Origin of the sequence: Devosia sp. Leaf64, assembly GCF_001421945.1 — a bacterium.
Lineage (GTDB): Bacteria > Pseudomonadota > Alphaproteobacteria > Rhizobiales > Devosiaceae > Devosia.
Genome location: NZ_LMLO01000002.1, coordinates 279,941 through 337,611, shown reverse-complemented (window position 1 = coordinate 337,611; position 57,671 = coordinate 279,941). Strand labels below are relative to the sequence as shown.

Annotated in this window: 54 protein-coding genes (1 of these 54 cut by a window edge); 17 read left to right on the top strand and 37 right to left on the bottom strand. The window is 61.5% G+C overall.

The genetic code is table 11. From position 1 onward, the window contains the following. Positions 1-257: the 3' end of a hypothetical protein gene (locus ASE94_RS01655; protein WP_062628925.1), read on the top strand. 301 nt of this gene lie to the left of the window's left edge; the window shows 257 of its 558 coding nt (coding positions 302-558); the start codon falls outside the window, past its left edge; the stop codon is at positions 255-257. Positions 258-295: 38 nt separating this feature from the next. On the opposite strand, the gene ASE94_RS01650 is transcribed toward ASE94_RS01655, so the two are convergent. After that, positions 296-2,092 carry an ABC transporter ATP-binding protein gene (locus ASE94_RS01650; protein ID WP_062628924.1) on the bottom strand — a complete coding sequence of 599 codons (1,797 nt, stop codon included), beginning with the start codon at positions 2,090-2,092 and terminating at the stop codon, positions 296-298. Between the two features lie 47 nt (positions 2,093-2,139). Here ASE94_RS01650 and ASE94_RS21100 point away from each other — a divergent pair, with 47 nt between their 5' ends. Next, the gene (locus tag ASE94_RS21100; RefSeq protein ID WP_062628923.1) at positions 2,140-2,370 is read left to right on the top strand and encodes a hypothetical protein; all 231 of its coding nucleotides are present in this window, start codon (positions 2,140-2,142) and stop codon (positions 2,368-2,370) included. 470 nt (positions 2,371-2,840) lie between these two features. Continuing rightward, positions 2,841-4,082, top strand: coding sequence for an aminopeptidase (locus ASE94_RS01640; RefSeq protein WP_062628977.1), 1,242 nt, complete (start codon positions 2,841-2,843; stop codon positions 4,080-4,082). A gap of 148 nt (positions 4,083-4,230) precedes the next feature. Here ASE94_RS01640 and ASE94_RS01635 read toward each other — a convergent pair whose 3' ends face one another. The 7 genes from ASE94_RS01635 to ASE94_RS01605 all read right to left on the bottom strand — a co-directional run bounded on the left by ASE94_RS01635 (position 4,231) and on the right by ASE94_RS01605 (position 9,873). Next, positions 4,231-4,776, bottom strand: coding sequence for a DUF924 family protein (locus ASE94_RS01635; protein WP_062628922.1), 546 nt, complete (start codon positions 4,774-4,776; stop codon positions 4,231-4,233). Positions 4,777-4,824: 48 nt separating this feature from the next. After that, positions 4,825-5,748: a VOC family protein gene (locus ASE94_RS01630; protein ID WP_062628921.1), complete on the bottom strand. Its 924-nt coding sequence runs from the start codon at positions 5,746-5,748 to the stop codon at positions 4,825-4,827. 107 nt (positions 5,749-5,855) lie between these two features. Beyond that, on the bottom strand, positions 5,856-6,149 hold the full coding sequence (locus ASE94_RS01625) for an HPr family phosphocarrier protein (protein ID WP_061911737.1): 294 nt from the start codon (positions 6,147-6,149) through the stop codon (positions 5,856-5,858). 4 nt (positions 6,150-6,153) lie between these two features. Further along, a complete protein-coding gene (locus ASE94_RS01620; protein ID WP_061911736.1) occupies positions 6,154-6,555 on the bottom strand; it encodes a PTS sugar transporter subunit IIA in 402 nt (133 codons plus the stop codon). A gap of 139 nt (positions 6,556-6,694) precedes the next feature. Beyond that, positions 6,695-7,162, bottom strand: coding sequence for a hypothetical protein (locus ASE94_RS01615; RefSeq protein ID WP_062628920.1), 468 nt, complete (start codon positions 7,160-7,162; stop codon positions 6,695-6,697). A 201-nt stretch (positions 7,163-7,363) separates the two neighbouring features. Next, a complete protein-coding gene (locus ASE94_RS01610; RefSeq protein WP_244483885.1) occupies positions 7,364-9,148 on the bottom strand; it encodes a stimulus-sensing domain-containing protein in 1,785 nt (594 codons plus the stop codon). A gap of 8 nt (positions 9,149-9,156) precedes the next feature. Continuing rightward, entirely contained in the window at positions 9,157-9,873 is a 717-nt protein-coding gene (locus ASE94_RS01605; protein WP_061911734.1) for a response regulator transcription factor, read from the bottom strand. Between the two features lie 237 nt (positions 9,874-10,110). On the opposite strand from ASE94_RS01605, the gene pckA reads away from it, so the two are divergent. Next, positions 10,111-11,703 carry a phosphoenolpyruvate carboxykinase (ATP) gene (gene pckA / locus ASE94_RS01600; protein WP_082460740.1) on the top strand — a complete coding sequence of 531 codons (1,593 nt, stop codon included), beginning with the start codon at positions 10,111-10,113 and terminating at the stop codon, positions 11,701-11,703. A 294-nt stretch (positions 11,704-11,997) separates the two neighbouring features. On the opposite strand, the gene ASE94_RS01595 is transcribed toward pckA, so the two are convergent. Both ASE94_RS01595 and ASE94_RS01590 read right to left on the bottom strand, forming a co-directional pair. Continuing rightward, positions 11,998-12,840: a cell wall hydrolase gene (locus tag ASE94_RS01595; protein WP_062628919.1), complete on the bottom strand. Its 843-nt coding sequence runs from the start codon at positions 12,838-12,840 to the stop codon at positions 11,998-12,000. Between the two features lie 426 nt (positions 12,841-13,266). Next, the gene (locus ASE94_RS01590; protein WP_061911732.1) at positions 13,267-13,935 is read right to left on the bottom strand and encodes an HAD family phosphatase; all 669 of its coding nucleotides are present in this window, start codon (positions 13,933-13,935) and stop codon (positions 13,267-13,269) included. An 88-nt stretch (positions 13,936-14,023) separates the two neighbouring features. On the opposite strand from ASE94_RS01590, the gene ASE94_RS01585 reads away from it, so the two are divergent. Both ASE94_RS01585 and ASE94_RS01580 read left to right on the top strand, forming a co-directional pair. Continuing rightward, positions 14,024-15,433: a protein adenylyltransferase SelO gene (locus ASE94_RS01585; RefSeq protein WP_062628918.1), complete on the top strand. Its 1,410-nt coding sequence runs from the start codon at positions 14,024-14,026 to the stop codon at positions 15,431-15,433. 44 nt (positions 15,434-15,477) lie between these two features. Continuing rightward, positions 15,478-16,029, top strand: a complete 552-nt coding sequence (locus tag ASE94_RS01580; protein ID WP_062628917.1) for a gamma carbonic anhydrase family protein — start codon at positions 15,478-15,480, stop codon at positions 16,027-16,029. A 15-nt stretch (positions 16,030-16,044) separates the two neighbouring features. On the opposite strand, the gene ASE94_RS01575 is transcribed toward ASE94_RS01580, so the two are convergent. Continuing rightward, positions 16,045-17,337: an ATP-binding protein gene (locus tag ASE94_RS01575; RefSeq protein WP_062628916.1), complete on the bottom strand. Its 1,293-nt coding sequence runs from the start codon at positions 17,335-17,337 to the stop codon at positions 16,045-16,047. An 87-nt stretch (positions 17,338-17,424) separates the two neighbouring features. Here ASE94_RS01575 and ppk2 point away from each other — a divergent pair, with 87 nt between their 5' ends. Then, a complete protein-coding gene (ppk2, locus tag ASE94_RS01570; protein ID WP_062628915.1) occupies positions 17,425-18,279 on the top strand; it encodes a polyphosphate kinase 2 in 855 nt (284 codons plus the stop codon). A gap of 136 nt (positions 18,280-18,415) precedes the next feature. On the opposite strand, the gene ASE94_RS01565 is transcribed toward ppk2, so the two are convergent. Next, positions 18,416-19,327 (bottom strand): sugar kinase, encoded by a 912-nt coding sequence (locus ASE94_RS01565; RefSeq protein WP_062628914.1) that lies wholly within the window; start codon positions 19,325-19,327, stop codon positions 18,416-18,418. 139 nt (positions 19,328-19,466) lie between these two features. Between ASE94_RS01565 and ASE94_RS01560 the strand changes: the two genes are divergently transcribed. Continuing rightward, positions 19,467-20,939: a mannitol dehydrogenase family protein gene (locus ASE94_RS01560; protein WP_062628913.1), complete on the top strand. Its 1,473-nt coding sequence runs from the start codon at positions 19,467-19,469 to the stop codon at positions 20,937-20,939. Positions 20,940-20,946: 7 nt separating this feature from the next. Here ASE94_RS01560 and ASE94_RS01555 read toward each other — a convergent pair whose 3' ends face one another. Further along, entirely contained in the window at positions 20,947-21,708 is a 762-nt protein-coding gene (locus ASE94_RS01555; RefSeq protein WP_062628912.1) for an N-formylglutamate amidohydrolase, read from the bottom strand. 130 nt (positions 21,709-21,838) lie between these two features. Between ASE94_RS01555 and ASE94_RS01550 the strand changes: the two genes are divergently transcribed. The 3 genes from ASE94_RS01550 to ASE94_RS21560 all read left to right on the top strand — a co-directional run bounded on the left by ASE94_RS01550 (position 21,839) and on the right by ASE94_RS21560 (position 25,372). Then, the gene (locus ASE94_RS01550; RefSeq protein ID WP_062628911.1) at positions 21,839-22,669 is read left to right on the top strand and encodes an amidohydrolase; all 831 of its coding nucleotides are present in this window, start codon (positions 21,839-21,841) and stop codon (positions 22,667-22,669) included. 122 nt (positions 22,670-22,791) lie between these two features. After that, entirely contained in the window at positions 22,792-23,628 is an 837-nt protein-coding gene (locus ASE94_RS01545; RefSeq protein ID WP_062628910.1) for a sugar phosphate isomerase/epimerase, read from the top strand. 10 nt (positions 23,629-23,638) lie between these two features. Next, positions 23,639-25,372, top strand: a complete 1,734-nt coding sequence (locus ASE94_RS21560; protein ID WP_162236022.1) for a PAS domain S-box protein — start codon at positions 23,639-23,641, stop codon at positions 25,370-25,372. 19 nt (positions 25,373-25,391) lie between these two features. Here the strand turns inward: ASE94_RS21560 and ASE94_RS01535 are convergent, their stop codons facing one another. From ASE94_RS01535 to ASE94_RS01480, 12 genes are all read right to left on the bottom strand, one after another. Then, positions 25,392-26,303, bottom strand: coding sequence for a LysR family transcriptional regulator (locus ASE94_RS01535; RefSeq protein ID WP_061911721.1), 912 nt, complete (start codon positions 26,301-26,303; stop codon positions 25,392-25,394). Between the two features lie 84 nt (positions 26,304-26,387). After that, positions 26,388-27,128, bottom strand: a complete 741-nt coding sequence (locus ASE94_RS01530; RefSeq protein WP_062628908.1) for a sulfite exporter TauE/SafE family protein — start codon at positions 27,126-27,128, stop codon at positions 26,388-26,390. 188 nt (positions 27,129-27,316) lie between these two features. Then, complete coding sequence (locus tag ASE94_RS01525; protein ID WP_062628907.1) at positions 27,317-28,294, bottom strand: heparan-alpha-glucosaminide N-acetyltransferase; 978 nt, start codon at positions 28,292-28,294, stop codon at positions 27,317-27,319. Between the two features lie 144 nt (positions 28,295-28,438). Further along, positions 28,439-30,289: a DNA helicase RecQ gene (recQ, locus tag ASE94_RS01520; RefSeq protein WP_062628906.1), complete on the bottom strand. Its 1,851-nt coding sequence runs from the start codon at positions 30,287-30,289 to the stop codon at positions 28,439-28,441. Between the two features lie 58 nt (positions 30,290-30,347). Further along, positions 30,348-30,677 carry a hypothetical protein gene (locus ASE94_RS01515; RefSeq protein WP_062628905.1) on the bottom strand — a complete coding sequence of 110 codons (330 nt, stop codon included), beginning with the start codon at positions 30,675-30,677 and terminating at the stop codon, positions 30,348-30,350. Positions 30,678-30,735: 58 nt separating this feature from the next. After that, positions 30,736-31,587: an SDR family oxidoreductase gene (locus ASE94_RS01510; protein ID WP_062628904.1), complete on the bottom strand. Its 852-nt coding sequence runs from the start codon at positions 31,585-31,587 to the stop codon at positions 30,736-30,738. Between the two features lie 43 nt (positions 31,588-31,630). Next, positions 31,631-31,945, bottom strand: a complete 315-nt coding sequence (locus ASE94_RS01505) for a hypothetical protein (RefSeq protein WP_062628903.1) — start codon at positions 31,943-31,945, stop codon at positions 31,631-31,633. A gap of 229 nt (positions 31,946-32,174) precedes the next feature. Beyond that, on the bottom strand, positions 32,175-32,729 hold the full coding sequence (locus ASE94_RS01500) for a DNA-3-methyladenine glycosylase (RefSeq protein ID WP_062628902.1): 555 nt from the start codon (positions 32,727-32,729) through the stop codon (positions 32,175-32,177). Between the two features lie 120 nt (positions 32,730-32,849). After that, positions 32,850-33,056, bottom strand: a complete 207-nt coding sequence (locus tag ASE94_RS01495) for a hypothetical protein (protein WP_156351743.1) — start codon at positions 33,054-33,056, stop codon at positions 32,850-32,852. A gap of 117 nt (positions 33,057-33,173) precedes the next feature. After that, positions 33,174-34,235, bottom strand: coding sequence for a D-TA family PLP-dependent enzyme (locus ASE94_RS01490; protein WP_062628900.1), 1,062 nt, complete (start codon positions 34,233-34,235; stop codon positions 33,174-33,176). Continuing rightward, positions 34,232-35,008, bottom strand: a complete 777-nt coding sequence (locus ASE94_RS01485; protein WP_062628899.1) for an SDR family oxidoreductase — start codon at positions 35,006-35,008, stop codon at positions 34,232-34,234. The genes ASE94_RS01490 and ASE94_RS01485 overlap by 4 nt, the downstream gene beginning before the upstream one ends. A gap of 186 nt (positions 35,009-35,194) precedes the next feature. Beyond that, positions 35,195-35,578 (bottom strand): RidA family protein, encoded by a 384-nt coding sequence (locus tag ASE94_RS01480; RefSeq protein ID WP_062628898.1) that lies wholly within the window; start codon positions 35,576-35,578, stop codon positions 35,195-35,197. Between the two features lie 190 nt (positions 35,579-35,768). Between ASE94_RS01480 and ASE94_RS01475 the strand changes: the two genes are divergently transcribed. Continuing rightward, positions 35,769-37,226 carry a M81 family metallopeptidase gene (locus ASE94_RS01475; protein WP_062628897.1) on the top strand — a complete coding sequence of 486 codons (1,458 nt, stop codon included), beginning with the start codon at positions 35,769-35,771 and terminating at the stop codon, positions 37,224-37,226. A gap of 203 nt (positions 37,227-37,429) precedes the next feature. On the opposite strand, the gene ASE94_RS01470 is transcribed toward ASE94_RS01475, so the two are convergent. From ASE94_RS01470 to ASE94_RS01440, 7 genes are all read right to left on the bottom strand, one after another. Beyond that, positions 37,430-39,442: a beta-N-acetylhexosaminidase gene (locus ASE94_RS01470; RefSeq protein WP_062628896.1), complete on the bottom strand. Its 2,013-nt coding sequence runs from the start codon at positions 39,440-39,442 to the stop codon at positions 37,430-37,432. A gap of 140 nt (positions 39,443-39,582) precedes the next feature. Further along, entirely contained in the window at positions 39,583-40,449 is an 867-nt protein-coding gene (locus ASE94_RS01465) for a MurR/RpiR family transcriptional regulator (protein WP_061911707.1), read from the bottom strand. A 28-nt stretch (positions 40,450-40,477) separates the two neighbouring features. Then, positions 40,478-41,554, bottom strand: a complete 1,077-nt coding sequence (gene ugpC, locus ASE94_RS01460) for a sn-glycerol-3-phosphate ABC transporter ATP-binding protein UgpC (RefSeq protein WP_062628975.1) — start codon at positions 41,552-41,554, stop codon at positions 40,478-40,480. Between the two features lie 75 nt (positions 41,555-41,629). Beyond that, positions 41,630-42,853, bottom strand: a complete 1,224-nt coding sequence (locus tag ASE94_RS01455; RefSeq protein ID WP_061911705.1) for an ABC transporter substrate-binding protein — start codon at positions 42,851-42,853, stop codon at positions 41,630-41,632. 71 nt (positions 42,854-42,924) lie between these two features. Beyond that, positions 42,925-43,767, bottom strand: a complete 843-nt coding sequence (locus ASE94_RS01450) for a carbohydrate ABC transporter permease (protein WP_061911791.1) — start codon at positions 43,765-43,767, stop codon at positions 42,925-42,927. 86 nt (positions 43,768-43,853) lie between these two features. Then, positions 43,854-44,741 carry a sugar ABC transporter permease gene (locus ASE94_RS01445; RefSeq protein WP_061911704.1) on the bottom strand — a complete coding sequence of 296 codons (888 nt, stop codon included), beginning with the start codon at positions 44,739-44,741 and terminating at the stop codon, positions 43,854-43,856. A 13-nt stretch (positions 44,742-44,754) separates the two neighbouring features. After that, positions 44,755-45,909: a Gfo/Idh/MocA family oxidoreductase gene (locus ASE94_RS01440; RefSeq protein ID WP_062628895.1), complete on the bottom strand. Its 1,155-nt coding sequence runs from the start codon at positions 45,907-45,909 to the stop codon at positions 44,755-44,757. A gap of 370 nt (positions 45,910-46,279) precedes the next feature. On the opposite strand from ASE94_RS01440, the gene ASE94_RS01435 reads away from it, so the two are divergent. The 5 genes from ASE94_RS01435 to ASE94_RS01415 all read left to right on the top strand — a co-directional run bounded on the left by ASE94_RS01435 (position 46,280) and on the right by ASE94_RS01415 (position 51,102). After that, entirely contained in the window at positions 46,280-46,768 is a 489-nt protein-coding gene (locus ASE94_RS01435; RefSeq protein WP_062628894.1) for a hypothetical protein, read from the top strand. A gap of 132 nt (positions 46,769-46,900) precedes the next feature. Then, positions 46,901-48,085, top strand: coding sequence for an MFS transporter (locus tag ASE94_RS01430; protein WP_062628893.1), 1,185 nt, complete (start codon positions 46,901-46,903; stop codon positions 48,083-48,085). Further along, the gene (locus ASE94_RS01425) at positions 48,085-49,518 is read left to right on the top strand and encodes a M81 family metallopeptidase (protein WP_062628892.1); all 1,434 of its coding nucleotides are present in this window, start codon (positions 48,085-48,087) and stop codon (positions 49,516-49,518) included. Before ASE94_RS01430 ends, ASE94_RS01425 begins: the two co-directional genes overlap by 1 nt. A gap of 64 nt (positions 49,519-49,582) precedes the next feature. Then, complete coding sequence (locus tag ASE94_RS01420; RefSeq protein WP_062628891.1) at positions 49,583-50,362, top strand: DeoR/GlpR family DNA-binding transcription regulator; 780 nt, start codon at positions 49,583-49,585, stop codon at positions 50,360-50,362. Continuing rightward, positions 50,359-51,102, top strand: coding sequence for a fumarylacetoacetate hydrolase family protein (locus ASE94_RS01415; RefSeq protein ID WP_062628890.1), 744 nt, complete (start codon positions 50,359-50,361; stop codon positions 51,100-51,102). Before ASE94_RS01420 ends, ASE94_RS01415 begins: the two co-directional genes overlap by 4 nt. A 31-nt stretch (positions 51,103-51,133) precedes the next feature. Here the strand turns inward: ASE94_RS01415 and ASE94_RS01410 are convergent, their stop codons facing one another. The 5 genes from ASE94_RS01410 to ASE94_RS01390 all read right to left on the bottom strand — a co-directional run. Further along, positions 51,134-52,870, bottom strand: a complete 1,737-nt coding sequence (locus ASE94_RS01410; protein ID WP_062628889.1) for a hypothetical protein — start codon at positions 52,868-52,870, stop codon at positions 51,134-51,136. Further along, a complete protein-coding gene (locus ASE94_RS01405; protein ID WP_061911696.1) occupies positions 52,867-53,985 on the bottom strand; it encodes a chemotaxis response regulator protein-glutamate methylesterase in 1,119 nt (372 codons plus the stop codon). The genes ASE94_RS01410 and ASE94_RS01405 overlap by 4 nt, the downstream gene beginning before the upstream one ends. A gap of 10 nt (positions 53,986-53,995) precedes the next feature. Beyond that, the gene (locus ASE94_RS01400; protein ID WP_061911695.1) at positions 53,996-54,874 is read right to left on the bottom strand and encodes a CheR family methyltransferase; all 879 of its coding nucleotides are present in this window, start codon (positions 54,872-54,874) and stop codon (positions 53,996-53,998) included. Positions 54,875-55,013: 139 nt separating this feature from the next. Then, positions 55,014-55,475 carry a chemotaxis protein CheW gene (locus ASE94_RS01395; RefSeq protein ID WP_062628888.1) on the bottom strand — a complete coding sequence of 154 codons (462 nt, stop codon included), beginning with the start codon at positions 55,473-55,475 and terminating at the stop codon, positions 55,014-55,016. A 237-nt stretch (positions 55,476-55,712) separates the two neighbouring features. Next, on the bottom strand, positions 55,713-57,278 hold a 1,566-nt coding region (locus tag ASE94_RS01390; protein ID WP_244483881.1), incomplete at its 3' end, for a methyl-accepting chemotaxis protein. Between the last annotated feature and the right edge of the window lie 393 nt (positions 57,279-57,671).

Below are 57,671 nucleotides of genomic sequence, written 5' to 3'. Positions count from 1 at the left end.
TGCCGCTCGTGCAGATGGGGTTCGACGAAGTGCTGTTCCTCGGCGATCAACTTCCCGATCTGCGGCGCAGACTGACCGAACAGCTTTGCCAGGATATCCTCTATGTCCGGAGCGAGCGCTATTTCGGCCCCGATCGCCGCCGCATCGAACTGATCGATCCGCAGGATCCGCGCCGCAAGCCCGGTGGCGCTTTCTACAAGCGCATGAACGTTCACCGCGATCCGCTCACCGGCATTTCCGTCAGCGAGCTCGCCTAGAGAAAAACCCGCGGATCGCTCCGCGGGTTTTTTGGTCACTAGGCGACAAGGCCCTTGGTCAACTCCAGCGCCTGCCGCTCGAAGAGCCGGCGATAGATCCCGCCCTGGAGCCGGATCAGCGCCTCGTGATTGCCCTCCTCGACAATTTTGCCCTTGTCGAAAACCAGCAACCGATCGAGCGCCCGGACCGTCGAGAGACGATGCGCGATCACCAGCGTCGTCCGGCCTTCCATCAGCCGCTCCATCGCCTCCTGGATCATCACTTCGCTCTCGCTATCCAAGCTCGAAGTTGCTTCATCCAGGATCAGCACGGGTGCATCGGCAAGAAACGCCCGGGCAATGGCAACGCGCTGACGTTCACCGCCCGAAAGTTTGACGCCGCGCTCACCCACCAGCGTTTCATACTGCTTGGGCAGGCTCATGATGAAATCATGCGCATTGGCCTGAGTGGCCGCCTCGATGATTTCAGCCCGGCTCGCCTCCGGCCGACCATAGGCGATGTTTTCGGCCAACGTCCGGTGGAACAGGATCGGCTCCTGCTGCACGATGGCGATCTGGTTGCGCAGGCTCGCCTGTTGGTGCTCAGCGATGTTCTGCCCATCAATGGTGATCGCACCCTCGTTGATGTCATAGAGCCGCTGGATCAGCTTGACGAACGTCGTCTTGCCCGAGCCAGAATGCCCCACGAGACCCACCCGCTCGCCCGGCTTTATGGCGACGGAGAAGTCGCGATAAAGCGGGGTTGCGTGGCTGCCGTAGCGGAAGGTGACGTGATCGAACCTGATCGCGCCGTCCTTGATCGCAATAGGCTTGGCCCCGGCCTTGTCCTCGACACCGAGCCGCATGCCGTTGAGCGCCACCAGCTCCTCCATGTCGTTGATCGAGCGCTGGAGGTTGCGGATGTGCATGCCGACATCGCGCAGATACCCCTGCAGCACGAAGAACATGGCGAGGACGAAGGTGATATCGCCGGCCGAAGCCAGCCCCTGCGTCCACATGTAAAGGCCCGTGCCCAAAATACCGGCCTGCATCAGGGTCATCAGAAAACCCTGGATGGTGCCGTTAAGAGTGCCGCGCTTCCATGTCCGCCGCGTGCGCGTGTCCCACTTGGAGAGTACGTGCTTGAGCCGCTCCTCCTCGCGATGCTCCGCGCCAAAGGCTTTTACGACCGAGTTGCAGCTCACAGCATCCGCGAGGGAACCGCCTAGGCGCGTGTCCCAGGCATTAGCAAGGCTGGCGGCCGGCGCGACATAACCCACCGACATCAGGACGGTGAAGGTAATGTAGATCACCGAACCCAAAGCCACGACGAGTCCCATCACCGGCCAATAGGAGCCGAGCAGCACCGACGCACCGACCAACATGACGATGCTGGGCAGCAGCGCGATGAGAAGGATGTCGTTGAGCGAATCCAGCGCCCACATACCGCGCGTTACCTTGCGGACCGTCGAGCCGGCAAAGCTATTGGCATGCCAATCGGTCGAAAACCGCTGCACCTTGTAGAAGCCGTCATTGACCACATCGGCCATCATTTTCAGCGTCAGCTTGATGATGCCGTTGAAGACGAAATAGCGCAGCACGACGCTCGTCAGGCCAAGCGCCGCAACCGTAGCGAATGCCGACAAGGCGCCGCTCAGCGCGTTTTCGCCGCCGCCGGAAATGGCGTCGACGATGCGGCCCGAAAACATCGGAACCAGCACCTCGGCGAGCGTCGAGATCATCACGAGCCCGGCGATCAGCGCGATGCGCTTGGGCTGATGGGCCCAGTGGCGGAAGGTAAATCCGAGCACCTGTCTGAAGGCGTCGGCACGAAAATCGAGTTTCTTGCGACTCATTCTGGCAGTCCGGTCCCGTTCTCCGGCAACCGGCTCCTCAAAAGGATATGAAAAAGGCGCAGAACGGACTTTTAGAGACAATGATCCCGTTGGGATCAGTCAGCTCTGCAAAAGCGAAGGAAAGAGAAAACCGCGGGCGGCTTGTCCTCAGGTCAGTGCCCGAGGCGGGCCGCGAATGGGATCAGCCTAAGGTCGGCGGCTGGCCCACGGGGAAGCGAATGAAAATGCTGGCATGCATCGCCTCCCTGTTGCTGAAAAATGAAGCGGCGAACGGTTGATACCCAAACCGTCCGCCTTTGCCAATAGGTTAATACAAGTGAACGTGAGAGGTGGTGCCAAAGGGACACAGTGGGCGATTGCAGCACCCCCACCTAACCTCCCCCTGGCAGGGGGAGGGATCTATCGGTGGCTCTCCGGCCCCGAACTTCACTCGATGCATTCCTCCCCCCCCTACCAGGGGGAGGTTAGGTGGGGGTTCACTCCGGCCGCCGTGCCCCCGGCGCAACAATCCCGTGCGCCTGGATTTGCGCATAGGCCATCCCCACAGCAAAAGCGCCGAAAATACCAAAGACTGCAGTGAGAAGAATGATCATAAGAGCCTCCTGATGTGCTGGCTCTTTCCTGCGCTTCGCCGCCGCGCAAAACCTTGATCCAGGTCAAGCGAATTTCCGATTTCGCCGGGTGGCGTCGCCACAATTGGCCGGATAGGCTCGCGCCAACGATTCAACAAAAACAGGGCCATGCCAGAATGAGCACTTCTGCAATCGATCCGACGAAACTCGACAAGCTCGGCGAAGTGGCGATCAAGGTCGGCCTGCAATTGGCCGAGGGGCAGGATCTCATCATCACCGCGCCGATGGTGTCTACCCCGCTCGTTCGCCGCATCACCGAACACGCCTATAAGGCCGGCGCCGGGCTCGTCACCACCATCTATTCGGACGAGGAAGCAACGCTCGCGCGCTACAAATATGCCAATGACAAGAGTTTCGATCGCGCCGCCGGCTGGCTCTATTCCGGCATGGCCGAGGCCTACAAGAACAATGCCGCGCGCCTCGCCATTTCCGGCGACAATCCGATGATGCTCGCCGGCCAAGACCCAGAAAAAGTCTCCCGCGCCAATCGCGCCAATTCGGCCGCCTATCGGCCGGCGCTCGAGCTGATCACCGGCTTCGACATCAACTGGAATATCGTTTCGTACCCAACTCCAGCTTGGGCCAAGCTCGTTTTCCCGAACGATGCCGAAGAGATCGCGGTCGCCAAGCTCGCAGACGCTATCTTCAAAGCCAGCCGCGTCGATCAAGCCGATCCGATTGCAGCCTGGAAAGAGCACAATGCCAATCTCAAGGCGCGCTGGACCTGGCTCAACGGCAAGAGATTCTCGTCCCTCAAATATACCGGCCCCGGCACCGATCTCACCATCGGCTTGGCCGATGGTCACCGCTGGAAGGGCGGCGCGTCTGAAGCCAAGAATGGGGTCACCTGCAACCCCAACATCCCGACCGAGGAAGTGTTCACGACCCCGCATCGCCTCCGCGTCGAAGGTACCGTTGCCGCCACCAAGCCGCTCTCGCACAATGGCACGCTGATCGAAAACATCCAGGCGCGCTTCGAAGGCGGCGTCTTGGTCGAACTGAAAGCCACCAAAGGCCAGGATGTCTTCAACAAGGTGCTCGATACCGACGAAGGCGCACGGCGTTTGGGCGAAGTGGCCCTCGTGCCCCATTCCTCGCCGATCTCGGCCTCTGGCATTCTCTTTTACAACACGCTCTACGACGAAAACGCCTCGTGCCACATCGCCATGGGCCAGTGCTATGCCGATTGTTTCGAGGGCGGCAAGGAGCTTTCGCCCGACCAGATCTTTGCCCAGGGTGGCAACAAGAGCCTGATCCACATCGACTGGATGATCGGCTCGGACAAGATCGACATCGACGGCGTCCATGCCGATGGCACCAGCGAGCCCGTCATGCGCAAGGGTGAATGGGCGTTTTAGTCCCGCGCGCCCAAGTCTCGTGCCATAGCCCGAAACACCCACCGGCTGTTACCCCGGGCTCGACCCGGGGCCCATCCTGAGATCTCGAGATGGGCCCCGGCCTACGCCGGGGTGACAGCCGGTGGTGATGGTTGAAGAACGGGGAGTTTCAAAACTTCCGCTCGCCCTGCTCAGCCATATAGTCGCGCTCCTCCGAGGTACTCACCCTGCCAAGCGCGACATTGCGGAATGGAAACCGCCCGAAGCGCTCGATAACCTTTCGGTGCTCTAGCGCAAAATTGAGCTGATCTTCATCTCCCAGCGCCTCATAGAGCCGCACCGAAGCTGATTGGATCGCCGCCGATTCTGCATGCATGAACGGCAGATAGATAAACCCGCGCTGCGGCTGCTCGAATTGCATATCGAGCCCTTGCCCCACCATTTCCTGGGCCAGCACCAGCGCCATCTTGTCCTGCGCAAAGGCTTCTGGCCGGTTGCGGAACAATTGACGTGAAAACTGATCGAGGACGATGATTTCGGCGAGCCGTCCGCGTGCCCCCGCGCGCCACTCCCAGGCCTCGCCTTTGGCGACATGCGCGTGCGTAGTGCTGAACCGCTCGGCGATTTCTACGTCGAATTCCGGCTTGCCCGCAAACCAATCCTCTGGTCCGTGTGCCACGAACCAGAAGGTCAGAACATCGTGTGAACTGCGCATTCCTGCCCCCAATGAAAACCCTCGGGGCAGAAACGCGCCAGTTGCGGTTTAGTTTGCGAGCGTCAAGCGGAGCCGATTACCGAACGGATCTTGCGTCTCCATACTCCCATCGAGCTCCTCGATCGGCGCGCCCGCCTTTGCGAGCCGCTCAAGCAAATCGTCTCGTGTCGCCTCATCGGGCAAGGAGAGCGTAAACCACCGGAGGCCCGCCGATCCGGCCGACGGCAGTGCGGCGTTGGGTCCAGACCAGATGTTGAACGCCACAGTATGGGGCATGTAGTCGAGCCCGACATCGCCCATTCCGAAGGAGTTGATCAAGAGGAAGCCGGCAAAGCCGATGACATCGCGATAGAACGTCATGGCGATATCGAGATCGTTGACGTGCAGATGGATATGGCCGATGCGCGTGCCAGCCGGCATCCGTGCAGCAAGGACCGGGCTTGGCCCCAGCTCACCCAGCAAGTCGTCGAGATCGATCGCCTCGCGGCCCGAATGCGGCTTGCCATCGGCCGCGATAGCATAGGTCTCGCCCTTTTCCGGATCGCCCAGCGTCCCGCGCCATGGCGTCTCGAAGGTGATCTCGATGCCATTGCCATCAAAGTCCCAGAGATAGATGGCTTCGCTGACAAGGTGGTCGGTGGGCGAAATGCGGACATTGCGCTGCAGCGCGCGAACGGCCATCTGCGCAAGATCGACGCGCTTCGGCACATGAATGGCGACGTGATAAAGCCCGATGCTGCGCGGCACGACCGGGCGGATGGCGCCGGTTTCGAGCACGATGAGCACGGTGCCGCCGGCGCCGAGGAACAGCGCATTGCCGCGCTCGGCAATAAGGTCGAGCCCGACGACGTCTTGCCAGATGGCGAGCGCCTTGGTGCGGTCGGTTACGGCGAGATGCACAGGCCCCAACGTGGTGCTGAGCGGCAGGATGGGTTTGGATTTGACGACGGTCTGAACGGATGTGTCGATCATGATCGACCTCCCTGAAGCAATTTCGGTGTTGCCCATAATCTAGGCCTCACGCGGCTGCGCTTCTATAAGACCGAAGGCGAAGGCTTCGTTCGCAGAACTCTAGCTAATCAGATGCCTTCATTGTCTTCGTCAAAGCCATTATTGACCAGCTCGACGATGGCTTCGAGAGCTTCGCGCGCCTGCTTGCCTGTCGCTTGCACCAGAATGGTCGAGCCGGGCCCAGCCCCCAGCATCATCAGGCCCATGATGGAATTGCCGTTGACCGATTGCCCATCCTTGATGACCTGCAGATTGGCATCGAAACACTCGGCGGTGCGGACGAAGCGTGCCGACGCGCGGGCGTGAAGACCCTTGCGATTGACGATGGTCAGTTGCTGGGCAACGGCGCGATCACCGTCCATTTTCTCAGGCTCCGCCGAGGATCGAATTGGCGACGGTGATATATTTGCGGCCCGCTTCCTGCGCCAGTGCTACGGCTTCGGGCAGCGCCATATCGCCCCGCACGCGGCCGAGTTTCACCAGCATCGGCAGATTGACGCCGGCAATCACTTCCACATGCCGGTTCTGCATCACCGAAATGGCAAGGTTGGAGGGCGTGCCACCGAACATATCGGTCAGGATGATGACGCCGTCGCCACTATCGGCGCGATCGATGGCGGCAAGGATATCCTCGCGCCGTGTCTCGGCATTGTCCTCGGGACCAATAGCGATGGTCTCGCACTGCTCTTGGGGGCCCACCACATGCTCGAACGCCAGCTTGAATTCGTCCGCCAGCGCGCCATGCGTCACCAGAACCAACCCGATCATGCAATCTCCCCAGACGATGGCTGCGCCTTCTGGCGCTCGGTGCCATCCCAGTCCATTAGCCCCCGCTCCCCGCACCGGGCGCGTTCGGGAGCGGGCGCCAGTCTTGCCCCCGAAGCCTTGGAAGGCAAGCGATAAATTGTCACGCTCCCGAGCCCAAAGAGATTGCGTCGAGCGCCGCTTCGATCAAGAGGCGCTGGTGCTCCAGCGCAATGATTCCCGCCTGAGGCACGGGGCAACGTGGCACTGGAATGCCGAAAATGCTGGTCGAAAACGCCGTATCGTCGGGCATGCGGATCAATTCGGGGACGAGATCAACAACCAGCGCCAGATGCACGGCCTCCACAGAGGGCCGCCTAATAATGCCGCGGCCGCGCAGTTCAATCAGCCCGGCAATGGTTTTGGGCGGGGACAGGATGACGTGATCGTCATGGTGCTCGAGATCGACCCGATCATCGGCAACGAGGGCGACCTCGCGCCCTCGGGCGCCATAAAGATCGAGCAGATAAAGCGCGAGCAGCGACTTGCCTGAGCCCGAGACGCCTCGGATGAGAATGCCGTGGCTATCGATGGTAATGGCAGTGGCGTGAATGTTTTCTCGCTGATTCATGGAGAGATCACCCCCTCCCAACCTCCCCCATCAAGGGGGAGGTGCCGCATCGAGTGCGTGGCACGATCCCACCTGAAACACAGTCCCTTCACCTCCCCCTTGATGGGCTCCGAGCCGTACCGAAGGGCAAATCGCTCCAGTGGAGCGATTTGAGGAGAGGAGGATGGGAGGGGGTGTCGAGAGCCACAGACCACGAGAGAATTACCGCCGCGCCTTCGGCAACGACACCGTAAACACCGCGCCCGACCGATCCGTCCGGTTATGCGCCCTGATCGTCCCCTTATGCGCATCGACGATCTGTTTGGAAATCGACAGTCCCAATCCAGAGTGATTGCCAAACCCATCACCTTCCGGCCGGTCGGTATAAAACCGCTGGAAGATGCGGCCAACATCGCCGGTGATCCCAGGCCCCTCGTCCGTCACCGTCGCAACGATCATGTCCGTCTCGGTCGAAACCGCAACCGTCACCGTCCCATCGGGCGGCGAGAAGGACACCGCATTGTCGATCAGATTGGCGAGCACCTGCGCCAGACGGCTTTCGTGCCCGCTGATCACGGTCGAGCCACGGCCAAGCCGCTTGCCCATGACCACATTGACCCCGCGGCCCGCCGCCACGTCCTTCTGGATACCCACCATGGCTTCGGTGAGCTTTTCGATATCGACCTGCTCGGCGCTTTCGCGCGCCAGTTCCGCATCGAGCCGGCTTGCACTCGAAATGTCGGTAATCAGCCGGTCGAGGCGTTTGACGTCATGCTGGATGATTTCGTTGAGCCGCGCGCGATCTTCCGGCTTTTTCGCTAGCGGCAGCGTTTCGACCGCCGAACGCAACGAAGTCAGCGGGTTCTTGAGCTCATGCGCCACGTCCGCCGCAAAGCGTTCGATGGCCTCGATGCGATTGTAAAGCGCATCCGTCATACGCCGCAGCGCGCCGGATAGGTGCCCGATTTCATCCGGCCGATCGGTCAGGTCGGGAATTTCCGCGCGCGCATTGCCGGCAGTCTGCACCCGCTCAGCTGCAGCTGAAAGCCGTCGCATAGGACCCGCGATAGTGCCTGCCAAAAGAAGAGAAAGTGCGATCTGCACCGCCGCCGCAATCAGCGCGATGCGCAAAATGCTCCAGCGCTCCTGCGCCACGACGGAGTCGATATCGCCCGGCGCGGTCGAGAGGAGGATTGCCCCGACCACCGCGCGCATGCGCTGCACCGGCACGGCGACGGAAACCACGAGCTGGTTTTGTCCATCGACACGCACGAAATCGGCCGGAGCCCCCTGCAGCGCCGAAGCCACTTCGGGATAGCGCGTGCCCTCGTCGGCCCCATATTCCTGGTACTTTGAGAACGTATCGCCCGGCGCCCAGGAAATGATGGCGTTCCACCAATCTGCGAGGAAGAAATCCTGCGTGCGCGACGTATCGATCTGCTGCCGGATCACCTCGCCGCGCGCATAGATATTATCGCTATCAAGGATCAGCAGGCCCTGCTGGTCATAAATGCGCGCCCGTGTCCGCGTCGGGGTGATGAGGTTCCGCAGCAGCGGTGCCACCCGTTCAGGGCTGATCGGGAATTCCAGCGTCGGGTCGAAATAGGAGAGCGGGGAGACATTGCCCTGCTGCAGTTCGACCAGACGATCCGGATTGACCGAAATCACATCGCTATCGACCGTCGCCGAGGCGGCGATGGCGGCCGCGATGATTTCGCCCTGCACGCGGAGAGATTGCACGCGAGCGTCGATCAGGCCCGCGCGCCATTGGTTGAGATAGAGAATGCCGACGACGAGGACCAAAAGGCCGGCCAGATTCAGGACGATGATCCGGCGCGTCAGGCTCGAAAAGATCGTGAAATCGATGAAGCGCCGGAAGCCGACGATCAGTTTGCCGAGCGGCATCAGCGCCAGGCGCAGCGCCCGCCGCGAATGCTTGTCGGCAGGCGCGTCTTTCCCCTCGGCCTTGCCGAGCGGCTCATCGAGTTCAGGATCGATCGTGGCCACGTCGGGTCTTATTGCTCCTTGAAGCGATAGCCGACGCCATAGAGCGTCTCGATCATTTCAAAATCGTCGTCGGTCGCCTTGAACTTCTTGCGCAACCGCTTGATGTGGCTGTCGATGGTGCGGTCATCGACATAGACCTGATCGTCATAAGCCGCATCCATCAGCGCGTTTCGCGATTTGACGACGCCAGGCCGCAGCGCAAGCGCCTGGAGAATGAGAAACTCGGTGACGGTCAGCGTCACGCGCTGGCCCTTCCAGGTGCAGGTGTGGCGCTCTTCGTCCATTACCAGCGAACCGCGCTCGATCAGCGCCTTGCTTGGCACTGGTTCACCCACCGTGCCCGGTGCGGCCGACGGATCGCGGGGCGCGGAGCGGCGGAGGATCGCCTTGACGCGTTCGACGAGGAGACGCTGGCTGAACGGCTTGGTGATGAAATCATCCGCGCCCATCTTGAGCCCAAAGAGCTCGTCGATCTCTTCATCCTTGGAAGTAAGGAAGATTACCGGCACATCGGACTTCTGACGGAGGCGCCGCAGCAGTTCCATGCCATCCATGCGCGGCATCTTGATATCGAGAATGGCGAGATCGGGCCGATCGCTGGTCAAGCCTTCCAGGCCAGAGGCACCGTCGGTATAGGTTGCCACCTGATAGCCTTCGGCTTCAAGGGTGAGGGAGACGGAGGTGAGAATGTTCCGATCGTCGTCCACCAGGGCGATTTTGGGCATATTCTGCCTTTCTTTTAGCGACGCTTATATTCTTTTGGCGAGTTAAGCCGAGCGCGACGTTGCAGGCGACAATTACGTGTTAAATAAGGCGCGGCCAAGTCTAACGCCAGATGACCCATCTCGAAAAGCCTCGGTTCGACTTCCGTCTTACGACCGATTTCCAGATAGTCCGCTAGGGATAGCGCGGCCTATTTTGTCTTCAACGGCGCCGTATCCGGCCCCTGATGGAGACAGAATATGCGCGTCGAGGACCATGCCAGCCTGCGTCGGGATATCGCCGAAGCGGCCCTTTCGCTGAGCGAAAACGCCATCGCGCCCGCTCTGGTTGCTGCGGCGCTTGCCGGAAACGGCGCCAAACTCACCGCCCATGGCGCAGTCTCGGTCGAAACCGGCGCCTTTACCGGCCGCTCGCCCAAGGACAAGTTCATCGTCCGCGATGCCGCAACTGAAAACACCGTCTGGTGGGACAATGCCGGTGCGTTGACCCCGGCTCAGTTCGATCTGCTGCTCGCTGACATCAAGGCCCACCTTGCCGGCCAAGACCTCCACCGCCAGGACCTGATCGCAGGCGCCGATCCGCGCCACCAATATGGCGTTACCGTCCTTACCCCCAGCGCCTGGCATGCGCTGTTCATCCGCAATCTCCTTATCCGCCCCGGCGAAGGGATCGACGCGGCGCCAGACGCCATGCCCGTGACCATCATCCACGCTCCGCTTTTCACGGCCGACCCGGCCCGCCACGGCACGCGCACCGAAACCGTCATTGCCCTCGACATGGCGCGCAACATCGTGCTCGTCGCCGGTACGCTCTATGCCGGCGAAATCAAGAAGAGCGTCTTCTCGCTGTTCAATTTCCACGCCCCGGCCAATGACGTACTGCCTATGCACTGCTCGGCTAATCTCGGCCCCGATGGCGAAGCTGCGCTCTTCTTCGGCCTTTCGGGCACTGGCAAGACGACCCTTTCCAACGACCCGAACCGTCCGCTGATCGGCGACGACGAACACGGCTGGAGCGCTGATGGAGTCTTCAACCTTGAAGGCGGGTGCTATGCGAAAACCGTCAAACTCAGCGCCGAAGCAGAGCCCGAAATCTTTGCCGCCACCCGCAGCTTCGGCACAGTCCTCGAAAACGTCATTCTCGACGACGCGCACGTTCCTGAATTCGACGACGTATCGCTGACCGAAAACACCCGCGCCGCCTATCCGCTCCATGTTCTCCCGTCCATTGCCAAGGGCAGCGTTGGCGGCACGCCAAAGACCGTCGTCTTCCTCACGGCCGACGCCTTTGGCGTTCTGCCCCCGCTTGCCAAGCTGACGCAGGACCAGGCCGTCTACCACTTCCTGTCGGGTTATACAGCCAAGGTTGCCGGCACCGAGCGCGGCGTCACCGAGCCGCAAGCCACTTTCTCGGCCTGTTTCGGCGCGCCCTTCATGCCCCTCCACCCCACAGTCTATGGCAAGATGCTCGCCGAGCGCCTCGAACAGAGCGGCGCGCAGGTCTGGCTCCTCAATACCGGCTGGACCGGCGGCGCCTATGGCACCGGCAAGCGGATCGACATCGCCTCGACCCGGCGCCTCCTCACTGCAGCGCTCGACGGCACGCTCGACAACGCCCCGACCCGCACCGATCCGCTCTTCGGCTTCGACGTCCCGCTCTCGGTCGAAGGCGTCGCCCCCCGCCTCCTCGATCCGCGTCAATGCTGGGCCGATACCGACGCCTATGACCTCCAGGCCACCAAACTCGTCGACCTCTTCCGCAAGAATTTCGCCAAATTCGGCCCCACCGCCGACGCCGATGCCGGCCCGCAACTGGCGCAAGCAGCGGAGTGAGCGGTTTCATAACCGAACGACAAGGGGCGCTCCGGCGCCCCTTTTTGTGTGTCTAAACTTTCGCAGTGAGATGCAATCGGGGCGCCCGCCCCCCTCGCCAACCCTCCCCGCCAGGGGGAGGGTGAAGGACCGCGATCTTGAATAGACCCCACCCACACTGGATACGGCACCTCCCCCTTGACGGGGGAGGTTAGGAGGGGGTGATGGCAGTCTCGGTGCCGACGCTAGACGCCCCTAAAAACAAAAATCCCCGCTCACGCGGGGATCCAACAACTCACTCTCAACAACCGTCAATCAGTTCGGCGCGTAAAAGATATGCGCCCCGACCTCAGCCACGCGGCTATAGGTATACGACCACGACGGACGCACATTGGTCGTGTGATAAAATAGCGCCGAATCCGGCACGGCGCCGATTTCGTCGCCCATCGCATATTCTGCGTAAACATCCTTGGCGAGCGCGGTCGAGCGGGCCCAGGCCTGGCGCTCGCTCGGCGCGTCATTGTTGCCGTCGCAGGCAAAGGTGAACTGGCAGCGATAGCGGCCGTTCTTGGCGCCCTGATAGATCACGCCACAGAGCGAGGACGGGTACTTGTCCGAGCGCGCGCGGTTGACGATGACATTGGCTACGGCCAATTGGCCGGCTTGGCTCTCGCCGCGGGCTTCGTGATAGATCGCCTGCGCGAGGCAATCGCGCTCGGCATTCGCCACCTCGACGCGCTTGGCCATCGGCTCGTAGCCCGAGGCGATATAGGCATCGAGCAGTTCCGGGGTCACGGTCGGCTTGTGCTCGGAAACCGGCTTCATGAAACTGTCGATGGCGGAAAGCGCGGTATTGCCGCCGGCAAGCGAACCGCGAGCGATATAGCCCATCAGCATTTCATTGGAGAGTGGCAACTGAATGCCCGCTTCGGTCACGTCGACGGCGCGCAGCTGCTGCTGGCGGGCAACGTAATTGGTGAGAAGTGCGGCAGTGAGTTTCTGCTGGCCCGGTGCCAGTGGCAGATCGGTCGCACCAGGCGCGGGCTGCAAGCGCAATTGAGCGATCGGCGCGGGAATGGCGAGAGGGAGAACGAAATCGGCTTTTTCGTTGGCACGAACCACAAGCGGAGAAGCGATGAGCCCTGCGACGAGTGCCATCGCACCCACCACCGCCGCCTTGGAAGCGGCACGCACAAACCTAGCCCGCCAAGATGCAGTCAATGCCCCGTCCTTGCCCCTGAGCTCAGCCGGTACCTCCGGTGAGCCTTCTGGTGGAGTCTTGAGACCCCTTCATTGTGGGCTGCACACTAGCCAAGCCCGCAGTGAGATGGAAGCCGAAATTTACGCTGGGTTAACCATACGCCTTAGCTTCTTAAGGTAGGGTTAATGGGCAAAGCCGCGAAAGAAAACCCATGAAATTCATGGGCTTGCCGCATGCTCAGCAAAGACTTTCGGGTTTTGTTAGAATTTTATGCGCTTTTGGGCGCGATCAAATCTTAATGTGGACCCGAGGGCTCCTGCGGATGAGCAAAAACCAACGCCCGCTTTCGCGGGCGCTTCAAGGAGACAAAAAGACAAGAAGACCTAACGGCGAACCGGGAAGGCGGCCGCATGAACATGGGTCAGGCTTTCCATCACGGCGATCCCCAAAGCGAGGATTTCTTCGCTTGGATGGACGAGGTCGGGGACCATGATGGTCTGCATCCCGGCCGCATGCGCCGCGTGCACCCCGGCATAGCTGTCTTCGAGCGCGAGGCAATCCTTGGGTGCCACATCGAGCCGCCGCGCCGCCGTCAGGTATGGCTCGGGATGCGGCTTGGGGTGAGTCACATCATCCCGCGTCACGATCGTTTCGAAGAGATCGAGCAACCCGGCCGCTGAAAGGTGATGCTGGGCATGGGGATTGCGCGACGAGGTCGCTACCGCCGTGCGGATATTGTTGGCATGGAGCGCCGCGATAAAGTCGCGCACACCGGCCTTGACCGGCACGCCGCCATGCGAGCGCTCGCGCATGCTGACGCGGCATTTTTCGTCGAACAGCGCATAGGGGAAGCTCACGCCATAGGCTTCGAGCAGCAATTGATTGGTGCGCTCATGGCTGCCACCGACCATGGAACGATGCACATCGTCGGTCATTTCAAAACCGAGATCGGCGCAGACTTCGAAGACGATGGTCTTGAACACCGCTTCGGTGTCGAGCAAGGTGCCGTCCATATCGAAGATGGCGGCTTGAAAAGGAGCAAGCTGTATCATCCCGCATGATATAGGCCGATTTGATTGACCGCGCCATAGAGGCGCCTGCATCGGAGCCTTGCATGCCGGATGCGATACGGAGAGCGCCATGACCACTTTCATCCCTGCGCGCCGCCACGCCGAACTCGGCCCCGATTTCTTCGATCCCGTCCGCCCCGCAGATTTCCCGCAGACTGTTTTGCGCCATCGCGATCAGCGCTGGGCCGAGCGCATCGGGCTTGGCGAGCTCAGCGAGGCCGAATGGCTCAATCATTTCGGCCGTTTCGCGCCGCTGCCCGGTTCGCTCCCTCAGCCCCTGGCGCTCCGCTATCACGGCCACCAGTTTCGCAGCTACAATTCCGATCTCGGCGATGGCCGCGGATTTTTGTTTGCCCAATGCGTCGACCCAATTGACGGCCGCCTGCTCGATTTCGGCACCAAGGGCACAGGCAAAACCCCGTGGTCGCGCGGGGGCGACGGACGACTGACGCTCAAGGGCGGCGTACGCGAAGTGCTCGCCACCGAAATGCTCGAAGCCTTGGGCGTCTACACATCTAAGAGCTTCTCGCTCGTTGAAACCGGCGAAGCGCTTTATCGTGGCGACGAACCCTCGCCCACCCGCTCCGCCGTCCTGACCCGGCTCAGCCATAGTCACATCCGCATCGGCACCTTCCAGCGCCTGGCCTATCTCGAGGACACCGAAAACCTCCGCCGCCTCGTCGATTATTCCATCGCCAACTATTATCCGCATCTCGCCGGCGCATCCGATCCCGCCGCAGCCCTCCTCGAAGCCGTGGTCCAAAAAGTCGCAAACCTTGGCGCACAATGGATCGCCGCCGGTTTCGTCCATGGCGTCCTCAACACCGACAATATCAACATTACCGGCGAGAGTTTCGATTACGGCCCCTGGCGGTTCCTGCCAGCATATGACCCCGATTTCACCGCCGCCTATTTCGATGAAACGGGCCTTTACAGCTTCGGCCGCCAGCTCGACACCCTGGCCTGGAACCTGACGCGCCTCGCCGAATGCCTGGTACCGCTCTCGAGCATCGACACTCTTGAGCCTGCGCTCAACACCGTCTGGCCTACATTCCGCACCGCCCTCCCCCTCGCCATGCTCGCCCGTCTCGGACTCGAACCCCGCAGCGAAGACGACAACAATGCCTTCGTCACCGCTCTTTTCGGTTTCCTCACCGCCAGCAAGGCGCCTTACGAACAATTCTTCTTCGATTGGCGCGGCGGCGCCCTCAGCGCCCAACGCGCCGCCCAAAGCCCCTCCACCGAATTTTACGCCAGCGATGCCTTCCGCCCCGTCGCCAACGCACTCGAAGCTTTCGCGCCCACTGCAACCGTCAATCTCGCTCATCCCTATTTCGCCCGATCAAATCCGCGCACCATGCTAATCGACGACGTCGAAGCCATCTGGGCGCCGATCGCCGAGAATGACGACTGGTCGTTATTCCATCAGACCTTGCGAGAGATCGGCGAAATGCGCGAAGCCTATGGGGTGAAGATCTAACGCCACTCAACTACTATGCCGCCACACTATCCCCGGAGGACCTTATGCCCATCTACGCCCTCGACGGCATCCACCCGGACATTTCCCCCGAGATCGGCTACCTCGCCCCGTCCGCGACAATCATTGGCGATTGCCATCTCGGCCCCGAGGTCGGCATCTGGTTCGGCGTGGTTCTCCGCGGCGATATCGAGCCGATCCGCGTGGGCGCGCGCTCCAATATCCAAGAAAACTGCGTCCTTCACACCGACAGAGGTTTTCCCCTGACCATCGGGGAAAACTGCACCATCGGCCACAGCGCCATCATCCATGGCTGCACCATTGGCGACAACACGCTGATCGGCATGGGCGCCACCGTGCTCAATGGGGCAAAAATCGGCAGAAACTGTCTCATCGGCGCCAATGCGCTTGTTACCGAGGGCAAGGAGATCCCCGACAATTCCATCGTCGTCGGCGCGCCCGGCAAAGTGATCCGCACGCTCGATAAAGCGGCCATTGCTGCATTGACCGCATCGGCCGATCGCTATGTCGAAAATGCCAAGCGCTTTGCGAGTGGGTTGGTGGAAGTGCATCGCCCGGCGGATTTCGATCCGGCCTGAAGCACCACTGGCACCTTATGGCAGCATAACATCCACGCGCAGGCCTTCGCCGGGCCGGCTCTTGATGGAAATATTGCCGCGGTGCCGCTGCACGATGTGCTTGACGATGGCGAGCCCCAGCCCCGTGCCCTTCTTCTTACGGCTCGTCTCGGCATCGATGCGGTAAAACCGTTCCGTCATGCGCGGCACATGCTCTGGCTCGACGCCGGGCCCATGGTCGATAACGCTCACGAGGTGCTTGAACCCGCCGCGCTCGATGTGGACCAGTGACACATCGACCGTCTTCCCGTCCGCGCCATATTTGATCGCGTTGTCGATGAGGTTCTCAAAAACCTCATAGAGCTGGTTGCGATCGCCGGTCACCATCACGGCGCCCTCGGGCAGGCTGAGCACCACATCGAGCTCGGCAGCCTTGGCCTGCGTCTGCAGCCCTTCGCGCACTTCGCGCAACAGTGCTGCAAGGTCGACCGAGCCCGTCGGTCGCACATGCTGATACATTTCGATGCGCGAGAGGCTCAAGAGATCATCGATCAGCCGGCTCATGCGATCAGCCTGGCCGCGCATGATGCCGAGGAATTTTTCGCGCGCCACCGCATCGCGTGCCGCGGGCCCCAGAAGCGTATCGATAAAGCCAAGCAGCGAGGCCAGTGGCGTGCGCAATTCGTGGCTGGCATTGGCGATGAAATCGGTGCGCATGGCATCGACGCGCTTGAGTTCAGTGAGGCTCTGGAAAGTGACGAGCAGGTGCCGCCCGCCTTCGCTCAGCCAATCGCTATCGGGTTGGCGAATGGGCGCCACGGTTACCCGGTCCCAGGTTTCGCTGGGCAGGGTTTCATGCAGTTCGAAACTATGCGGCATGCCGGTGCGCAGCGTCGCATCCACCGCCGAGACGAGGTCGGGATTGCGCATGACAAGGGTCAGAACCTTGCCCGGCTGCACATTGGGATATTGCCGGAGCGCGGCCCGGTTGCGATAGGCGACGGCTCCGCGCTGGTCGAGCACGAGACAGGCTTCGCCCAAGGCCTCGGCAAAGGCGGCCATGACGGTATCGGTATTATCCGGCGCCTCGAGCACCGGCGCGGGGGCTTCGACGATCCGCATCACCTCGCGCACGGGCAGCGGCAGGAAGGCGACGAAGCCGACGACGAACCCATAGGCCAGGATGGCCAGATCAGGCCGCAGATTGCCAAATGCCACGAGCGCGACAAAGAGACCGGCAAGACCGATGAGAAGCCCGGCATAGTGCACAAGACGGGACAGCAGGGGCTGTGCACCATGAAGAGTTTGGGCCGATTGGGAATCGTCCATTTTGGGCCGCCGAATCAATCGCTTGCTCCCGCCTCTTGCGCGGGACCCCAGTTTTTAGCACGGTGCATGTAACAACGGAGCGACAGCGTGAGCGATCCCTTTTTGAGCTTTGACATCGACAATCCCGAACTGCCCCATGCCATCGATAAGGCAGCCCTCAAATCGGGCGGTTTTCCCTATGACAAGAAGCTCGACCGCACCGAGTATGACATGCAGCTTTATGCCCTGCAAAAGCAGCTTGTGCTGCTCCAGGCGCATATGGCCAAGGCCGGCGAGCGCATCGTCGTCGTCTTCGAAGGCCGCGACGCCGCGGGCAAAGGCGGCACGATCAAGACGATCATGGAAAACCTCAATCCGCGCTACAATGTCATTGCGGCGCTGCCCAAGCCCAATGATCGCGAGCGCACCCAGTGGTATTTTCAGCGCTATATCGATTGGCTCCCGGCCGCCGGCGAAATGGTGCTGTTCGACCGCTCCTGGTACAATCGCGCCGGCGTCGAACCCGTCATGGGCTTTTGCACCCCGCAAGAAACCGAACTCTTCCTCGAAGAAGCCCCCGAATTTGAAAAGCGCCTGACGCGCGACGGTATAAAACTCTTCAAATTCTGGCTCTCGATCGGCCGCGAAATGCAATTGAAGCGCTTCCACGATCGCCGCCATGATCCGCTCAAAACCTGGAAGCTCTCGCCGATCGATCTCGAAGCGCTCAGCAAATGGGATGATTATTCCAAGGCGCGCGACCGCATGCTCGAGCGCACCGACAGCAAGCACGCGCCCTGGACCGTCGTCCGCGCCAACGACAAACGCCGGTTGCGGCTCAACGTCATCCGCACCCTGCTCGATGGCTTCGAATTCGATGGCAAGAACCCCAAGGCGATCGGCAAGATTGACGACAAGATCATTCTGTCGGGCGAGGAATTTTTGAAGATGGATGGGGAGTAAGGGTCGCCCCCTCCCGGCCTCCCCCATCAAGGGGGAGGTGAAGAAGTTGCGGGTTTGATCAGATCCGACCATCAACTCGATGCGGCACCTCCCCCTTGATGGGGGAGGTTGGGAGGGGGTGATGCTCGGGTATCCCTTACCCCAAAAATTTGCGCTCCACCAAAGCCCCCTTGTGCCCGATCACCACCCCGGCCACTCGGTGCGCCTCTTCCGCCGCCTCGCGGGTCGATTTGCCTTCAAGCCGCGCTGACAGATAGCCGCCGTTAAAACTATCCCCGGCCCCCGTCGCATCGACAACCTTCTCCACCGGCTTGGGCGAAATGCTGACCCGCTCCGTTGCCGTCGCGATAAACGCTTCCTTCGCCCCGTCCTTGACCACCACCTCTTCCACCCCCAGTTCGAGATAGCGCTCGGCGGTGTCTTCCACCGTCTTGTCGCCAAAGAGCGGTGCTTCGTCCGAGTGCGTGGGCAAGACGATATCGCAAAGGCTCGCCGCTGCCGTCAGCACCGAAGCCATCACCCTTTGGCTCGACCACAGCGCCGGCCGCAGATTGGTATCGAAGGCGATTTTTGCGCCATTATCCCGTGCCTTGACGATCGCCCCGAGCAACCGTCCGCGCGCCCGAGGCGCGAGGATTGCGAGCGTGATGCCCGAAAAGTAAACCAAGCTCGCGCCCGCAACAGCCTTGTCGAGCGCCGCCTTGTCGTCCGCCAAGAGCTTCGCCGCCGACTGATCGCGCCAATAGGTAAAGTGCCGGTCACCCTTATCCTGATGGATCATATAGAGACCCGGCCGCCGCTCCGGCACCGTGCCGATATGGTCGGTGCCGATATGGTTGGTCTTGAGAAAAGCCCTGATATCGTCGGAGTAGCGGTCCTTGCCGAGCGCCGTCACATAATCGACCCCCCAATCCTTGCCGAGCAGGGCGCGCAGATACCAGGCGGTGTTGAGGGTGTCGCCGGCATAGCCTAGGCGATAATTCCGGTCCTCGCCGCCGCTCATTTCGATCATGCATTCCCCGATGCTGACGATCCGCTTGCCGGCCATGACGCTTTCCTCCTCAGTGGTTCCAAGGCTTATGCCGGGCGCAACACCCCGCCGCAAGTCTTAGACGACAGCGCAAGCCCACCCTTCCATACAAGATTGGAAGCCACTATGCTGCGCCCGATTTCATTCCGGAGCCGACATGACCAACCCACGCCTCAGCCCCAAAACCCTCGGCTCTCTCAAAGCGGGCATCGGCGTGCCGAACTATGATCGGGCCAAGGTCACTCCGGGTATCGTGCATCTCGGCATCGGCGCCTTCCACCGCGCCCATATGGCGGTCTATGTCGATGATCTCCTTGCCCAAGACCCGAGCTGGGGCATTGTCGGCGCGAGCCTCCGCCGCCCCGATACCAAAGACGCGCTTGAACCCCAAGGCGGGCTCTACACCATCGCCGTGCGCGATGCGGCGGGCACCCATCCGCGCGTCATCGGCTCGATCCTCTCGGTGATGGATGCGAACACGCAGCGCGAAGAACTACTTGCCCTGATGGCCTCCGCCGACATCCGCATCGTCTCCCTGACCGTCACCGAGAAGGGCTATTGCCACGATCCGGCAACCGGCGAACTCGACCAGAAGCATCCGGACATCGTCCACGATCTCGCCAATCCCAGCGCGCCGAAATCGGCGCCCGGCATGCTGGTCGAAGCGCTCGCACGCCGCAAGGCTGCCGGTGTTGCGCCCTTCACAGTCATGAGCTGCGACAATCTCCCGTCCAATGGTGAAACCGCCAAGCGCATCGTTACCCGCTTTGCCGACCTCCGCGATGCCGATCTCGGCACTTGGGTCGAAGCCGTCGCCTTCCCCTCGACCATGGTCGATCGCATCGTGCCCTCCACCACGGACGCTGATCGCGCCGAGGTCGCCGATCTCATCGGCGCCGAAGATGCATGGCCGATCATGACCGAGCCCTTTACCCAATGGGTGATCGAGGATCACTTCCCCGCCGGCCGCCCCGCCTTCGAAAAGGTCGGCGCGCAACTGGTGAAAGATGTCGAACCCTTCGAGCTGATGAAACTTCGCATGCTCAATGGCTCGCATTCGACCATGGCCTATCTCGGCTATCTCGGCGGCTACCAATATATCGCCGAGGTCATGGGCGATCCGGCCTATGTCAAACTCATCCATGGCCTCATGACCGAAGAAGCCATGCCTACGCTCGATATGCCCGGTACCGATCTCGGCGCCTATCGCGATCAACTGCTCGAGCGCTTCCGCAATCCGGCGCTAAAGCACCGCACCTGGCAGATCGCCATGGATGGCAGCCAAAAACTGCCCCAACGCCTTCTCGGTACCATCCGCGATCGCGTCAAGGCCGGTCAGCCGATCACCCGCCTAGCGCTCGGCGTTGCCGCTTGGATGCGCTATGTCACCGGGGTCGCCGAAGACGGCAGCGAAATCGATGTGCGCGATCCGCATGCCCTCAAGATGATGGCCATCTCAGCCGATGCCGGGGATGATGCCGAAGCGCTCTACGACGGCCTCTCCGCCCTCACCGAAATCTTTGGTACCGATCTCGCCAGCAATGCGGTCTTCCGCGAGACCGTGATCGGCCATCTCGAAAGCCTGTTTGACGAAGGCGCCAAGGCGACCGCTAAAACCGTCGCCGGCTGAGGACAGTCTATCTTCGTCCGCCCTTGAGGCGCGCAACTTTAAGGCTGCGCGCCAAAAGACCCGCCCATCGGCGTGCCCCTTCGGGCGAGAGGATCTCGTCATTGCGCAATTCGATCATCGTCGATTCGATGCCGCGCCCGTCCCCATGCTTTTCAAGCGTCAGGGTAACTCCTGTCAGCGCCGCATAAGGTTCGTTCCAGCCGATATTGAGGTCCGGTTGTTCTTCGGCCATGGCGTCGCGCAGCCTTTCGGTAAAGCGGCTGTCGCGTCCATGCAGCACCCCGATGGGCCAGGGTCGCGCCACGCCGAGATAGACCGGGGTGAACGAATGCATGCAGACAAGGATCGTCTCTCGGCCCGCATTGCGCCGCGCTTCGAGCAGCATCTCGATCGCCCCATGAAAGGGCCGGTGATAATTGTTGATCCGGAATTGCCGCTCTTCTTCGCTGAGATTTTCATTGGCGACGATCCGCGTCCGCTCCGAAAGCGTCCAGATCAGGTCGGGCGCCGTGAGCGCGCGATTACAGTCGATGATCAGCCGCGACACGGTCGATTCGATCAGCGGCGCATTGAGGCTTTCGGAGAGATAGCGGCTTACCGCCAGCGCGCCTGGGTCCCAGGCAATGTGGCTCAGCCTTTCGCTCGGCGAAAGACCAAGATCGCCATAGCGTTCGGGGATGCGGTTCGAGGCATGATCGCACACGATCACGAAGGGCGAATTGCCCCGCGCATGCGTCACCAGAACCGGATTTCGCGCCTCTCTATCCATATCGCCTCGACGTTTTCCGCCCTCAATAACGTCCGGGCGGCAAAAAGGAGCCCGTCCCTATCAATCGATTGGCTGGCTCTAGCGCGTTCAATCCGCGCTGTCTTCTGCTAGTCTCTCGACCGGAGGACCCATGCGCATCATCGATACCCATCTGCATCTTATCTACCCCGATCGTCTTACCTACCCGTGGCTCTCAGGCGCACCAGCGATCAACAAGCCCTGGCCGGCCGAAATCTATTGGGCCGAAGCCAAGCCCCTCGGCATTGAGCAGGCCCTGCACATGGAAGTCGATGTAACGGAAAGCGACATCGAAAAAGAGACCGGTTTCGTCCTCGGGCTTCCAGGGATTGTCGGCGCAATCGCCGCCTGCCGTCCCGAGCACGCCGATTTTCCGGCCCAGCTCGATCGGCTGCTCGCCATCGGCGGCACCCGCATCAAGGGCCTGCGCCGCATCCTCCACGAGATCGACGATAGCGTCAGCCAGCCTCAGCTTTTCGCTGACAATCTCCGGCTCCTTGCCAAACACAACCTGACCTTCGATCTATGCCTCCGCGCCGATCAGCTTCATCTCGGCGTGGCGCTGGCGCGAAAGCTGCCCGAGGTGACGTTCATTCTCGATCACTGCGGCAATCCGGATATCAACGGCATCGGTCTAGACCCCTGGCGTCGCGACCTTCAGTCGATTGCTGCACTCCCCAATGTCCATGGCAAGGTCTCGGGCATCGTCAATCACTGCGACCCCGATTGGACCACCGAAACCCTCCGCCCCTATGTCGAGCATGTCATCGAAAGCTTTGGCTGGGACCGCGTCGTTTTCGGCTCCGATTATCCCGTCGTCACCAAAACCGGCACCCTGACGCGCTGGGTCGAGGCTCTTTCCGAGATCGTCTCGGACGAGACCGCGGAGAACCAGCAAAAGCTCTTTGCGATCAATGCCGAGCGGATCTATCGCCTCACCTAGGGCATTATACGCAAGCCTGCGCAGACAAGCGGGCACGCGTTAAGTTCTGATGGGCAATCAAATTGAATTGCACGACGCCTTTACGCGTGAGATTCTGATTCCGAGGAATGGGGAGAATACTTATGGCGCAGAGTGCTGACCGCATCGCGGTCTCCACCTGGTCGTTGCATCGCTTTTTGGGCACGACCTATGCACATGACCTGACGACGACGGCCATCGGCCCGGGTGAAGACACCTATGGCGAGGGCAGCGAGTCCCTGCTCGGCCTGCCTTCGGTGCTCGCCAATCATGGCTACAAGCGCCTCGAAATCGTCTCCTTCCACATGCGCAGCCGCGATTCCATCTATCTCGCCGAACTGCGCGAGCAGTTGCGCATCGCTGGCGTCACGCTGCAGACCCTCCTCATCGATGCCGGTGACATCACCGACCCGGTCAATGGCGCTCGCGACACCGCCTGGATCGCCGGTTGGGTTGAGGTCGCCAATGAGCTCGGTGCTGAAAACGCCCGCATCATTGCCGGCAAGCAGCAGCCGACGCCCGAAAACATCGAGCGCTCCATCTCCGCCCTCCGCCAATTGGCCGACGCCAATGCCGGTTCGCCCCTCCGCCTCGTCACCGAAAACTGGTTCGATCTGCTGTCCTCGCCTTCTGTCGTCCACGAAGTGCTCGACCGGCTCGAAGGCCGCATTGGCCTACTGGGCGATTTCGGCAATTGGTCGGGCCCGACCAAATACCAGGATCTCGCCTCCATCTTCCCGCGCGCCGAACTCTGCCACGCCAAGGCAACCTTCGCCGATGGCCAGCTCGACGAGGCCGATTATGCCGCCTGCCTCTCGGCCGCCGAAGGCGCCGGCTATAAGGGTCCCTATACGTTGATCTTCGATGCCGACCATCCCCACGAATGGACGGGCCTTGCCGAAGAGCGCGACTTCATCCTCTCGCGCCTCGATCAGGGCTGACAGGATGAGCATGGCGCGTGCCGTTCAGCGGCGTGTAGTCCGATCGAGAAGTAGCCAGCGCGCAGTGCCCGTCCTGTCGCGTCTGGCTGAAGTTGCGCCTGTCGGCATGCTCGTCACCGGGCTCGACGGTGCAGCGCGCTATCTCAACCCGGCTTTCACGCGGCTCCTCGGCTATCAGCTCGATACCGAGCAGCCGTTTTTCGGCTTCGATCTGCTGCACGAAAGCGATGCCAATGCCGGGCGGCAACATATCGCCCGGCTGGCGCGCGGCGAGGCCGAGCTTTATCGCGGCGAACATCGCATGCGCCATGCCGATGGCCAGCCTGTCTGGGTCATGCTCGCCGCAGCCCTTGCGCGCGATGCCGAAGGCCAGCCCGATTGCATCATGCTTCAGGTCACCAGCATCGAGCTGCAAAAGCGTGCCGAAGAAGCCCTCGCCCATTCGGAAAACCGCTGGAATTTTGCGCTTGAAGGCGCCCGCCAGGGCGTCTGGGACCATGATATCCGCACCGATGCCATGTTCTATTCGCGCATGTGGCGGCGGATGCGCGGTATCCCCGATGATGAAGTCATCGGCAAGGATCATCAGGAGCAGTGGGCCTCGCGCCTTCATCCGGACGATGTGGGCCGGGTGATGAACGACATCCACAAGCAAGATAGCGGCGACGACAATTTCGACGCGCTTGAATATCGCGAGCGAACGCGCGATGGCAATTATATCTGGATCATGAGCCGTGGCCGCCCGGTCGAATGGGACGAGAACGGCAATGCCCTTCGCACCATCGGCACCGATACCGACATCACCTATCTCAAGACCATCGAACAGGAACTGGCCGCCGAAAAGGAACGGCTCCGCGTGACGCTCGAAGCCGTCGCCGACGGCATGATCGGTACCGATAGCCAGGGCCGCGTTACCTTCATGAACCCGGCGGCCGAGCGGTTCACCGGCTTTTCCCAAAGCGAAGCCATTGGCAAATTCGCCGAAAACGTCTTCCCGCTTCGCCTCGCCCATAGCCACGAAGCAGCCCACTGCCCCGCCATCACCTGCCTCACCCATGGCAGCCCGTTCGAAGTTTCGGACGAGGTCATCCTCGTCTCCCGCGATGGTCAGGCGCGTGATATCCGCTGCTCCGCCTCGCCCGTCGTCATGCCCGATGGCAAGGTGACAGGCGCGGTCCTCGTGTTCCAGGACATCAGCCAGAGCCGCGCGCTGCAGCGCGAACTGGCTCACTCCGCCAATCATGATCCGCTGACGGGCCTCCCCAATCGCGTCGCCTTCGATCGCGCGCTCAATCTCGCGCTCGCCTCCGCCGAAGGCAGCAATCGCCGGCATTGCCTCCTCTATATCGACCTCGATCGCTTCAAGCCCGTCAACGACACTGCCGGACATGCCGCTGGCGACGCACTTCTCAAGCAGGTTGCCGAAACCATCCGCGGCGCCTGCCGCGGCCACGATCTTGCGGCCCGCCTCGGCGGCGACGAGTTCGCGGTGCTGCTCGAAGATTGCCCGATGCCCAATGGCAAGCTTGTCGGCCAAAAGATCGTCCGCGCCATCGGCTCGCTGATCTTTTCCTGGAATGGGCGCAATTATCGCATTGGCGCCAGTGTCGGCGTCGCCGCCATCACGCCTGATGCCAAATCCCCTGCCGATTGCCTCAGCGAGGCCGATGCCGCCTGCTATGCCGCAAAGGCCCAGGGTCGTGCCTGCGTCGTTGCTTATCCCGATATCGCTGGGGACGCCTGAGAGCGCAGCTCGCCTTGGCTCAGGCCGAGGGCGAATATGTCTCGGCACACAGCGCCACGAAACTCTTCATCCCCGCCGATTGCGGGCTCGACTTGCGCCGCGCCACCAGCAATTGCCGCATAGCCCAGCTTTCAGCCAGCGGCGCGCAAACGAGGTCCGTGCCCGCCAGCAAATGCAGGCTCGTCGAGCGCAGGAAACCGATGCCGAACCCGGCCTCGACCATGCGCACAAGCGCAGGAAAACTTTCGACCCGCAGCGTCTCATTGAGCGCCTGCCCCTTGGCCTGCGCGGCCTCAGCCAAGAGCCGGTCGAGCGAGCCGGAATGATGCACCCCGACAATGGTGTGATCACGCACCGTGTCGAACGAGATCGATTTGCGCGGCTCGATCTTGCTCGCGAGCGGATGATCGGGCGGCGCCAGAACCCAGATGCGCTCGTCCTCGAAGGGCCGGATTTCGAAACGCGCAAAATCATAGTTGTCCGAGACGATGGCGACATCCGCCCGCCCCTCGTCGAGCGCCAGCAGCGCCTTCGCTGCGCCCATCTCGGCGATGGAGAGCTCGATTCCCGGAAATTTCTTAGCAAACCGGGCCAGCAGTTCCGGCAGGCGCCCCGTCAGCGCCGATCCGGTGCAGGCAAGCCTGAGGCTCCCGCGCTGCCCCGATCCAAACTCGGCCATGACCGCATCGAGATCGGCAATGGAACGGAGAACCGTCCGGCACCCTTCGGCATAGGCTTCACCCGCCGCGGTCAGCTTGACCCCCTGCGCAGAGCGATCGAACAATACGACCCCGAGCCGCGCTTCGAGGTCGGACACGCGTCGGCTCACAGCGGACGAAGCGATACCTTCGCGCTCGGCCGCCCGGCCAATCGAGCCGGTTTCAGCCAGAAGCAGAATAAGCCGCGCGGTGACGCTGTCGAATGGTGCCATGTCGTTTCCTCGCCGCCACCATAAAGGCGGATCGGCCGAGGTCAAAACCCATCGCAGAACATTGGACCAATTGCTGTGCGTAAGCTATCCCGCCAGCGCCATCAGCCCGCGTACGAGGTAAAACAGCCCGATCCCCGTGACGATCCAGCGCGTCCACTTGCGGAAATTCTCGTCCGAAAGCCGCTGCAGCACGCGATAGCCCACATTGGTACCCAGAATGGCGAAGGGCGCGGCGACCAGCGCGATGATCCAGTCCCCCGGCGCCATCGCCGAAGCCATGGCGCCATAAAAGACGATCTTGGCCCCATGCGAGAGCACCTGCGCCGCCGCCTTGGTAGCAATGACAGTACGCCGATCCATTTCGGTGCGAATAAAAAAGATATCGATCGTCGGCCCGGCAACACCCACCGCAAGATTGAGCCCCGAGCCGAAAAAGCCGCAGAGAAAACCATGAAGCGGCTTACTGGCGTCGAGCGCCAGCCACCCTTTCGGGATCCAGACCAGGATCGGCATCAATCCCACGACGATACAGACGGTGACGAAATCGGGCGTGTAGCGCACGATGAACAACAGCGCCGCCGCCGTTAGCAGCCCGAGCAGGATCGTCCCCAAAATCCGCCACTCGATAAATTCGCGCGAAAAGATCGCTCGCGAGCCATTGGCGATCAATTGGATAACACCCTGCACGGCAATCGCCGTGGCCACCGGCAACAGCGTCATCAATGCCGCCAGAAGGATCATCCCCCCTGCCATGCCAAAAATCCCCGACAGCACCGAGGTACAAAAAGTAGCGAGAGCGAGGGCAAAAAGGATCAGAGGCGACATGACAACAAGATGACTGAGCCGCCCCCGGCAATCCAGCCGGCTTTGGGCATGGGGTCATGCCCCTAAGGCCCCCTCACCCGGCCTTCGGCCGACCTCTCCCCCAAAGGGAGAGGTGGTTAGAGAAAGTCGCGGAGCGACACCTCTCCCTTTGGGGGAGAGGTCGCCGCCACGCGGCGGGTGAGGGGGCCTTAGGGCTGGTCCAGCAATTCCGGATAAATCACCGCCGAACACTGGCGATTATTCTCGTCGAGCTTGGCCTGCTCATCGGCCGTCAGCACGCCGGAATAAACCGGGTCCCACAGATTATCCCGCGTGAGACCGTCCATGCCGCACTGGCAATAGGTCGTGCACATCTCCGCACTCGTCCCGCCCGTCTCGCAGGTCGCCTGGCAGGTTTTCAGAAAATCCGCCTCGCGCAGCGCATCCTGCGTGCCAAGCAGCATCGAAAGCGGCACGATCGCCGCGAGCAGCACCGGCTGATGGATCAGGTAAAACGGCAAGCTCCAGCGTCCCAACCAGCCCAAGGCCCGCGGCACTTTCCCCTGCGGCTGTACCTCAGCGAGTTTGGGCAAAACCCGCGCCTTGGCGAGCCGTGTCGCCAAAATCCCGACGAGCACCGCCCCGAACCAGGGAAAGACCGGCACGAGATCGTTCGTCACCGGCGGCGTCACCCAGAAGCCGAGCCAGGAAAAGACCTTCTCGTTAAAGAGCGGATCGGCAAAGACGAAATGCGGCACGATGAACAGCAGCGCCACCAGCCCCACCGCCCAGACCGGCACAAAGAGGAAGGGCAGCCCCATCAGCATGAAAAGCGCGATGGCATGCAGCACGCCGAAATAAACGAAGGCATCTGGGAAGGTGAAATAGGTCCCAAGCGTTATCGCCAGCGCCCCGAGCGCCACGAACAGCCAGCGCCGCCAAAAACTCTTCCAGCGAATACCATTCCCATGCCCGAGCACGAGGCCCACACCGACGAGAAACAAAAAACTCGCGAGGATCGAGCGGGCAAAAAACACCCAACGAGGATCAAACCCCACATCGGCGCCGATGAACCCGAAATACCAAAGGTCCCAGCAGAGGTGGTAAAAAGCCATAAACAAAATGGCCACGCCACGCGCGATGTCGATGACGGGGAGGCGTGGTTTTTTAATCGAAACGTCGCTCACGCAGAGCCCCTCTCACCCGTCTCGGGCTTCGCCCGATCCACCCTCTCCCCAAGCGGGAGAGGAATGGTGCACACTTCTAATTCTTCTCCCTCTAGGGGAGAAGGTGGCGCGAAGCGCCGGATGAGGGGGCCTTATCAAAAGGCCTCAATCCCCAGAATACCCCACCACCACCGCCAAAAACGCGTCGCCATAGCGATCGAGTTTCCCCTGCCCAACCCCAGGCAGGTTCAGCATCCCATGCGGATGCGTCGGCTTGGCCATCGCCATGGCTTTGAGCGTCGCGTCATGAAAGATCACATAGGGCGGCACGCCCTGACTCTTGGCAATCTTAAGCCGCTCGGCCCGCAGCGCCTCGAACAGCCCCTTGGCATAATCGGGCACTTCCACCGATTTGCTGAGCTGGCGCCGCACTTCGACGGCCTTTTTCGGCCGGTCCTTGCGCAGCGTAACGCTGCGCTCGTGCTTGAACACCGCCCGCGCGCCTTCGCCCAGCGTCAGCGCGCCATGATTGGCGTGGTCGACGACAATCAGACCCATGGCCGTCAATTGCCTGAGCACCGATTGCCAGGCTTTCGCATCGAGCTCACGCCCCTGCCCGAAGACGGGTTGGTTCTGATGACCAAAGCGCTGCACCTTCTCGGTTTCCTTGCCGACCAGAACATCGATCAAATGTGCCGCGCCAAACCGCTGCCCGGTGCGATAGATCGCCGCCAGCGCCTTGATGGCTGCCTCCGTGCCGTCCCAGCTTTCGACCGGCGAGCGACAGGTATCGCAATTGCCGCAATTGCCGTCATGCGCCTCGCCAAAGTGGTTGAGGATGGCCTTGCGCCGGCATTCCGCGGTTTCGCAAACCCCAAGCAGCGCATTGAGCTTGCCATGCTCGACCCGCTTGATCTCGTCGGGCGCATTGCCCTCCTCGATCATGCGCCGCCGCTGCACCACATCGGCCATGCCATAGCTCATCCAGGCATCGGACGGCTGACCATCGCGCCCGGCGCGGCCGGTTTCCTGATAATAGGCTTCAATGGAAGACGGCAGATCCATATGCGCGACGTAGCGCACATCCGGCTTGTCGATCCCCATGCCAAAGGCCACCGTCGCAACGAGACACAAGCCCTCTTCCTTGAGGAAAGCGTCCTGATTGGCGCTGCGCATCTCGGCCGGCATGCCCGCATGGTAGGGCAGCGCGCGAATCCCCTTGCCGCTGAGATAATCGGCAATATCCTCGACCTTGGCGCGGCTGAGGCAATAGACGATGCCGCTTTCGCCCTTATGGCCGGCCAGAAAATCGAGCAATTGCTCGCGCGCTTTATCCCGCTCGACGATGGAATAGGAGATGTTGGGCCGGTCGAATGAGGTCGTGAAAACCTCGGCCTGTTCGAGGCCCAGGCGCTCGATAATGTCTTCGCGCGTCGTCGGATCGGCCGTTGCCGTCAGCGCGATACGCGGCACGCCGGGAAAGAGTTCGACGAGATGGATCAGCTCGCGATATTCGGGCCGGAAATCATGCCCCCACTGGCTCACGCAATGGGCTTCGTCGATCGCAAAGAGCGCGATCTCGACGCCAGACAGCATATTGGCAAAGCCCGGCGTCGCCACGCGCTCCGGCGCCACATAGAGAAGATCGAGTTCGCCGGCGCGCAATTGACGCCGCACCGTACTCGCTTCCTCAGGCGACAGCGAAGAATTGAGCGCCGCCGCCGCGACGCCCGCCTGCTTGAGCGCCTCGACCTGGTCGCGCATCAGGGCAATCAGCGGGGAAACGACAATCCCGACCCCCGGCCGGCAAATGGCGGGGATCTGAAAGCACATGCTCTTGCCCGCGCCGGTCGGGAACAGCACGACCGCGTCGCCACCGCCGACGATTTGGTCGATCACCTTGGCCTGCTGGCCGCGAAACTGCTTGTGTCCGAATATTTCGCGCAGAACATCGAGCGGGGTCAGCCGCTCGGTTCGGTGGGGCGAAAACAGATCATAGGAATCGAGCGCTTGCACAGGTTCCTTGAATCATGAGCGCGGGGTGAGCCGCAAGGGCATCGCGCCCGCCTATCCCCTACACATAGCCGAGAGCTGCAAACTGGCTGTCGAACCACCACCAGCCGAGCCCGGTCAAAACCGCAACGACGGCAAAGGCGATCCAGCCCTTGGCCGTCAGGTTCTGGTGGTCGGGCGTACGATAGTCAAAGCCATCGCCAAAAACGAGAAAGATGGCGCCGAACACAAAGCAGAGCGGCACCAGCGCAAAGACCTTCAATTCATAGTGCACTTCCGGCACGCCCGCCTGCGCCTGCTGCAGCGGCACGAGCAGAAAGAAATAGAGACAGGCAAAGCCGATCAAGACGATCGCCAGCCCGCCCAAGCGCACCAGAATCTCCCGCGCCATATGGCCCCTCCCGCTTCGCCGTGGGAACGTGACACGCGCGCGGGAAAACAAGCAAGCCTTAGCCGCCGACGATCTCGCCGCCATTGGGGTGCAGCACCTGCCCCGTCAGGTAGGAGCTTTCGTCACACGCCAAAAACAGATGGCACGTCGCCACCTCATTGGGCTGACCCGGGCGTTTGAGCGGCTGGCTCGCGCCAAATTCAGCGACCTTTTCTGCCGTAAATGTCGCGGGGATCAGCGGCGTCCAGATTGGCCCCGGCGCCACTGCATTGACGCGGATATTCTTATCCGCAAGGCTTCCCGACAGCGAGCGCGTAAAGGCGACGATGGCGCCCTTGGTCGAGGAATAGTCGAGCAGTTCGGGCGACCCACGATAGGCCGTGACCGATGTCGTGTTAACGATCGACGCGCCGTTCTTGAGGTAAGGCATCGCCGCCTGCGTCATGTAAAAATAGCCATAGAGATTGGTGCGAAAGGTCTTTTGCAACTGCTCTTCGGAGATATCGGTGATCTCCTCCTGCGGATGCTGCTCGGCCGCATTGTTGATCACCACATCGATCTGGCCGAATTCCTCGATAACCTTGCCAACGACCGTTTCGCAAAAACTCTTGTCGCCGACATCGCCGCGCAGCAGCAGCGCTTCCTTGCCCTCGGCCGTGACGGTGTCGGCCGTAATCTTGGCGTCCTCGGTTTCCTCGAGATAAACCAGCGCCACCTGCGCCCCCTCGCGGGCAAACAGCACCGCGCAAGCCCGCCCGATGCCGCTATCGCCGCCGGTGATGATGGCGACCTTATCCTTGAGCCGCCCATTGCCGGGAAATTTCGGCATATATTGCGGTCGCGGGTGCATCTCCGTCTCGCGCCCGGGCTGATGATCCTGCGTCTGCGGCGGGTTGATGGCTTCGGACATTTTTGTTCCTTGGATTCAGGTCGGAAGACGCGATGCGATAGGCCTAGTGCGCGTGCTGCTCGGCATTCCGCTTGCGCGTCGCGGCGGCCTTTTTCGCTGAAGCCGATCGATCGGCCGCCGAGCGGTTCGCCGATGCCTTGCCACCCTTTTCGCCGCCTCTATGCGCAGCCGGATGGCCAGTGTCCTTGCCGCGGCCGGAGCCGGATTTCTTGCCGCCGCCATCGTCCTTGTTGACGCTGGCCCAGGCGCGGCGCTCGGCTTCCTCGTGGCTCACGCCCTTTTTCTCATAACCCTCTTCGATATGCTCGGCCTTGCGCTTCTGCTGATCGGTATAGGCGGATTTATCGCCCTGCGGCATGGTCGCCTCCTGCGACGGAAATGGGGATGAAGGGATCGCGCGGGTGGGATAGAGGCTCGGCTGCCTATTCGTTGGCCGGGCAGGGAAACCGGAAAAACCAAGCCCGTTCCTCATGCCACCGCGTCCGGTTGACGCGCGCTTTCCCTTCGAGAAGGCAACGGCATGCCCCCGGTGCAGTTGCCGAGAGCGTCAGAGGTTAATCAGCTGGATTTTTCGGCCTGCAAAAAGCTCAAGGCTTCATCGGCTTGCTGAGATAGCGCGAGTTGCGCTCGACAAACCGCCACGGCGTCTCGACACCCTTGGTGATGCCGATCCGCGGCCCCGTGACCACTTCGCTCACCGCCTCCGCCGGCAAAAGCGCAAACGGCGCTTCATCGAGCGGTAAGCCATTTTGCTTGAGATCCACCGCCAAAGCCGCCGCCAATTTCCCCGGTCCAGAGCAAAGCTGTTTCTCAACCACCCCGCCCCGCCGCTCGTGCATCATATCGAGCCCGACATTCGGCTCTAGTGCCCGAATAAGGATGGCACTGCCCGGCCGGCAAACAAAGTTGAGGCAGTAGTGGATGCCGTAAATCTTGTAGACATAGGCATGGCCAGGGGGCCCGAACATCGCTGCGTTGCGCGGCGTCGGCCCACGAAAACTATGCGACGCCGGATCGGCCTCATCATAGGCCTCCACCTCGACGATCCGCCCGCCGACCCCATCGACCAGCAGCACCATGCCAATCAGTTCCGGCGCGACCTCGAGCACCGGCCGATCGAAAAATTCCTTTGAAACGCTCAAGCGCGTACCGCATGAGCAGGTCTAGCCCCACGCCCATTCAGCCCGCCATCAGTCACGAGAAAGCCCGCGCCCGCGCGCTCGCGCAAAAGGGTCAGTCCGTCCAAACCGCACCCGCCGCGTTCAGAACGCTTTTGGTTGCCCGTGCTGCCGGATAACCAGCGGCTTGCCGCCGATATAGCGTTCCTGGGCCGCGTTGCTCCACCAGGAGATGACGCAGAAGCCAAGATTGAGTGTGGGCACGACGCCCTCGACTTCGAATGATCGCATCTGCCGCTTAGGCTTGATGCGCAGGGTCCCGCGACCCAATGGCAGCCTGATCCAAGACATTGCAATCCCCCCGGATTGGATCGGACCAGCATGGTTAAAAAGACCTTAAGCGTCAACGTCATAATTCCTATACATAGAATTTTTTCTTTTGACGTCAGAAGTTTGCGTGAAATCCTCTCAATCGACGCGACCGCGCGCTGCAACATGCACGGTTTCAACGACTTCCTCGCCGCGCACGAGCGTCACCGTGTCGAACAGATTGCTCACCGGGCAGCAATGATTGGGCACGATGCGGATCGTGTCGCCGATTTTCGGCTTCACCGCGCAAGCGGAAACATCAACCGTGCCATGCTCTTCGCTGAGGCCAACAATCTTCGCCTCGGGATAATCGAGCACATGGCCATGCCCCTCCAACCCCAGGAGATCGCTGGTCAGCGTCTTCGAGCCTGCGTCGATTATCGCGCGCCCCTCGGTCGGCCGCGACACCACCGTTGCCACCACCGTCAGCGCGCACTCGTCATAGCTGGCCGCCCCCGCCGCCACCTGGCTGCGATCCATATAGATATAGGTGCCCGGCCGATATTCAGTCGCCACCCCGGCTTCTTCCATATGCCAGATATCGGGCGTTCCGCCGGTCGTGATCTCGGGCAGCGGCATGCCCGCGCTGTCGAACAGCGCCTTGGCCTCGGCCAGCCAATCCGCCGCCTCGCGATACTTCTTCGCCGCCGGATAGGTCATCAACCCCGCAAATTGGAGCCCCGGCAAAACCGCGATCTGCCGCGCCAGCGACAAAGCCGCCTCTGGCGATTGCACGCCGCATCGGCCCATACCGGTATCGCATTCGACGAAAACCCCAAGCGGACGGTTTTGATCGCCAAAAGTCTCGGCCAGCCCCATCACCGTCTCGGTGCTGTCGGCCACGACGCGAATGGTCACCCGCTCATGCAGCGCTTTCAGCCTGTCGCGCTTCTTGGCCCCGACAATATTGAAGGTCAGCAGCAGATCATCGAGCCCGGCATCGGCCATCACCTCGGCCTCACCGAGCTTCTGCACCGTGATCCCCACCGCGCCCAATTCCACTTGGCGTTTGGCAAAGCGCGGCAGCTTATGCGTCTTGATATGCGGCCGGAGCTTTATGCCGGCTCTATCCGCCGCATCCTGCGCCTTCTTGAGGTTGGCTTCGGCCTTGTCGAGATCGACCAGCACAACCGGGGTTTCGAGTTCAGAAATAGTGCTCATTTGCCCCTCAAGACCTCGTTCACAAATCTCAGATTGCCCGCCGTCAGCCCGGCATCGACCGGCAATACCGTGCCGGTTATGCCCGAGGCCGCATCGGAACACAAAAACAGCGTCGCATGCGCTACTTCCACAGGGCTCACCATCCGCCCCAGCGGATAATGCGGCAGCACATTATCAAGAAGGCTCGGATCCGCCGCCAATCGATGATCCCAGGCCGGCGTTCGCACCGATCCCGGCGCCACGACATTGGCCCGCACCCCCTCGCCCCCGCGCTCGACCGCAATCGCCTTGGCATAGGCGATCAAGCCCGCCTTGGCCGCGGAATAAGCGGGATTGCCAAAGTGGGCGATGGCATTGACCGACGAGATAAAGACCAGCGCGCCCCGCCCCCGCTCCACCATGGCGGCAATGATCGGATCGGTCAGCGCATAGGCGCCATTGAGATTGATATTGAGCTCTGCAGCCCAAACCGCATCATCGACCATCCCCAGATGCTCGGCTCGGGTAAAACCGACATTGGCGACCACGGCATCGTAGACCCCATGCGCCGCAATATCGGCAGAGATCGCCGCACGCGTCGCCGCCATATCCGCCTGGTCGAAAAGCACTTGTCGCACGATTGGCAAGCCATCAAGCAGCCCAGCCTCACGATCGGCCCCCACGACCTCGGCCCCCGCCTCACGAAACACCGCCACCAGCGACCGCCCAATACCGCCACCAGCGCCGGTAATGAGCACGGTGTTCCCGTCGAGGCGGAAGGGGGATTGGGTCATCTTATTCCTCATACATTTGGGGCCGGCATGACGCCCCCTCATCCGGCGCTACGCGCCACCTTCTCCCCGAGTGGGAGAAGAACAGAGTGGCGGCCACCTCTTATTCCTCTCCCTCTCGGGGAGAGGGTGGATCGCGCACAGCGCGAGACGGGTGAGGGGGCCACACGTGAGAGCGAATGCGAGCCCTCACGGCCCCTTATACGCCACCAAATCTATCTCAACCTTGCAATCCACCATCATCCGGCTCTGCACGCAGGCTCGGGCCGGCGGATGCTCGCCAAAATAGCTCTTATAAACTCCATTAAAGCTCCAGAAATCCCGGGGATCATCGAGCCACACCCCAACGCGGACCACATGCTCGAGCCCGTAATCGGCCTCTTTCAAAATCGCGAGCAGGTTCTGGATCGTCAGGTGCGTCTCGTCGACGATCCCACCCCGAACGATCTCGCCGTCCTTCATTGCCACCTGCCCCGAAACATAGAGCCAGCCGCCGGCTTCCACGGCGCGGGCAAAGGGGAGGTTCTGGCCACCGGCACCGGACTTTTCAGTCCCATAACGCTTGATCGGCATGGCGGCATCCTTCCAGGAAAATGAAACTCAGTTTCTCTTTTCGTCCAATTTTTTGGTCCTTTGAAGCTGAAAACGCCTGACTTTGGCAGCAAAAATGTAAATTTCTTACGTGAAGCACTGAAAACACCGTGCTAGGCTCGGTCAGCGCGAACACTCGCGCCCTCACGTCCCCAGCCTTCGGAAATCTGTCGTGCGCGTCTTCACCGCGGCCCTCGCCACCGAGACCAATACGTTCTCCCCCATCGCCGTCGACATCAGGGCCTTCGAAGCCTCGCTTCATGCCGGCCCCGGCGAACATCCGGCGACCCCGACTCTTTGCACCGCTCCGATCACCGTCGGCCGCGAGGTCTGCGCCCGCGAAGGCTGGACCCTCATCGAAGGCAGCGCCTCCTGGGCCGACCCCGCCGGCCTCGTCGCGCGCCAGACCTATGAAGACATGCGCGACGCCATCCTCGGCCAGCTTGAGGCCGCCATGCCGGTCGACGCGGTCGTCCTCGGCCTTCACGGCGCCATGGTCGCCCAGGGCTATGATGATTGCGAAGGCGATCTTCTCTCCCGCGTCCGCGCCATTGTCGGTCCCGATGTGCTGGTCTGCGCCGAGCTCGACCCCCATAGCCATCTCACCGCCAAGCGCGCGGCGGCCGCAGACTTTTTCGTCTACTTCAAGGAATTCCCGCATACCGACTTCGTCGATCGCGCCCGCGACCTCTGGGACATCGCCGTCCGCACCCTCAAGGGCGAAATCAAGCCGGTGATGTCGATCTTCGATTGCCGGATGATCGACGTCTTCCCGACCTCCAAGCAGCCCATGCGCGGCTTTGTCGACAAGCTGCTTACACTCGAAAAATCCGAGCCCGATCTATTGTCTCTTTCGGTCGTCCACGGCTTCATGGCCGGCGACGTGCCCGAAATGGGCACCAAACTTTTGGCCGTCACCAACAATGCCCCCGCCAAAGGTGCAGCACTCGCCGAAACCCTCGGCCGCGAACTCTTTGCCATGCGCGGCACCTTCATGGTCGCCCAGGTCGATGAGCAAACCGCCGTCACCGCCGCCCTCGCCGCGCCCAAGGGCCCGGTCGTCATCGCCGATGTCTGGGACAATCCCGGCGGCGGCACGGCGGGCGATGCCACCGTCCTCCTCGCCGAACTCATCTGTCAGAACGCAACCGACGCTGCCGTCGGCACCATCTGGGACCCGATCGCCGTCCAGATCTGTTTTGCCGCCGGTGAAGGCGCCGAAATCCAGCTCCGCTTCGGCGCCAAATCAGCGCCCCATACCGGCCAGCCCATCGACAAGCGCGTCACAGTAAGAAAACTCGTCCGCGACGCCCAGATGCGGTTCGGCGAAAGTTTCGCCCCCTTCGGCGACGCTGCCTGGATCCATTTCGACGGCATCGATGTCATCCTGAATTCGACGCGAGCCCAGAGTTTTGATCCCAGCCTCTATTCGGCGATGGGCATCGACCCCACGTCGCGAAAAATCCTTCTTATTAAATCGACGAACCACTTCTACGACTCGTTCTCGAAAATCGCCTCCGAGATCATCTACTGCTCAGCCGGCAAACCCTACCCTAATCGCCCCGCCGAAACCGACTATCGCAAAGCCCCCAAAACCATCTGGCCGATGGTGGAGAATCCGTGGGGGTGATGTGTCCCAATCTCGATTGTCACCCCGGCGAAGGCCGGGGCCCATCCTGAAATCTCAAGAGGGCTCCCCGCCTGCGCGGGGATGACAGCCGGCGGATGACGGAAGTCTAACCAACTCCGTCTTCCCTGCCCCTCAACGCTAACGGAATGCTAACAAAAAGGCCGCCGTTTCCCAACGGCGGCCCTTGTCATTTCAGGCTATTTTCACTCCGCGGACCAATGCCCATACATGATCGGCATCAGCCCCACGAGCGCCTTGAACCGCTCCCAGCTTTTCCGCTCCGGCAGCGTCCAACCAGCCTCGGCCACCGCCGAAAGCCGTGGGAAAACAAGACGATCGAAGATGGCGCGGTCCGTCATCGACTCGCTCCAGATACAGCTCTGGATCCCGAGAAGATGCTTCAAGCCCGGTTGCGAAAACCCTTCGCGCGCCTCGAATTCATACGTCTCCTGCGGACCCGACCACCCGGCCCAACCGGCACCCGGTTCGGCCCAGGAAATTCCGTTAGCCATATCAAGGTAGTAGCGCTGACCGGGCGATACGACGATATCAAAACCGCGCTCGGCGAGCGCTGCGTTGATCTCCACATTGCGCCAGCCGATGACATAGGATTTTTCCTTGTCCACCGCATCGCCATGCGCCGCTTCTTCCCAGCCGCCGGTCACCGCGCCCTTCGAAGAAATATAGGCATGCACCCGCTTGATGAACTCGGCCTGGAGGATCGCGGTGGGCGAGCCTTCGATTTCGTCGGCGCCGTGATGGTTGCCCAACTGGTTGAATTGCTTAGCATGTTTTTCGCGCATGGCGGGGCCCGCCATCTTCTCGAGCATGTCGAGCGCCAGCGGCGAACCCGACCAGGCCGCGAGCGGTACTTCGTCGGCGCCGAGGTGGAAAATGCCTGCCGGGAACAGCTCGAGCACTTCGTCGACCACCGTTTCGACGAACTTATACACGGGCTCATGCGCCGGATTTAGACTGTTGTTCGGAAAGCCCTGAACCGATTGGTATTCGCCGGTCTCGTTGGGGTCGCGCAATTCGGGGAGGGCCTGCAGCGCCGCATAGAAGTGGCCTGGCATATCGACTTCGGGGATCACGGCAATGCCAAGACTATCGGCCAACGCCACAATTTGCCGGATAACGGCCTTGGAATAAAAGCCACCAGTCGGCTGCGGACCAGACCCGAGCAGCGGCGGCAAGGCCTTGCCGTGACCGCGCCAGGCGGCCACCTCGGTCAGGGCCGGATAGGCGTCGATCTCGATACGCCAGGCCTCGTCCTCGGTCAGATGCCAGTGGAACTTGTTCATCTTGTTCCACGCCATGATCTTGATGAGTTGGCTCACCTCGGCCCCGGTATAGAACTGCCGCGCGACGTCAAGATGCGACCCGCGGAAGGCGAAGCCGGGCTCGTCGCTGATCGTGCCGCCCGTCGGGAAGCTGAACGTGTGCGGATAGAGCCTTGCGCCGCGCAGCATATGCCCAAGCGTTACGAGGCCATAAAACAGCCCCTGCCGCGTCGTCGCTGTGAGGCTGAGACTGTTCTCGCTAAATGCGAGTTCATAGGCCTCCGAACCCATGCCCGGCTTTTCGGCGATCGTCACCGGCATGCCGGCTTCCGAGGCCGGCCGCACCAGCGCTTCCACCGGGAAGAGATCATGCACGAGCCCGGTAAAGGCCGCCGCCGCGCGGTTCGCGGCCTCACCCTGTGGCTTCAAATCGAAGCCAACCGGCGCGATGCGCGAGCCCGTCGTCGCCACCACCTTCGGCCAGGGAATGATCGAATGCGCCACCGGCGCCTTGGCCGGCACCGGGAATTTCGCCGCGCCCTTCAAGAGTGGTGCATTGTGCCCCTTGCCCTTTGTCGGCAGGGTCGGAATGGTCACCACCTGCCCATTTTCCAGCACCACATAGGCCGAATTTGCGCCGTCGCTCCAATGCCTTAGGCCATAGGAAAGCCCACGCGCCGTCGCCGTCCAGGTCGCGCCGGGTTCGAGCACGAAACCATCGGGCGGCGCGATCAGCGTGTGGTTGGACAGACGCTTCAAAAGCTTGCCATTTTCCAGCGTCGCATGCGGATCGACCCGCGCCGGTCCCGAAAACCCCAGCTGAAAATTGCTGACCGGCTCATCGCCGATATTGGTCAACTCGATGCCATAGCCCAACGCCTCGCTGTCGGAGGCAGGGGTCCAGGTGGTGACGAGCGAAAATTGTGTGGTCATATTTTTATTTCCTAATATCTTTCAATATCTTGGCTCCAGCAACGTCATTCCCGCGGAAGCGGGAATCCCTGCTGAAGCGAGAGCGGATTCCCGCTTTCGCGGGAATGACGCCGGGGAGCATCTGGCCCCTCGATGCCGCCCTAATCCCCCAGCGGCTGCCCGTCGTCGCCGTCGCGATTGACGACGAGCTGGTGCTTTATGCGGCGCATGCTGGCGATGGCCGAAGGGCCGAGGCGGGTCGCAATGGTCTGGGCCAGCACATCGACCGTCGCGAGGAAGGCATAGCGGCCCGGCGTTGGCCGCAGGATATCGGCGTTCTCGTGCCAATTGACCGGCAGGAGAATGTCGGACTGCGCCGAAACCAGCGATCCCGACCGGGTAGCAACGACGCGCGTCAGCCCATATTCCCCCGCCACGGTCAGCGTCTTGGCAAGCTGCGCATTATTGCCCGAGAGTGAAAAGGCAATGATAACTGTGCCAGCCGGCGCTGCCGCCACCCGCATCAGTTGCAATTGGTGATCATCGGTCGAGGCGACTTTTAGCCCGAGCCGAAAAAGCCGGGTTTCGATCTCGCCCGCCATCATCGAGGAGGCGCCGCCTGAACCGAAAGACAGGACAAAGCTCGACTTGGCGATGCTCTCCGCCGCCCGCTCCACGGCGTTGAAATCAAGCTGCTCGAAGGTTTCGTAGATGATCGACTGGATGCCGTTGACGACGCCCTGCGCGATCTCGTGCACATTGGTCGGCCCAGCCGCCGGGGCGAAATAGCGCTGGCCGACAAAGCGGGATTGGGCCAGTCGCACCTTGAAATCGGCATAACTGCCGCAGCCAAGCCGGCGACAGAACCGGGTCACGGTCGGCGGCGATACCTCGGCTTGCGCCGCAAGATCGACAATGCTCATCTTGAGAACACTGTCGACATCGGCGAGCACGATGTCGGTCAGGGCGCGCTCGGACCGCGTAAATCCGTTCTTCTCGGTCTGCAAAAGGCCAACGATATCAAGCATGGCCCCTCCCCCGGACAGCATGACGCGGCTAATAGACGGCGAGCCCCCGGCTATCGAAGAGGTGGGCGTCGGCAATGGCAAAGCTCATGTCGAGCGCCTTGCCGTCTTCGATGGTCGGATTACCTTCAAAGAGCCCGATGAAGTTTTCCCCGCCCGGCAGCGTCGAATAGCTGATCGTGTGAATGCCGAGATGCTCGACGATATTGGGCGTCGTCTGGATCGTAAACTCGCCCGAACCAAGCTGCATATGCTCGGGGCGAATGCCGACGGTCACATCCTGCCCCGCAACCGCGGTACTCGTGCGCGGCAGGCTCAGAACACCGAGCTTGCCCAAATCGACGGTGACAGTCGGCCCATCAGCGCTGCGCACCTTGCCATTGATGAAATTCATCTTGGGCGAGCCGATGAAGCCTGCGACGAAGAGATTGTCCGGCTTGTGGTAGAGGTCGAGCGGCGAGCCGACCTGGCTGATTTCGCCGGCATTGAGCACGACGATCTTGTCAGCCATGGTCATGGCTTCGATCTGGTCGTGGGTCACATAGATCATGGTCGAACCGAGCCGCTTGTGCAGCTCCATCAGTTCGATGCGCATTTCCGAGCGAAGCGCGGCGTCGAGGTTCGAGAGCGGCTCGTCGAAGAGGAAAATCTTGGGTTGGCGCACGATGGCGCGGCCGATGGCAACGCGTTGGCGCTGGCCGCCGGACAATTGGCCGGGGCGATGCTTTAGGCGCGGCTCAAGCTGCAACACCTTGGCGGCAGCGCTGACGCGGCGATCGACTTCGTCCTGCGGCAGCTTTTCGACGCGCAGCGGGAAAGCGATGTTTTCATAAACGGTCATATGCGGATAAAGCGCATAGGACTGGAACACCATGGCGATGCCGCGCTGAACCGGCGGTAGATCGTTGACGACCTTGCCGCTGATCTCGATCTGGCCTTCGGTCACGTCTTCGAGGCCCGCGATCATGCGCAGCAAAGTTGACTTGCCGCAGCCCGATGGGCCGACGAAAACGACGAATTCGCCTTCGGCCACCTCAAGGTCGATCCCCTTGATGATGCGGGAATCATTGAAGCTCTTTTCGAGGCGCTTGAGGCTCAGTTGCGACATTTTTTTGCGCGGCTCCGGCACGAGTTCTGGGTCAGGGAACCGCCGCCCGAACCGGGCGGCGGCACTTGGTTTGGCTTACTTGTACTGTTCGATTTCGCCGGCGGCCTTGGTCAGGGCAGCGGCGGGTTCAGCAGCACCGGTGACGACGGACTGGACCATTTCGATCATGACGTTCTGGAAGCCGATATAGTCGGTCAGCAGCGGCTCTGGGCCACCGAACTCGATGCCGTCGATGAACGGCTTCCAGTACGGATTGTCGGCGACGAGCTTGTCGACTTCAGCAGACGGACGGAGCGGGGTCAGGCCACCTTCGGACAGTTCGTAGGCGAGCTGGTTTTCCGGCGAGGTCAGGAACTTGCCGAATTCGATGACCTTGTCTTCCTGGCCGGTGCCCTTGAACACGGCGAGCGAGTCGGTGATCAGGAGCGTGCCTGGACCCTGTGCGTCAGGACCGGTCGGGAGCGGGGCAACGCCCCAGTTGATCCCGGCTTCCGTGCCACGGCCGGCGCAGCTCACCGAGCAGTGCAACATGGCAAGGCCGCCGTCGAGCCAGATGGCGCGGACTTCGTTCTGTTCGTAAGCGGTCGGACCTTCTTCGGAATAAGGAACGATGTCCTTGAAGGCGGTCAGGGCAGCCAGGTTCTGTGGCGAGTCGAGGACGATGTTGCCATCGGCATCGATGACCTGGCCATTGTTGGTGTAAACCCAATGAAGGAACCAGTGCATGGTGCCGTCAAAGGTTTTTGCGACCATGCCGAAGCCGGCTGCGTCGGTCTTTTCGGTGATCTGCTTGGCAAAAGCGATCTCTTCTTCCCAGGTCTTGGGCGGGGTTTCCGGATCAAGACCGGCTTCCTTGAAGAGGTCCTTGTTCCAGAAGAAGGCCTTGGTCGAGAAGGCGACCGGGATGCCCCACTGGGTGCCGTCGAAGGTCACGGTGTCGGGTACGTAGTTGTAGTAGCCGGCCTTTTCTTCGTCCGTCATCGGCACGGGAACGATAAGGTCGTTCTGGGCAAACTGCTTGAGCGTGCGCGAACCAACATAGGCGATATCGACCGGGGTGCCGGCAACGGCGAGAGTCGTCACCTTGTCCTGGCACTGGCCCCAGCCGACGAGCTCGGGCACGACCTTATAGTCGGGGTTGTTGGTGTTCCATTCTTCGAACAGCTTGGTGTAGACCGGGGTCACCACGTCGCCGCAGAGGATGATGTTGATATCTTCGGCCACGGCCACACCGGCCAGGCCCGTCGTGCCCGACAGGGCAATCAAAGACGCCAGCACGAAGCCTTTGGTCTTGTTCATTTGTAGTCTCCCTTGTTGCACGCCCGAAGGCGCCTTCCCTCTCGTCCGGCCCCTGCGAGCCGCCCGAAATTCTACTGTTTGACCGCCCCTGCGGTCAGGCCTGCCACGAGATAGCGCTGCAGGAAAATGATCACGATCATGACCGGCAGAATCCCCACGAAACTGGCGGCCATGAGCTCGTTCCACTGCACTTCCTGCTTGCCGAAGAAGGCAAAGAGGCCGACCGGCAGCGGCATGAACTCGGTCTTGGAATTGAAGGTCAGCGCAAAGATGAACTGCTGCGCATAGGCCCCGATGAAAGTCATGATGGCGACGACGACGATCCCCGGCATGGCAAGCGGCAAGATGACGCGACGCAGCGTATAGAGCCGGCTTGCACCATCGACCCAGGCGGCTTCGTCAAGCTCGCGCGGAATGCGCAGCATATAGGTGCGCAGAAGCCAGATCGAGGATGGGATCAGGAAAGCCGCCCCCGGTACGATCATTGCAAAATACGTGTTGAGCAGCCCCATGGCCCGCATCAGGCGGAAGAGCGGAATGAGCAGCACCGCGCCCGAGAACATGTTGACGGCGAGGAACAGCCCCAGCAGCATCCCCGCGCCGGCAAAGTTGAACCGGGCAAAGGCGTAAGCTGCGGGCACGACGATGACGACGACGATCAGCGTCACGACGCTCGAGATGAAGAACGAATTGAAGATGTGCATGCCCAGCATGGGAACCGAGGTCCACATGTTAAAGTAGGCGTCGAACGAGCCATTCTTCGGGATGAAGCTATAGGGCGTCGAAAACAGCTGCGCGAGCGGCTTAAGCGAGACCAGAAACCCTTCGATGAAGGGCGCCAGCACGAAGAACAAAAAGACCGCGATACCGAGATAGATCGCTGCGACCTCATACCACTGATAGCGGTCTATCATGGCGCGGGCGGTGCGGCGGCGGGCCTTGGGCTTGACGATAGCGGGACTATCGACGGCGGCGATTTCGGTGGTGCGGGCGACGTCGCTCATTTGGCTTCTCCCTGCGAGAGCTTCCTTACGGCGCGGAAATAGACAAGGCAGAAGATCGACACGAAGATACAGATCACCACGGCGCGCGCAGCGCCTTCGCCATATTTGCGGCTACCCATGGCGGTCTTGTAGGTGTCGATGATCATCGTCGTCGTCTGGCCAGACGGACCGCCATTGGTCAGGATGTAGATGATGTCGAAGGAATTGAACGTGGCGATGAGCGAAAGAAGGCTCATGGTGATGATCGCCGGCAGCATCAGCGGCAGGGTGATCCGGCGCCAGCGATAAAAGCGGCCTGCGCCATCGGTCCAGGCCGCCTCGTGCAGATCCTTGGGGATCGACTGCATGGAAGCAAGGAAATAGATCGTGACCATCGGCACGCCGATCCAGACGTCGGTGATGATCGTCGCCCAGAAGGCCGTATTGCCATAGGCAAGGAAGGCGACCGGGCCATTGGTCAGCCCAAAATTCTGCAAGAGGCCCGAAATCATGCCGAACTGGCCGTTATACATCCAGGCCCACATATAGATGCCGATGGCCATGGGCACGATCCAGGGCGGCATGGTGAGGATGCGGAACACAGTCTGGCCAGGCACGGCGGCATTGAGCAGCACGGCGCCGAACATGCCGATGATCATCTTGATCGAGACCGAGAAGAAGGTCCAGATCAGGGTGCGAATGATGACCTCGGTGAAGTTGCCGGCGGTAAAGATGCGCTGGTAATTGGCCCAGCCGACGAAATCATAAGTCGGACGCAGCGCGGCATTGGTGAAGGAGAGGATGATCGTATCCACAAGCGGATAAGCGACGATCACCGTGATATAGATGAGTGCCGGAGCCAGCAGGGCGAAGGCGAAGAGTGTTGCGCTACGGGTGCTGGTCATCGGCTTTTCTCCCTCAGCTCGCTCGGCCCAAGGCCGCATCGAAGCGCTGCCAGATCGGGGCCATGTCGACGACGGACCTCGTTTTCATCGCCTCATCGATCGATAGCGCCAGAAGCCCCGCCTCAAGTGCATCGACCACCGAAACCGGCAGCGGCGCGCCTTCGATCATGTGCTTCAAGATATCTTCGGCCATCTGCTCGTCAGCGCCATAATGGGCCGAGAGATCGCTCGCCTGATAGGTCTTGTCTTCGAGCCGCTCTGACGTGCGGCTATCGGTGACCTTGAAATAATTGCGGACGAAATCGCCCTCCGCCATGCCCTTGGCGCCGATCACCGCAAAGCGGCGGAAATCGTCGGGCACGTTGAGATTGGTGTGAAAGGTCAGCGCCGCGCCGTTTTCGTACTGCACCATCGCGGTCTGAAAATCGATGATATCGCCATCGCTATCAAAGACGTTTTCGGTGCTTTCCCAGCCGGATGGCTTGCGGTGATAGACTTCAAGGTCATTGGCGCCAGCGCCCTGGGGCGCATTCTTTGGCACGAAGCTGCGGCGACCGCCAAAGCTCGAGACATAATGCGGGCGGCAGCCCATCACCCCATTGTAGAGGTCGAGGTCGTGGCAGCACTTTTCGAGCATGAAGCCGCCGGCATATTTGGCGTAGCGGCGCCAATCGCGCATGAAAAAGGCGCCGTGGTAGGGCGGAATGGTCTCGGACGCCTCGATGGCGGCGATATCGCCGATCTTGCCCTCGGCCTGCGCTTTGCGCAGATCGACATAGAGCGGAGCATAGCGCAGCACGAGACCGACCATGACATTGTCCGAACCATATTGGGCAATGAGCTCGGCCAGCGCCATCGTTTCCTCGACCGAAGTCACGACCGGCTTTTCGGCAAAAATCTTCATGCCGCGCTCGAGTCCGATGCGGATATGCTCGAGATGCAGGTGATTGGGCGAGCCAACCATCAGAAGGTCAAGATTGCCTTCGTCGATCAGCGCTTCAAGCGAGCCATAGGCCTTGCCGACGGATACGCCATGTTCCTGGGTATAGGGGAGACCTGCGGGAGCGGGATCGACATAGCCAACGATCTCGAAATCGTCGCGCGCCGCGGAAAAGACGCGCGCCAGATATGCAAGACGATAGCCGAGGCCGATAATGCCTACCCGCATGACGACGATGTTCCCTGCCTATAAACCGCGAGCCTCTTTTCGGGCCGCTGTCGTTTGTGTAAACGATTTTCAAGCCTAGGCGGCTCTATGACACAATGTCAACATAGATTCGGACGCCTGACAATACCAATTTAAACCACCCGAAATCACTGCCGCTTCTGGCGCCACTTTGCTTTATTTATAAGCTGTTAGTGGGGGTAGACGGGCATTTTGGGTGTGGACAAGATCGGGCTTTCATCGCAGCATGATGCAATTGGTATCCATGTGGCCTCTTTCAGGATTAGCCCTTGGAATGACATGTCTGAAAATCTGATACAGTCGCCGGAAACCGTTCGCTAAATATTGGCGTGACTGGCGCAGGGGAAGCCGAGTGAGCCTGTCCGATAACCCTTTTCCCAATGACGCCGACCGCTCGGCCATCTGGACCATGCTGGTCCCACGGGATATTGCCGCTTATGTCGCGGCCGATTGGTCCATGGTCGAAGACGATTTCGTCGCCGACGATTTTATGGGCATCAATGGCAACAGGAACGACAATCCCGACGGCTGGACCATCAGCTTTCCCACCCTTGCCGACTATCGTGACGAGTGGCTGCGCCAAGCGCGTGAGGGCCAGGCCCAATCCTATGCCGAGGATGTCGAAGCCGGCATTCACCGCGCGACGAGCCTGACCGCAATCGAAATCACCGACACCCGCGCGATTGCGCACAAGAAGTTCAACGGCGAAATCAAACTAAGCGACGGCGGCACCGATCGCCTCAACTGGCAAACCCTCTACTTCTGCCGCAAGGTCGAGGGCCAGTGGAAGCTGACAGGTTTCGTGGGCTATCTGCCTTACCCAATGGGAAAATCGAGCTGAGCCACTGACCATTCTACCTGCCCACAGCGTCATTCCCGCGAAAGCGGGAATCTCTGAGGCTTCGGGATCCCCGCTTTCGCGGGGATGACGCGGTTCAAAAGGGGGGAGAGCCACCAGAGACCGAGCATTGCCATGTCCTTCACCCCACAGCGCCTGACCATGCTGGCCTTCTTCCTCCAGCCCATCGCGTTCGGCTCCTGGCTGCCGCGCATCCCTGAAATCCAGGCGGGCCTGGATCTCGGTCCCGCTGGCCTCGCGCTCGCCCTTCTCGGCATGCCCTGCGGCACGCTGATCACCCTGCCCTTTGCCGGTCCGCTCGTTGCCAAGATCGGCGCCCGCGCCGCCATCTTCTGGGGTTTTGTGTTCTATTCCGCAGCCGTCAGCCTGCCGGTCCTGGCGCCGCACCCGATCCTCCTCTTCATTGCCCTCATGCTGGCAGGTTCCGCCATTTCCTTTGTCGAACTCGGGCTAAACGTGCAGGCCGATCTCGTCGAAAAATCGAGCGGCAAGCTGATCATGAATACCTCGCACGGCTGCTGGTCGCTGGGGATCATGGCCGGTAGCCTCATCGGCTCTGGCTTTGCCGCCATCGGCCTTGCCCCGCAAAGCGCCGTGCCGCTCCTTGCCGCCGTGGTCCTCCCCATCGCGCTCGCCACCGCGACCGCCCTGCCAAGACTTCATGACGCGCCCGCCGAAGGCCAGACGCAAAAATCCGCCTGGTCACTCCCGAGCCCCGCCCTAATCGGCATCTGTCTTTTTGTCTTCGGCATCACCATGACCGAGGGCGCCATGGCCGATTGGTCCGCCATTTTCCTCCGCGATGCCCTTTCGGCCGAAGGCGGGCTCGTCGGCCTCGGCTATTCACTCTTCGCCTTCATGGTCGCCGCCGGCCGCTTTGGCGGCGATTTTCTCAAGCGCCGGTTCGGCGCCGTCGGCACGGCCCGCCTCTGCGGCGCCCTCGCCGTCATCGGCGGTGTTTTGCTATTTTTCGCACCGGGGGTCGAACTGGCTTTGATGGGCTTCGGCATCATTGGCATCGGCGTTTCCGTCGGCTTCCCGCTCGCCGTCACAGCCGCTGCTGGGCTCGGCGATCGTGCTGCCTCCGCCAATGTCGCTGTTCTCTCTTTCGTCGCCCTCACCGGATTTCTCATCGGCCCGCCGCTGATCGGCTTTGTCGCCGAACATGCCGGCATTCGCATCGGCATTGCCTGCGTCGTGCCCTTCCTCCTCCTCAGCCTCTTGCTCACCGGCCGCCTCGTGCCCAAGCCGGTCAAAAGCACCCATAATCCCGAAGCCGAAGTTCCAGGAGTGCTCTGATGCGCATTGCCGTTGCCGGTCTCCACACCGAATGCTCGACCTACAATCCCGTCATCGCGCGCGAAGCCGATTTTCGCGTGTTGCGCGGCCCCGCCATGCTGCGCGATCAATATTTTGATTTCCTGACGCACTTCCCGGCCGAATTCATCACCGTGCTTCACGCCCGCGCCATTGCCGGCGGCGCCGTAGAACGCGCGCTCTATGACAAGTGGAAGGCCGAGATTCTCGATGGCATTCGCGCCGCTCTGCCGCTCGATGGTGTCTATCTCGCCATGCATGGCGCCATGTTCGTCGACGGCATGTTCGACGCCGAAGGCGATTTCATCGCGGCCGTGCGCCACCTCGTCGGCCCCGACGTCCTGATCGCCGCGAGCTACGATCTCCACGGCAATGTCAGCCAGAAAATCATCGACGGGCTCGATATCTTTTCGACCTATCGCACCGCGCCCCATATCGACGTGCCCGACACCATGCGCCGCGCCGTCACCATGCTGGTCCGGGCCCTTCGCACTGGCGTGCGCCCAAAGCTCGCCTGGGCGCCCGTTCCCGTTCTCCTCCCCGGCGAACGCACCTCCACCCAGGACGAACCGGCAAAGAGTTTTTACACCCAGCTCCATGAGATCGAAGAACCGACCGGCATCTGGGATGCCTCCTTCCAGGTCGGCTATGTCTGGGCCGACGAGCCCCGTGCCACCGCCTGCGCCGTCATCACCGGCACCGATAAGGCCGCGATGGAAGCGGCCGCGACAAAGCTCGCGCAGGATTATTGGGACGTGCGCGAAAAGTTCGTTTTTGGCATGGAGACCGGCTCGATAGAGGATTGCGTCGATCGAGCCATTGCCAGCACTACCTACCCCGTCGTCCTCGCCGAGTCTGGCGATAATCCGACGGGCGGCGGCGTCGGCGACCGCGCCGAAGTTTTAGCCGCCCTCATCGCCAAGAACGCCCGGGGCGTCATCTTTGCCGGCATTGCCGATCGCGCCGCCACCGAAGCCGCCTATGCAGCCGGTGTCGGCGCCACCCTGCCGCTCCATATCGGCGCCAGCCTCGACCCGTCTTCGACTCCAGTCGATGTGTCAGCCGAAGTAGTCTTCCTCCTGGAAACCGAAAACCCGCTCTATCGCGAAGCTGTGGTCCGCATCGGCGGCATCGACCTCGTGCTCACCGCCCGCCGCCGCCCCTTCCACAATATCCTCGATTTCACCAAGCTCGGCCTCGATCCGCATGGCGCAAAGATCATCGCGGTGAAATCGGGCTATCTCTCACCCGAACTGGGCCCCATCGCCAATCCCGGGATCATGGCGCTCTCGCCCGGTGTCGTCGACCAGTTCGTCGAGCGCACCACCCGCAACCACACCCCGCGCCCCAGCTTCCCCTTCGATCGCGATTTCACCTTTGTGCCGCAGGTGAAGTGGTCGGCGCTCGCTAAATAGCCCTGCGCCCTTCCCCCCGCCTCCGCTTTCGTTTACTCACGAAACGAAAGCCAAGGGCACATTTATGAACCCTCAGATGCGACAGGCCCAGATCGTCGAACTCGCCCGGCAAAAGGGCGGGGTCACGGTCGAGCAACTGGTCGAAGCCTTCGACGTCACGCCCCAGACCATTCGCAAGGATCTCAATATCCTCTGCGATCGCGGTGCGCTCAAACGCACCCATGGCGGCGCCATGCATCCCTCGGGCGTCGAAAATGTCGAGTATGAAGCGCGTCGACAGATCGCGACGGAAGAAAAGCAGGCCATCGGCCGCGCCGCCGCCGCGCTCATCCCCGACGATGCTTCCCTCTTCATCAATATCGGCACCACCACCGAGGCCGTCAGCCAGGCACTCGCCGAGCATCGCGGCCTGATGGTCATCACTAATAATATCAATGTCGCCAATCGCCTCCGCACCGTGCCCTCGATGGAAGTCGTCATCGCCGGTGGTGTTGTGCGCCCGGCCGATGGCGGTATCGTCGGCGAAGCGGCCGTCGATTTCATCCGTCAGTTCAAGGTCGATTTCGCCGTCATCGGCGTCTCGGCCATCGATGCCGATGGCGCGCTGCTCGATTTCGATTTTCGCGAGGTCAAGGTCGCCCAGGCGATCATCGCCAATGCGCGCCATGTCATCCTCGTCTCCGATTCCAGCAAATTCGACCGCACTGCCCCCGTTCGTATCGGCCATCTCTCCCAGGCCCATACCTTCATCACCGATTTTTGCCCGCACGACTCCATCCGCACGCTCTGCGCGGATGCCGGAATCCGCCTGATCGAAACCAGAAGCGAAAGCCCCTCTCCATGACCGACCGTCTCGACGCCCTGAGCCAAGCCCTGATTTCCGCTCACGATGGCGGCGCGCCAGTCGGCCCGGTTCCGGCCGAAGACGTCCCTGCCGATATGGCGGCGGTCTATGCGCTCCAAAACAAGATCATGGCCGGCATCGGCCCCTCGGGCGGCTGGAAAATCCTGGCTGGCGGCGAGGGCGAACCCATCTGCTCCCCAATTCCTGCCAATCGCTACTTTGACAATGGCGCCACGCTTGATGCGGCAAAGCACCGCTTCATCATCGCCGAAGTCGAAGTCGCGGTGAAACTGGGCGCCGATCTTACCGGCACTGTGAATGCCGAAACTGCCCATGCCGCCATCGCCTCGGTGCATCCGGCGCTCGAGTTCGTCGGCAATCCCTTCGTCGATCGCGATGCCACCCCGCGCAACCTGCAGCTCGGCGATCTCCAAAGCAATGGCGCGGTCGTCGTCGGTCCGGCCATTTCGGGCGATATCCAGTCGGCAGTCCAGACACTTGCCGTGTCGCTGAGCTACGATAGCGCTGTCTCAAAGAGCGTCGAAACCGGCGCCAACTGGTCCGACATTCTCGCCGCTCTCGTCTGGCTCGCCCCCCACGCCGAAAAGCGCGGCTATCCGCTTCGCGCTGGCCAAGTCATCATTACCGGCGCCCGCGTCGCAACGCCCATGGGCTATGCCAAGCAGGTCGAAGGCTCGTTCGGTGCCTGGGGCAAAGTCTCGGCCACCTGCACCCGCTAAAGAAAAGGCCCGCCGAAGCGGGCCTTTTTTTTCAGAACATCAGGGCGTCGAGGTCCATGTCGTCATTGGCGGCATCCTCGACCTCCACGGCCGGCGCGGCATTGCCAAAGAGCCGGTTGTGGATTTGGCGCTCGCCTTCCATCGTATAGGTTTTGCGCAGGCCCTCGAGCGTCGGCGCCAGCGCCTCAGAGATCGGGTCGGGCATGGGGTCGGTCGAAAGCCCGGCAATTTGCAGCGCAATGTCGTCCATGGTCTCGGCAAGCCGCGATTGACCGTCGATCCCCTTGGCCGCTGCCTGGAGCAGGCTGATAACCTTTGGACCATCGGCATTGAGGCTCGCCGACGCCACCGACAGCCGCTCGTCGAGCCCGGTGAGCAGCGTCATGGCGTGGTTGGCCAACTGTTCGAGACGTCCGATCTGGCCCGCATTTTCGCCGCCTGCGGCCTCGACGAAGGCACCAGCCAAAGCCGAGGCTTCATCGAGCCGGGTCATCGCAGCCTCTGCAGCCACGACGGTCTCGGTGGTCAGTTCGCGCAACTGCGCTGCAATCACGGTCAGCGACGCGCCACGCGGCCCAAGCTGGGCACAGCGCACCGCAGCGTTCAAGCTGACAAGGCGCATATTGGATTCGATTTCCTGCACCGCCGCCACATGGCCGAGCAGCACGGAAACGGTCTGCTGCACCGCAGCGGCGAGCGCTTCGAGCTTGTTGCGCTCGGTTTCGCAGTCCCGCAAAATCGCGGCGGCCTCGCGCAGTTGCGCACTCAATGTCGAGAGCGCCGAAGCGTCGCCGCCCTTGCCGCCATAGAGATTGCGGCTCGCCGTCATGATGGTGCTGGCATCGATCGCCAGCGCCTGCAGCGCGCCTTCCGCTTCGCCCACTTCATCGGCAAAGCTCGACGCCGTGGCGCGCAATTGTTCCTGTTCCAGCGTCGACAACGCCGCCAGAGCCTCCGCCGTCACAGCGTCATCCAGCACTGCGCCATCGACCGGCTTACCCGCCATAATATCGGCGAGGCAATCGAGCCCGGTTTCGATATGTTCGAGCCGCTGACGCGTCGAGTCACCGACCTGCAATGCCATGACGGCGCTACCGATCCGCCCGACGATCTGGCGCGAGACACGGCCGGTTTCGGCGCTGCCTTCGACCGCAGTCAACCGCTGCCGATCGAGCGCTTCGAGCGTCTCGTCGAGCTGCTGGGCCAATTCGGTCAGCGTATGGGCATGCGCCTTGTCGAAGCGCTCGCGCTGGCTCGCCGCCCGATCGACCTCCGCCGTCAGCTGCCGATAGACCTGGCTGAATTCGTGGATCGTCGTATGCGCCGAATTGGAGAGCGTGGCGATATCGGTGGTGAACACATCGAAGTCGTCGCTGTCGCCAATGATACCGGCCGCCGTGACGCGCGCATTGATCGAGACGATGCCGATCATCTTGACCGTGCGGCGCAATTCGTTGATCGGGCCATTGGCCGCTGAAACCACCTCGACGAGCCGGTTAAGATTGGCCTTTTCCTTGCCAAAGTCTTCGGTCAGTTGCCGCGCGGTGCTGGCGACCGAGCGCAATTGGCTACTGGCCTCGATAACCTCTTCGCCCTGCAAGGCTGTCGGCAGCGCCTCGAACAGCCGCGTCAGCTTGTTGAGCATCATGGCGCCTTCGCTAAGCCGCGCGCCGACGGAAACGAAGGATTCTTCGATATCCTGCCGCGGCTTGGCGACGGCGGCGGAAAGGGCGGAAACGGTGCTGGCTTGGGTCTTGTTCTTGATCACGCCGGGCCTCCTGTAGATTTGTTGCCATTGCGGCCAAAGGCATTGATTTCGCCAGCCATGCGCGAGAGCGGCAAGACACGCACCGCGGCACCGCGCTGAATGGCTTCCTTGGGCATGCCGAAGACGACGCTGCTTTCTTCGTCCTGGGCGACCGTCGGGCTACCCATCTGCCGCATTTCGAGGAGCCCCCGCGCGCCATCGTCGCCCATGCCTGTCAGCAGCATGCCCAGCGCATTGCGACCGGCCGCCTGCGCCGTCGAGCGGAACAGCACATCGACGGATGGCCGATGGCGCGACACATGCGGCCCCTCGACGATTTTCACCGTGTAGCGCAAGCCGTTGCGCACGAGCTGCATATGCACATTGCCCGGCGCGATCAGCGCCCGCCCGGCCATGACCAGATCGCCGTCTTCCGCTTCCTTGACGGCAATGGCGCAAGTGGAATCGAGCCGGCGCGCAAAGGCGCCCGTGAATTTTTCCGGCATATGCTGGACGATGAGGATAGCGGGGCTGTTTTCCGGCAGCGCTTCGAGCACTTCGCGCAGCGCTTCGGTGCCCCCGGTCGAAGCGCCAATGGAGATAATCGGCTCGGTCACCGGCATGCGGGCAATCAGGCTTTCGCGGCGTGTATCCGAAATCGGCGGAATGATCGCGTCGGCATTGAGCTTGGCTTCGACCTTGAGTTCCGGCGCCGCCTTCTTGAGGCCCTTGAGCTTGGCATGGGCGGCCGCCTTGGCAGCATCGCAAATGCGCATGCGCGATTCTTGCAGAAACTGCGCCGTGTCGATGCGCGGCTTGGTCACGACATCGACTGCGCCGGCCTCAAGGCATTGCATCAGCGTATCGGAGCCCGCCTGGGCCGCGCCCGAGCAGATGACGACCGGGATCGGCCGCTGCGACATAATTTTGCGCAGGAATGTCAGGCCGTCCATGCGCGGCATTTCGACGTCGAGAAAGATCACATCCGGAATTTCATGCCGGATTTTCTCCACTGCGACATAGGGGTCGGCGGCTGTCGCCATGACCTCGAGGTCCGGATCGGCAGAGATGATCTCGCTCAGCGTCGTACGCACCGAAGCGCTATCATCCACGATGAGGACGCGGATCTTGCTCATGACTTTTGGCTCACGCTCGCTGGAATACGGCAGGTGCAACCTGCCGCACGGGAATTGACGTGCCGACCATGGACTCGGAATGACCAAGAAGTAGATAACCGCCGGGCCTTAAATGGTTGACCAGTCGGCTAATGACCTTGGCCTGGTCCGCCTTGTCGAAATAGATCAGCACATTGCGCAGCAAGATGATGTCGACGTCGCGATCGAACGGATATTTCTCGTCCATCAGGTTGAGCCGGTGAAATTGCACCAGCTTGCGCAGTTCGGGAACGATGCGCACATCCGGCCGGAGGCCAGGCTTCCGCGCCCACATCAGGTATTTGCCCTGCATCTGCTGGGGCACCGGCACGATCTGGTCGGCGGGATAGACCCCGCGCTGGCCCTGCGCCAACACATCGGTTGAAATATCGGTGCCAAGGATCGAAAAGCGGAAGCCGCCGCTTTCCTTGACCATGTCGGCGAGCACCATGGCGCAAGTGAAGGCCTCGGCGCCGGTCGAAGCCGCCGCGCTCCACACCTTGACCATCGGATTGCGCTCGCCCGTGCGGGCGGCCAGCAATTCGGGGATCATCTTTGACCGCATCAGTTCGAAATGTTCCGGCTCGCGGAAAAAGTCGGTCTTGTTGGTCGTCACCACATTGATGAGATAGGTCAGTTCTGCCGCCATGCCATCGCCGCGGAAGATATGATCGCAATAGGCGTCAAAGGTCGGGATCTGCAAGGCGCGCAGGCGACGGCGCAGGCGCCCCTCAACCATCAGGCGCTTGGCCGGCGGCAGGCGGATGCCCACTTCATTGCCGATCAGCGTCGAAATCTTGCTGAAGTCGGCAACGCTGAGGTGGTCTTCGCCATCGGCTTCAACAATGGGGGCACGCGCTAGTAAAGCCACTCTTGTCTCCCTGGCCGGTCCACGCTTTTGGCATGCGCCGGTCGTCCCAACTGCGCCCTTCTGGGCCAGAACTTGGGTGTGATGATCGTTCAGCCGCTCGATGCCTTCGTGGCGCCGAGCGGCAGGATGGTTTGTCGCCTCAGGCGGCCGACAGCGCTGCCGTCTCGCCGCCGAGGAGCTTGTCGAGATCAAGCACGGTGACGAACTGGCCGTTGCGACGGCCAATGCCCTCGATGCAGTGGTTCTGCCAGCGCGCATCGACCGCCGGTGGCGGATCGAGGCTTTCACTGTCGAGCACAGTCACCTCGAAGACCCGGTCGGCCCGCAAGCCAAGCGTCACGGGACCGGAGGCACTTTGAACGCAGAGAACGACGATGCGCGTCGTCTCCGAGTCGCCCGCCGGCTCCATCCCGAGCGTCAGGCGCAGGTCGAGCACCGGCACGCCCTGCCCGCGGACATCGATGATGCCGAGGAAGTTCTGCGGCGCCCGCGGCAGGCGGGAAATGGCCCGCATGTCGAGGATTTCCTGCACCTTGGTGACAGGTGCGGCGAAAAGTTCGTCCGCCACACCCAGGGTCACGAATTGATTGTGATCGGCCATCTTCCTCTTTCCTAAGCTACGCGGGTGTAATCCGCGTCCATTTCATCCGTCCCGCCATCGAGCGAGAGATCGAAGCCGCCCATATTGGCTTTGGGCTTGGCGCCGGACTTGTTCATATGCGGGGAGACAGAGAGCACCGCCGCCTTGATGTCGCGCTTGGCCGGCTTTGCCGCGAGATTGGCACTGGCCGCGCCGCCAAGGCGGAAGTAGCTGATCGCGGCCTGCAACTGCTCGGCNCGCCAGTTCTTCTGCCGTCGAGGAAAGCTCCTCGGAGGCGGAGGTGTTCTGCTGGGTGACCTTATCGAGCTGCTGGATCGCGGTGTTGATCTGGGCTGCGCCGGCATTCTGTTCACGACTACCGGCCGTGATTTCTTCCACCAGTTCGGCCGTGCGCTGAATATCGGGCACGAGCTTGTTGAGCATGTCACCTGCCGATTGAGCCGCTTTGACCGTGGTGCCGGAGAGCGTCGAGATTTCAGCCGCTGCAGCCTGGCTGCGTTCTGCAAGCTTACGCACTTCGGAGGCGACGACCGCAAAGCCACGGCCATGTTCGCCGGCGCGTGCCGCTTCCACCGCCGCATTGAGCGCAAGGAGATCGGTCTGGCGCGCAATTTCCTGCACCACCATGATCTTTTCGGCGATCGTCTGCATCGCAGAGACAGCGTTGTTGACGGCATTGCCCGAAGCGATCGCGTCGGCAGCGGACTGACGGGCGATCTTTTCGGTCTGGCTAGCATTGTCGGCCGACTGCTTAATGGTCGAAGCCATTTCTTCCATGGAAGCCGAGGCTTCCTCGGTGGACGAGGCCTGTTCCGTCGCGCCCTGAGAAAGCTGCTCGGCCGTTGCCGACATTTCCTGCGCACCGGCCGAAACATTGTTGGCCGAAGAGATCGCATCGGTGATCACGTCGCGCAGTTTTTCGACCATGCGTTCGAGCGCAATGCCGAGCGTGTCCTTTTCGGACAGGCGCTTTGGCTGGACCGTCAGGTCGCCATTGGCGATCTGGTCGGCAATATTGGCCGAAGCGCGGAGATTGTCGGTCATCACGGTCAGCGAATTGGCGAGATCGCGGATCTCGTCATTGGCCTTGTGCTCGATCTTCTGGTTGAGATCGCCAATGCTGATGGCATCGGCAAGGCCAATCGCGCGGCGGAGGCCGGAGCTGATGGTCATCGAAATCCAGAAAGCGACGGCCAGCGACAGGGCCAGGGTAAAGCCGGCCGCTACCAACAGCATCAGGCTCGAGGATTCATACTGAGCGTTGGTATCAGAATCCATCTGCGAGAGGGTCGAGGTGATCTCGGCATTGAGGTCGTCAAGCAGCGCGATCATCTGGTCGTTGATCTCCGCGGCCTGGCCCATGGACAGTGAGGCGGCGCGAGCATTGGTCTCGGCAGTGTTCTGCTTACCGAGGGACACGATCTGATCCTGCACCGAAACCCACTTGGGAAGGATTTCGCGGAACTTGGCACCAATAGCATGCACTTCGGCGTCCGGGTCCTGCTCAATGCTTGCAAGGATCGGCTCGACCTTGGCGCGTTCGCTCGTCACCGCATCGATATAGGACTGAATCTGGGTCGCATCGGAATTCATGATGACGTTCTTTTCGGCACGGATGGCCATCAGAACTGCGTTTGCCAGATCGTTCGAATCCTTCAGGTTCGCGGCTGGCCCCTGAACGATCTGCGTGATCGCGCCATTCAACGAACTCAGATTAGAAATCGAGAATGCGGCCATCGCACCCGACACCAGAATGACTGCCGTAAACGCCAGTCCAAGCTTCAATTTGATCGTGAATCTCATTTGAGATTGTCCATCGTCCCCACGAACGCCTTCTGCGTCCGCATTATGATTGTCGCCGGTACACACCGGCAGGTCTTTGTAGAGCCGGGCACATCGTCCGGCTCTTGATTGGGAAGGGGCTGCGCCTCACACAGCCCGATTTATTCAGGCAGCGCCGCGACGCGTGAATTCGCCGTCAAGGTCGTCGGATGCCCCATCGAGATCGAGATCGAAACCGCCCGAATTGAGCTTCGTGCGGGTCGATGCCGATCCCGTATTCATGTGTGGCGCGGACGCCATCACCGCCGAGCGCATGTCGCGCGGGCTGGTCTTCTTGGTGACGGCGCTGGCCTGCGCGGCCATGCCGGAGTGGTTCAGCTTGAAGTAGCTGATCGCCGTCTGTAGCTGCTCGGA

Coding starts and splice junctions, on each gene's coding strand:
- ASE94_RS01405 (WP_061911696.1), bottom strand. CDS start 53,985: ATGAGCAAGATCCGCGTCCTCATCGTGGATGATAGCGCTTCGGTGCGT.
- ASE94_RS01650 (WP_062628924.1), bottom strand. CDS start 2,092: ATGAGTCGCAAGAAACTCGATTTTCGTGCCGACGCCTTCAGACAGGTG.
- ASE94_RS01470 (WP_062628896.1), bottom strand. CDS start 39,442: ATGACCACACAATTTTCGCTCGTCACCACCTGGACCCCTGCCTCCGAC.
- ugpC (WP_062628975.1), bottom strand. CDS start 41,554: ATGTCGCAACTGAGCCTCAAGCGCCTCGAAAAGAGCTTCAATGATTCC.
- ASE94_RS01530 (WP_062628908.1), bottom strand. CDS start 27,128: ATGTCGCCTCTGATCCTTTTTGCCCTCGCTCTCGCTACTTTTTGTACC.
- ASE94_RS01495 (WP_156351743.1), bottom strand. CDS start 33,056: ATGTCTTGGATCAGGCTGCCATTGGGTCGCGGGACCCTGCGCATCAAG.
- ASE94_RS01395 (WP_062628888.1), bottom strand. CDS start 55,475: ATGGCCGATCACAATCAATTCGTGACCCTGGGTGTGGCGGACGAACTT.
- ASE94_RS21100 (WP_062628923.1), top strand. CDS start 2,140: ATGAAAAAGGCGCAGAACGGACTTTTAGAGACAATGATCCCGTTGGGA.
- ASE94_RS01585 (WP_062628918.1), top strand. CDS start 14,024: ATGACCACTTTCATCCCTGCGCGCCGCCACGCCGAACTCGGCCCCGAT.
- ASE94_RS01480 (WP_062628898.1), bottom strand. CDS start 35,578: ATGCCGATCAAGCGTTATGGGACTGAAAAGTCCGGTGCCGGTGGCCAG.
- ASE94_RS01425 (WP_062628892.1), top strand. CDS start 48,085: ATGCGCATTGCCGTTGCCGGTCTCCACACCGAATGCTCGACCTACAAT.
- ASE94_RS01605 (WP_061911734.1), bottom strand. CDS start 9,873: ATGCCCAAAATCGCCCTGGTGGACGACGATCGGAACATTCTCACCTCC.
- ASE94_RS01510 (WP_062628904.1), bottom strand. CDS start 31,587: ATGTCCGAAGCCATCAACCCGCCGCAGACGCAGGATCATCAGCCCGGG.
- ASE94_RS01515 (WP_062628905.1), bottom strand. CDS start 30,677: ATGGCGCGGGAGATTCTGGTGCGCTTGGGCGGGCTGGCGATCGTCTTG.
- ASE94_RS01545 (WP_062628910.1), top strand. CDS start 22,792: ATGGCGCAGAGTGCTGACCGCATCGCGGTCTCCACCTGGTCGTTGCAT.
- ASE94_RS01565 (WP_062628914.1), bottom strand. CDS start 19,327: ATGGCCGGCAAGCGGATCGTCAGCATCGGGGAATGCATGATCGAAATG.
- ASE94_RS01560 (WP_062628913.1), top strand. CDS start 19,467: ATGACCAACCCACGCCTCAGCCCCAAAACCCTCGGCTCTCTCAAAGCG.
- ASE94_RS01625 (WP_061911737.1), bottom strand. CDS start 6,149: ATGGACGGTGATCGCGCCGTTGCCCAGCAACTGACCATCGTCAATCGC.
- ASE94_RS01430 (WP_062628893.1), top strand. CDS start 46,901: ATGTCCTTCACCCCACAGCGCCTGACCATGCTGGCCTTCTTCCTCCAG.
- ASE94_RS01455 (WP_061911705.1), bottom strand. CDS start 42,853: ATGAACAAGACCAAAGGCTTCGTGCTGGCGTCTTTGATTGCCCTGTCG.
- ASE94_RS21560 (WP_162236022.1), top strand. CDS start 23,639: ATGGCGCGTGCCGTTCAGCGGCGTGTAGTCCGATCGAGAAGTAGCCAG.
- ASE94_RS01555 (WP_062628912.1), bottom strand. CDS start 21,708: ATGGATAGAGAGGCGCGAAATCCGGTTCTGGTGACGCATGCGCGGGGC.
- ASE94_RS01490 (WP_062628900.1), bottom strand. CDS start 34,235: ATGAGCACTATTTCTGAACTCGAAACCCCGGTTGTGCTGGTCGATCTC.
- ASE94_RS01615 (WP_062628920.1), bottom strand. CDS start 7,162: ATGAATCAGCGAGAAAACATTCACGCCACTGCCATTACCATCGATAGC.
- ASE94_RS01415 (WP_062628890.1), top strand. CDS start 50,359: ATGACCGACCGTCTCGACGCCCTGAGCCAAGCCCTGATTTCCGCTCAC.
- ASE94_RS01485 (WP_062628899.1), bottom strand. CDS start 35,008: ATGACCCAATCCCCCTTCCGCCTCGACGGGAACACCGTGCTCATTACC.
- ASE94_RS01640 (WP_062628977.1), top strand. CDS start 2,841: ATGAGCACTTCTGCAATCGATCCGACGAAACTCGACAAGCTCGGCGAA.
- pckA (WP_082460740.1), top strand. CDS start 10,111: ATGCGCGTCGAGGACCATGCCAGCCTGCGTCGGGATATCGCCGAAGCG.
- ASE94_RS01595 (WP_062628919.1), bottom strand. CDS start 12,840: ATGGCACTCGTCGCAGGGCTCATCGCTTCTCCGCTTGTGGTTCGTGCC.
- ASE94_RS01580 (WP_062628917.1), top strand. CDS start 15,478: ATGCCCATCTACGCCCTCGACGGCATCCACCCGGACATTTCCCCCGAG.
- ASE94_RS01505 (WP_062628903.1), bottom strand. CDS start 31,945: ATGCCGCAGGGCGATAAATCCGCCTATACCGATCAGCAGAAGCGCAAG.
- ASE94_RS01635 (WP_062628922.1), bottom strand. CDS start 4,776: ATGCGCAGTTCACACGATGTTCTGACCTTCTGGTTCGTGGCACACGGA.
- ASE94_RS01620 (WP_061911736.1), bottom strand. CDS start 6,555: ATGATCGGGTTGGTTCTGGTGACGCATGGCGCGCTGGCGGACGAATTC.
- ASE94_RS01575 (WP_062628916.1), bottom strand. CDS start 17,337: ATGGACGATTCCCAATCGGCCCAAACTCTTCATGGTGCACAGCCCCTG.
- ASE94_RS01465 (WP_061911707.1), bottom strand. CDS start 40,449: ATGCTTGATATCGTTGGCCTTTTGCAGACCGAGAAGAACGGATTTACG.
- ASE94_RS01450 (WP_061911791.1), bottom strand. CDS start 43,767: ATGATAGACCGCTATCAGTGGTATGAGGTCGCAGCGATCTATCTCGGT.
- ASE94_RS01445 (WP_061911704.1), bottom strand. CDS start 44,741: ATGACCAGCACCCGTAGCGCAACACTCTTCGCCTTCGCCCTGCTGGCT.
- ASE94_RS01420 (WP_062628891.1), top strand. CDS start 49,583: ATGAACCCTCAGATGCGACAGGCCCAGATCGTCGAACTCGCCCGGCAA.
- ASE94_RS01630 (WP_062628921.1), bottom strand. CDS start 5,748: ATGATCGACACATCCGTTCAGACCGTCGTCAAATCCAAACCCATCCTG.
- ASE94_RS01440 (WP_062628895.1), bottom strand. CDS start 45,909: ATGCGGGTAGGCATTATCGGCCTCGGCTATCGTCTTGCATATCTGGCG.
- ASE94_RS01550 (WP_062628911.1), top strand. CDS start 21,839: ATGCGCATCATCGATACCCATCTGCATCTTATCTACCCCGATCGTCTT.
- ASE94_RS01535 (WP_061911721.1), bottom strand. CDS start 26,303: ATGGCACCATTCGACAGCGTCACCGCGCGGCTTATTCTGCTTCTGGCT.
- ASE94_RS01590 (WP_061911732.1), bottom strand. CDS start 13,935: ATGATACAGCTTGCTCCTTTTCAAGCCGCCATCTTCGATATGGACGGC.